Raw genomic sequence first — 56687 nt, 5'->3', positions numbered from 1 at the left:
GGCACTGCTCAACAACCTGGAACCCCGGTTGGAGCGCTACGCCGACTGGATCGGCCGCCGGGTCGCGCTCTGGCACGGCGACGTGACCGCCGGAAAACGCCGAGCGATCCTCGCCGCACGGCCCGACATCCTGCTCACCACCCCCGAGTCCCTCGAGTCGATGCTGGTCAGCGTGAACGTCGACCACCGGGCGTTCTTCTCCGGCCTCCGTGCGGTGATCGTCGACGAGGTCCACGCGTTCGCCGGGGACGACCGAGGCTGGCATCTGCTCGCCGTACTCGAAAGGCTCACCCATCTGGTGGGGAGCCCGCTGCAGCGCGTCGGCTTGTCCGCCACTGTCGGGAACCCCGGCCAGCTCCTTGACTGGTTGCAAGGTGCTGGGGCCGGCCAGCGGCCGGCCACGGTCGTCGCACCGGACCTGCCGGTCACCGCGACCCCCCGGGTGCCACCCGGTGACATCGAACTCGACTACGTCGGCTCGCTGCCGAACGCCGCCAAGATCATTGCCGCGCTGCACGCCGGTGAGAAACGGCTGGTCTTCTGCGAAGCCCGGCAGACCGTCGAGCAGCTCGGCCAACTGCTGCGCGGGCACGGCATCACCACGTTCCTGTCCCACGCGTCGCTGTCGACCGACGAACGGCGGCGCTCGGAGACCGCGTTCGCCGAGGCCCGCGACTGCGTCATCGTCTCCACCAGCACCCTGGAGCTCGGCATCGACGTCGGCGACCTCGACCGGGTCATCCAGATCGACTCACCGGCTACCGTCGCCTCGTTCCTGCAACGGCTGGGCCGTACCGGCCGGCGAGCCGACACCGTGCGCAACTGCCTCTTCCTCACCGTCCGGGGCGAGTCACTGGTCCAAGCAGCGGCCTTGCTTCACCTCTGGGGCTCCGGGTGGGTCGAACCGGTGACGCCCACGCCCGAGCCTCGGCACATCGTCGCCCAGCAGCTGATGGCGTTGTGCCTGCAGGAACACCGCGTCGGCGACCAGCTCTGGCCGGAATGGTGGAACGGCCTGGCCCCGTTCGACCGTGGCGCCGAACCCATCGCGCGGCACCTGGCCGGGCAGGGCTACCTCGACAACGACGGCGGCATGTACTTCATCGGCCCGGAGGCCGAGAAACGCTTCGGGCGCCGGCACTTCATGGACATGACCGCGGTCTTCCTCGGGCCACCCGAATTCACCGTCTTCGTCGGCCGCGACGAGCTCGGCCGGATCGATCCCTGCCTGCTCACCGAGGAGGTGCCCGGCCCACGCCGTCTCCTGCTCGCCGGACGCAGCTGGCAGGTCACCTACATCGACTGGAAGCGCCGCCGCTGCTTCGTCGAGCCGACCGAATCCGGTGGTAAGGCCCGATGGACGGCCGGCGGCTTCGCCGGCACCGGCTTCGAGCTGACCCGAGCCACGCGCGAAGTCCTCCTCGGCGCCGATCCGCCGGTGAAACTGACCCGCCGGGCCATGGATCAGCTCGCCACGCAGCAGGAGAAGCTCTCGTCCGTTGTTCACCCGGGCGGCACCGTCGTCCTGCGCGCGGACAACCACGACTTACGCTGGTGGACCTGGGCCGGCTTCCGCGCCAACGCGACCCTCGCCGCTACCCTGAGTGAGGTCGTCGACCCCGCCCAGCGCTTCGACGACCGCTACATCCGGCTCCGTGAAGACCTCACCCCGGCATCATGGCGGGCTCTTACCGCCGACGCCGCCGATCGACTCTGCCTGCCCGAGGTCAGCACGAAGGCGCTCGACGGACTCAAGTTCAGCGCCGCCCTCCCGGAGCGCCTCGCGGTGGCAACCCTCGCCGCCCGGCTCGCCGACCTCACCGGAGCAGCCCGGATCCTTGCCGAGCCGGCCCGCTTCGTCGCGGTCCGGTAGACCGGCGGGGCTCCGGACGGGCCGGATATGCGTCAGGCTCGGGGGATCAGGCGGGCGCCGGTCCAGGCCAGGCCGGTGCCGGCGGCCAGCAACAGAAGAGCCCCCACCGTCGGCAGGGGCTGCTTGGCGTACGTGCCGGCGCCGATCGCGGCGGCGGCCAGCATCAACAGGATGCCGTCGGCCGGATTGACCAGTTTCGAGCGGAAGACCGCCCAGCCCAGCAGGAGCCAGCCGGTGCCGGCGGTCGCCGCGGCGACCGTCACTGCATAGTGCATTTGGTCCACGCCGAGTGGGCTGCCGTCGGCCGCTATGCCCTCCGGGAGGGCGACCAGCGGGAGCGTCAGCATCGCGCCGGCCAGGCCGATCAGCAGGCCGGCGATGGCCGGGCGACGGGTCCGGGTGCCGGAGAGCAGGCCGGCCAGCGCGATCATGGCGATCACCGAGAGCCAGTCGGCGGCCAATGCCACCGGCAGTTCCCCGGGCGGGGTGTCGATGCCGAGGGTGAGCCAGCCGTCGAGAACCGCGGCGGCGGGCAGCGCCCACAGCGCCAGCCGGGCGAAACGGCGCACCGACCAGATCCAGACCGCCTCGCGTACCGGCAGGAGGTGGTCCTCGTCCGCCGTGCCCGCGGCACCCACCCAGGCGGGTGCGACCCGCAGCGGTCGGCCGCTGGCCGTGCGGTGATGGCTGATGCTCATGGCTCCGCCTCGCGTGGGCTCAAGCCGAGCGGCCCGGGGGCAACCGGTCGGGATCCTGTGCCGAAGCATTCCAAAGGTCTGCGTGCCACGCAGGCAATTCCCAGAAACGGGGCAGCCATCAACCGATGTGGACGTCTAGGATCCGCACACTGTTCGCCGTCGGGGGTTGATCATCGTGTCGCGTGGTGCTGTTGTCCGAACCGCTCTCATCCTGTCCGGGACCCTGGTCGCGGTCTGGGTCGCGGCCGCGCCGGCCGAGGCCGCCAGCTCGGGAAACGCCACGGTGAGCGGCACCACGGTGCTGTTCCGGGCGGGTGCCGGCCAGACCAACCAGGTGGTGGTGACCCGCTCCGGCCGGACGCTCACGATCGACGACCGGGTAACCGTGCGGGCCGGCTCCGGCTGCGTTGCGGTGAAGGGCGACAGCACGAAGGCGAAGTGCACGACCAAGAGCACGCCGACCCGGTTCACCGGCTACCTCTACGACGGCAACGACTCGGTGCGGAACAACGCCGGCATCCCGATGACCGCGTACGCCGGGGCCGGCAACGACAAGGTCATCGGCGGCACGGCCGGCGAAACGCTGTTCGGCGAGGCCGGCAACGACTCGATCTGGGGCAACGGCGGCAACGACACCGTCAACGGCGGCACCGGCAACGACAGCCTCAACACCGGCGACGGCAACGACGTGGCCTACGGCGGCGACGGGAAGGACACCATCGTCACCGGCGCGGGCAACGACTACCCGCGCGGCGACGCCGGCAACGACGCGATCTACACCCAGGACGGCAACGACCACGTCTGGGGCGGCCCCGGCAACGACCGGATCCTCGGCGGAAACGGCAACGACGTGGCGTACGGCGAGGCCGGTGACGACGAGGTGAGCGGTGACGCGGGCAACGACAACCTCGACGGCGGCACCGGCAACGACTACCTCACGGGCGGCCTCGGCAACGACACCATGCTCGGCCAGGACGGCCTGGACTCGATGCAGGGCGGCGCCGGTGACGACCGGGCCTGGGGCGCGGGCGGCGAGGACAACATCTGGGCCGAGACCGGAAACGACTATGTGAGCGGTGGCGACGGCGACGACAACCTCGACGGCGGCGACGGCACCGACACCATCTACGGCGGGCCGGGCCGCGACACGATCGGCAGCGGCCTGGGCAACGACCAGGTCAACGGCGGCCCCGACAGTGACTACTTCCGCGAAAATCACGTGCTCAAGCCGGGCGTGCCGGACGCCGATCTGATCATCGGGGGCGGCGGTGGCGACTTCGTCTCGTACGAGGACCGCACCCTTGCGGTAACCGCCGACGCCGACGGGGTCAGCGGCGACGACGGGCAGGACGGCGAGCACGACACGATCAGCGCGGACGTCCACGGCCTCCGCGGCGGCAACGCCGACGACAAGCTGTCCGCGACGGCTGGCGACTTCACCCTGGAAGGCGGCCCCGGCGACGACACCCTGATCGGCGCCGACGGCCGGGACTATCTCGTCGGCGGGCCGGGCCGTGACCACCTGGACGGCGGCCCCGGCGACGACACCTTCGAGGGCGACAGCGACTACAGCGTGGCCGACCCGATCTCCCTCTCGGCCGACGTGATTCTCGGCGGCGACGGCCGCGACCTGGTCCTCTACCGCACCTACGACCGGGGCGTCACCGTCGACCTGGACGGCGAGGCCGGCGACGACGGTGCGCCCGGCGAGGGCGACACGGTCGGCGCCGACGTGGAGGACATCGACGGCACCGACTACGCCGACCACCTGACCGGCAACGCCGGCGACAACGACCTCGACGGCTACGGCTCGGGCGCCGGCGGGGATGGCGACGTGGTGTACGGCCTGGCCGGAAACGATCACCTGGACGGCCGCTACGTCTACGGGGGCCCCGGCGACGACAACCTGTCGGGCTCGTCCCCGAACCAGCCGCCGGCCTTCCTCGACGGCGGCGACAACGCGACCGCCTGGGGCGACGAGTGCTTCGGCACCCCGCAGGACGAGATGGTGAATTGCGAGCACCGCTACTAGACCGATTTCGAAATTCTTTTCAGGGGTTCTGAGCTGCGGAAACTCTGCCGATAGGAGGGCGTAACCGGACAGCGCGTTGAACCGGTCGTGGGTTGGGGTCCGTACTGCGGGCCGACCGAGCACATCGACACCCACGATCGAGGAGTGATGATGAGACCGCGTGCGTACCGGAGGAACCAAGGTCCCAACCGGCGGAAGGCACTCGGTGCCGTGGTTGTCGCCGGCGTGGTGGCCGTCGCCGGAATTGTCGGCGTCCAGTTCGCCAATGCGAGCACCACCTCGACGAAGGCAGCCGGCGTCATCTCGGTGGACGGGCAGCAGTTCGACGTGTCGAAATGTGCCGCGCTGGAGATCAACGGCGCTGATGTGATCTGTGACGGCGAGAAGCTCGCGCCGCAGGAGGCGCAGAACGCCGGCGAGGCCGCGCAGGCCTCGGCCGTGGCGCTCGAGACCGCTTGTGACACGTTCGCGGCCGACATCGCCGCCGCCGAGGGTGCCGCGGGCGACGCGGGTGCCGCCGAGGAAGCGGGTGCCGCCGAGGAAGCGGGTGCAGCCGGCGAGGAGGGCGCGGCCGCCGAGGAGAGCGCCGCCGAGCAGAAGGCCGCCAACAAGAAGCTGGCCGCCAAGTACCTCAAGGCCCTGAAGTCCGTGAAGAAGCAGAAGGCCGAGCAGGCCGCCGAGGAAGGCGCGGCGGAGGAAGGCGCGGCCGACGAGGGCGCAGCCGCCGACGACCAGGCCGCAGCGGATCAGGCCGCAGCCGCGGCCGCCGCCGTGACCTCGGCGCAGAAGACGCTGCTGCAGGCCTGCCTGACCCTGGCCGACGCCAAGACGGCGGCCGGCATCGGCGCGGCCGACCAGGGTGCCGGCGAACAGGCCGGCGACAACGGCGCCGGCGAGGCGTCCGCTGAGCCGAGCGAGGAGCCCAGCGCGGAGCCGACCACCGCGAAGAAGTAAGCAGTCATGCGAAAAGGGCCGGCCCACGACGGGCCGGCCCTTTCTGTCTACCTGGAATCAGGCGCGTTCGCGGTTCTGCACGCCGTTGTAGTCGGCGCCGCCGAGTGCCGCGGACGGCGGGATCGGATCGGGGGCGGGCAACGCCGCCGTACGGTCCGGGTCGCCGCTGACCTGGGCTTCTGCCGCCCGGACCTGCGCATTCACCTGTTCCGCCTCGGCCGCCGCGGCCTCGGCCGCGGCAGCTGCCTCACGCTCGACCGAGGCCGCGTCGACGTTCGACTTAGGGATGTCGCCGACCATGCCGGCCAGGCCGCCGAGCGCGCCGCCCATCCCCTCGAGGGCACGGGTCAGCTCGGTCGGGATGATCCACACCTTGTTGGCGGTGCCGTTCGCGATCTGCGGCAGGGCCTGCAGGTATTGGTAGGCCAGCACCTTCTGCGACGGGTTGGCGGTGTGGATCGCGTCGAAGACCGTCCGGATCGCCTTGGCCTGGCCCTCGGCCTGCAGGATGCGGGCCTGCCGGTCACCGTCGGCGCGCAGCACCGCGGCCTGCTTCTCACCCTCGGCCGTGAGGATCTGGGCCTGCTTGTGGCCCTCGGCGTTGAGGATGGTCGCGCGGCGTTCCCGCTCGGCGCGCATCTGCTTCTCCATCGAGTCGCGGATGCTCGGCGGCGGCTCGATCGCCTTGATCTCGACCCGGGTGACCTTGATGCCCCAGCGGCCGGTGGTCTCGTCGAGAACCGTGGACAGGTGGCGGTTGATCTCCTCGCGGCTGGTCAGGGCCCGCTCGAGGTCGAGGGAGCCGATCACGTTACGCAGGGTGGTCACCGTCAGCTGCTCGATGGCCTGCAGGAAGTTGCTGATCTCGTAGGTGGCCCGGACCGGGTCGACAACCTTGAAGTAGAGGACCGTGTCGATCGACACGACCAGGTTGTCGGAGGTGATCACCGGCTGCGGCGGGAAGGAGACGACCTGCTCGCGCATGTCGACCTTGCTGCGCACCGCGTCCACGAACGGGACCAGGATGTTCAGGCCGGGGCTCAGGGTCCGCTTGTACTTGCCCAGGCGCTCCACGACGTCCATCCGCTGCTGGGGGACGATGCGGACGGACCGGAGCAGCGTGACGATGGCGAACACCACAATCACGATTACTAGTACGCCGATCACTGCTTCCATGGCGCCTCTCTATCTGTTGCTTATAAATTTGGCAGGTCATCGCGCCACACGATGGCCGTGGCGCCCTTGACTCTGATGACCCGGACACGTTCACCCGGGAGGTATTTCTCGTTGCCGTCGAAGGAGCGGGCCTGCCAGATCTCGCCGTCGATCTTGATGCAGCCGTGGTTGCCGTCGACCTCCTCGAGAACCAGCCCGTGGCTGTTCTCGATCGCTTCGAGGCCGATCGGGGTCTCGCCGGACTCGAGAGCCGGGCGGGCGTGCCGCAGGATGATCGGGCGGAGCGCGCCCACCGAGAGACCGGAGACGATCGCGAAGACGATCACCTGAAGCAGGAGTGGGGCCCCGAGCGCGGCCGCGCCGGCCGCGGCCAGCGCGCCCACCGAGAAGAAGATGATCAGGAACGTGGCCGTGAAAGCCTCGGCGATCGCCAACGCGATGCCGAGCACGATCCAAACAACGGCTTCCACACCTCGATCGTGTCACGCCCGCGCACTAACGGCGATGCCACGGGCAGGCGTAGCCATATCCGCGGTTCGCAGTTAACCAGAACAGTCATTTGTCGAGAGGGTCCAACGTGTCGCTGTTGCCGGAAACGGCCCGCCGGGTCGACGAGATCGCCTGCCGGGCACAGTCCGCCGGGCGTACGCCGTCGCTGGCGCTTGCCGTGGTCCGGGACCGGGCGGTCCTGCATTTCGCCGGGGTCGGGGAACATCCGGTGCCGGACACCAAGACGCAGTACCGGCTCGGGTCGATCACCAAGACGCTGACCGCGACCATGGTCATGCAGATGCGGGACGAAGGGTTCTTCGCCCTGGACGACCTGCTCTACCGGCATCTGCCGGGCACCCCGATCGGCGGGGTGACGCTGCGCCAGCTGCTCGGGCACGTGTCCGGCCTGCAGCGCGAGCCGGACGGCCCGTGGTGGGAACGCAGCACCGGCGGGGACGCCGACAAGCTGCTGGCCGACCTCGGGTACGACAAGCTGTCCGGCCCGCCGTTCCGCCGCTACCGCTACTCGAACCTGGCGTACGGCCTGCTCGGCGCGGTGCTGCAGCGGGTGACCGGCGAGTCCTGGTCGTCGCTGGTGTCCAAGCGGGTGCTCGACCCGCTCGGGATGAAGCGCACCACCTACGCGCCGATGGAGCCGTTCGCCCGCGGTTACGTGGTGCACGAGCTGGACGGCAGCCTGCACGAGGAGCCCCGGCTCGACTCGGGCGCGATGGCCCCGGCCGGCCAGCTCTGGTCGACGGTCACCGACATGGCGAAGTGGGCCGCGTTCCTGACCGACCCGGCGCCGCAGGTGCTGCCCCGGGAGACGGTCGACGAGATGTGCGCCCCGGTGGTGATCAGCGACCTGGAGTCCTGGACCGGCGGCTACGGCCTCGGGTTGCAGCTGTTCCGGGTGGGCGAGCGGGTGTTCGTGGGGCACGGCGGCTCGATGCCCGGTTACGTGGCCCACCTGGCGGTGCACCGGCGGAGCCGGCTGGGCGTGATCGCGTTCGCCAACTCGTACGGCCTGGCCGGAACGCACATCCGCGAGGTGACCCTGGAGGCGCTGACCGCGGCGGTGGACGGCGAGCCGGCGACGCCGGCCGCCTGGCTGCCGCCGGCCCCGCCGGCCGGCGAAACGGTCGCGCTGGTCGGCCGCTGGTGGTGGATGGGCCGGGAGTACGAGGTACACGCCGACGGCGAGGCCCTGGAGATGACCGGCCCGCACCACCGCTCACGGTTCGTCCGGGAGGCGCCGGACCGGTGGCGCGGCGTGGACGGGGACAACGAGGGCGAGGTGCTGACGGTCCTGCGCGACGCCGACGGCACCGTCCCGCGGATCGACATCGCCACGTTCGTCTTCAGCCGCAACCCGGCCCACCTGGCGTAGGCCGAGCCAGAGGCCACCGGCGACCACCCCGATGCCGAGCCAGACCAGCGGCGACGGCATCGGGCCGCCGAGTGCGACGCCGGTGGCCGCCGCCGCGATCGGGGCGATTCCGGTGAGCAGACCGGCCCGGGCCGAGCCGATCCGGGAGACGCAGGTGTACCAGAGCACGAACGCGACGGCCGTGACGCCAACCGCCAGGTAGGCGCCGGCCAGGAGATCGACGGTGGACAAAACCACCTGACGATCGACAAAAAACCCGGCAAGTCCGAAGAGCACAGCGGCCATCCAGGTCGCGTGCACCGAGACACCGAGCGGGCCGTGCCGGCCGAGCACCGGGATGGCCAGCAGCGTGAACCCGGCCTCGCAGGCGAAGGTCACCAGCGCCCACACCAGACCGATCCCGTCGGTGCGGCCGAAGCCCTGCACCAGGGCCGCTCCCCCGGTCACCACCAGCGCCGCCAGCACGACCCGTCCTTCGCGGACCGGGCCGGCCACCGCCAGCAGCACCGGCACACAGGCAACTGCCACCCCGAGCACAGCCGGTTCGGCGTGCCGTGCGCCGAGGACGAGAGCAAGGTTGAAGACGAACATTCCGGTTAGGACAACCCCGGCGAGCCACAGCCACTCGGCGCCGCGCGGGCGCACCACCGGCCGGCCGGACAGCCGGGCGAACCCGAGCAGCAGGAGGCAGGCGACGGCGTACCGGAGGGCTTGCACGGTCAGGACGGGCGCGTCGGCGAGGACGCCGGAGACGGCCACGCTGCCGCCCACGAAGGTCATGCCGGCGGCGCCGGCCAGGGTCGCTGAACGGTTCACGGATTCATCCTGAAACCGGCTATGGTCCAGTAGAAGGGCCAATGCAGGTAGGCAAAAGGAGGACCAATTTCCGGCTCCGACTTCCTCCAGCTCCGTGCCGACCAGGCCCCGGTCAAGGGCCTCACCGCCTGGCTCACCGCCGGCCTGCGGGACGCGATCGACGGCGGCCGGCTCGCCCCGGGCGCGCGCCTGCCGGCCACCCGGGTGCTCGCCACCGAGCTGCGGATCTCCCGCGGCGTCGTGGTCGAGGCCTACCAGCGGCTCATCGACGAGGGACTGGCCACCGGCCGCACCGGGGCCGGCACCACGGTGCTGGGGCACGGCCGGGGCGCCGCGCTTCCGTCGGACCGCCGCCGCGCCCTCGACGACCTGCGCCTGCCGCTGCCGCCGGGCGACCACATCGATCTCGACCTGTCGCCGGGCGTACCCGATCTGTCGGCCTTCCCGCGCGCGCAGTGGCTGCGCGCCGAACGGGCCGTCCTCGACGAGATCACCGCAGCCGACCTGGGCTACGGCGATCCGGGCGGCACCCCGCGGTTGCGCGCCGAGCTGGCCGGCTGGCTGCGCCGCACCCGCGGCGTCCGCGCCGAGGCGGACGACATCATCGTGGTGGGCGGGGTGGCGCAGGCGCTGGCGCTGCTCGCGCAGACGCTGCACGCCGGCGGCGTGACCGCCGCGGCGGTCGAGGATCCGGGATCGCGCGGGGCCCGGGATCAGATGACCCATTGGGGCGTACGGGCGGAAGGCGTGCCCGTGGACGACGAGGGCATCCGGGTCGACCGGATCACCCAGAGCGTGGCCGTGCTGACCCCGGCCCACCAGTTCCCGATCGGCGTGGTGCTCAGCCCGGCCCGGCGGCGTGCCCTGCTGGCCTGGGACGGGCTGATCGTCGAGGACGACTACGACGCCGAGCACCGCTACGACCGGGCCCCGGTCGCCGCCCTGCAGGGCTCGGCCCCCGACCAGGTCGCCTACGCCGGCAGCGTCTCCAAGTCACTCGCCCCCGGCATGCGCCTCGGCTGGCTGATCGCGCCCCGCCGGATGCAGGCCGCCCTGCTCGAGGCCAAGCACGACTCCGACCTCGGCAACCCGGCCATCCCGCAGCTGGTGCTGGCCCGGCTGCTGGCCTCCGGCGATTACGAGAAGCACCTGCGGCTGGTCCGGCAACGGCAACGGCGCCGCCGCGACGCCCTGCTGGCCGGGCTCGAACAGCACCTGCCCGAGGCCCGGGTGACCGGCGTCGCGGCCGGACTGCACCTGCTGATCATGCTCGAATCAGATGTCGCCGACACCGATCTCGCGAAGCGGGCCGCCGCCCACGGCGTACTCGTGCATCCGCTGTCCTGGCACCGCCTGCAACCCGGTCCGCCCGGCCTGATCCTCGGTTACGCCGCGCATTCTCCGGATCGGCTCGCCGAAGCCGCGAAGCGGCTAGGCCGAGCCCTCCGTGACGAAGTCGATGAGCCGTTCCATTGAGTTGATCAGCGGCGTCTCCACGTCCTTGTAACTGCTCACCTCGCGCAGGATGCGGCGCCACATGTCAGCCGGTTCGCGGACGCCGAACGCCTCGCAGACGCCCTCCTTCCACGGCCGGCCGGGCGGGATGATCGGCCACTTCTTGAAACCGATCCGCTCCGGCTTCACCGCCTGCCAGATGTCGATGTACGGGTGGCCGGTGACCAGCACATTCGGGTCGGTGACGGCGGCGACGATGCGGCTCTCCTTGGAACCGGGCACCAGGTGGTCGACAAGTACGCCGAGACGCCGGTCCCTACTGGGCCGGAACGCCTGCACCTCGGCCTGCAGGTCGTCGATGCCGTTCAGCGGTTCCACCACGATGCCCTCGATCCGCAGGTCATCGCCCCAGATCCGTTCGACCAGCGCAGCGTCGTGGATGCCCTCGACCCAGATCCGGCTGGCCTTGGCCACCTGCGCCTTGACCCCGGCGACGGCAACCGACCCGGAGGCGGTGATCCGCCGTTGCGGCTGCTGCGGGGCCACCTGCGGTTTCCGCAGCGTGACCGCCTTGCCGTCCAGCAGGAACGCGGCCGGGGTCAGCGGAAAGTTGCGCCGCTTACCGAACCGGTCCTCCAGCACGACCGCGCCCAGCTCGAAACCGACCACCGCGCCGCAGAAGCCGGAATCGGCGTCCTCGACGACCAGATCGGGTTCGGCGTCCACCTCGGGCACCACCCGTTTGCGGCGCCACTGCGCCTTGAGCACGTCCTCCCCATACATGCAAGGCACGGTAACCCGTGCGTTGGGACACGGCGTTTCTGACGCTCCGGCCGAGACAAGCTTCCCGATGGGCACGTACCCTTGCTCGCATGTCCCCCGCAGCTGATGCGGCCACCCGCACCGCGCGGCGCTCCACCCGGTTCGTTGCCTGGGTGCGCGCCTGGCGCGCCGGTCTGGTGCCGTTCGACGAGCTGGCCGACGAGATCGCCGGCGATGAGGAGCACCTCGTCGCCGATGCCCCCGGCACCTGGACCGATGTCCCGCTGCCGCAAGGGCTGCCGCTGTTCGCCAAGCTTCACCCCGACGAGATCCGGCTGGTGCTCCCCGCCCCGGGTGACCCGCGCGGCCTGCCCGGTCCGGGCGAGCTGACCGGTGCGGCGATGCTGGCCGGCGAGGCCCTGGTGACGCCCACCTTCGGGTTCGTTCCGCAGGTGCGGCAGCACACGTCCGGGTCCGGGGTCGAGTTCGAGACGTTGCTGTGGCGGTTCTTCCCGATCGCCGAGCACCGGCCGGTGTTCCAGCTCGGTGCGGCCGAGGCCGAGGCCGAGCTGACCCACGCGCTCGGCGAGGCGACCGCGCAGCTGACCAAGCTCGACGTGGCGCACTGGAAACCGGAGTTGGCCGGCGCGCTGCAGGCGTTACGCCGGCCGGAGAGCACGGCCACGCTGCCACCCGGCTTCGACCCCCGCGCCCGGCGGTTGTTCGCCCGGGCCAGCGTGCTCGACCAGGTGCTGGCGCTGGCCGAGACCAACGCTCCCGGCGGCGCCATCAACGGCTACGAGGCCCAGCAACGTGACGCGGCCCTGCGGCCGCTGATGTCGGCCTGCCGCCAGGCGCTCGTCGCCGCCTGCAACTCGCCGCTGCATGCCTGACCGCTTCGCGCACTGCACGTTCTGCGGTGCCCGGTTCACCGCCGGCCAGGCGTGGCCCCGGCGCTGCGGTGCGTGCGGCGAGACCAGCTACCGCAACCCGACGCCGGTCGCGGTGGCCGTGCAGCCGGTCGGCTCCGGGCTTCTGGTGGTGCGGCGCGGCATCCCGCCGGCCCGGGACCTGCTCGCCCTGCCGGGCGGGTTCGTCGACTACGGCGAGGCGTGGCAGGCCGCCGCGGTGCGCGAGCTCTTCGAGGAGGTCGGGCTCAGAGCAAATGCCGATGCCGTACGCCTTTTCGACACGCTCAGCGCCCCCGACGGCACCCTGCTCGTCTTCGGCCTGCTGCCACCGCTGCCGGACGCCGCCTCGATCCCACCCTCGGCCCCGAACGACGAGACCCTGGGCTGGGAAATCCTCTACGGCCCGACCGAGCTGGGTTTCAGCCTGCACACCGCGGTAGCCAACCGGTTCTTCGCTAGATAAGAATCTCGACCGCCACCCGCGTGGTGTCGCCGGCCTCGATCTTCTGCGCCTTCCGCACCGCCTTCTTGATCGGCAGCACGTAGGCGCCCTCCTTGGCGTCCGGGAAAACCGACGTGCGCCAGATCGAGGTGCCGATGCGCGCCTCGACGCGCACCGCCCCGAAACCGCGGCGCTGATCGCCGGTCAGATCGCGGATCTCGTCGGAGGCGTCCACCGGCAGGCTCACGAACGTCCAGCCCTCGTCCGGCCGGGCAGCCCAGATCCACAGTTCGGCATCAAATTCGAGGTGCACGGCGGCAGCGTAATCGACTCATCGCGCATTGTGGTCTACCGGCCCGATATGGAATTGTTCTCAGTCGATGTGTCCGGCGGCCACGGCTGCCCCGGCCGGAGGCGCTGATGACCGAGTCCTTGCTGCTCAATCCCCTTGCGCCCGGTCAGCTCCCGACCGGCCCGCGCCGCTTCACCGGACGCGCCACCCTGCTGGCCCGGCTGAGTGCGCTGGACGGCGGTGACATCGCGATGCTCTCCGGGCCGGCCGGCATCGGGAAGACCTCGCTCGCCGTGCACTGGGCGCGCCAGGAAGCCGACCGGTTCCCCGACGGGCAGCTGTTCGTCAACCTGCGCGGCTTCGACCACGCGGTCCAGCCGGTCGAACCGGCCGACGCGCTGCGGCGCTTCCTGGGCGCGCTCGGCGTACCGGCCCGGCGCATCCCGGCCGGCCTGGACGAGCGAGCCGCCCTCTACCGGGCCGAGATGGCCGACCGCCGGGCCCTGGTGGTGCTGGACAACGCCACCGTGGCCACCCAGGTGCGCCCGCTGCTGCCCGCGTCCCGCACCTGCGTGACCGTGCTGACCAGCCGCAACCAGCTGACCGGCCTGATCGTGCGGGAGGCGGCCCGGTCGATGCCGGTGGAGCCGCTGACCACCGCCGAGGCGGCCCGCTACCTGGGCGGCTATCGCCCGGTCATCGAGCAGTGCGGCGGTCTGCCGTTGGCGCTGGCGCTGGTCGCGGCCCGGGCCGGCGAACCGGATCCGCCGAGCCGCGGCGGCGACCCGCACGCCGGCCCGCGGTCCGTGTTCGCCTGGACCTACCGGGCGCTCAGCCCGGCCGCGGCCCGCACCTTCCGCCTCCTCGGCCGCCACCCGGCCCACGACCTCACCGCGACCACGGTCGCCGACCTGGTCGCCCTCACCATCGGCCAGGCCGCGGTGCTGCTCGCCGAACTGGCCCGGGCCGGCCTGCTGACCGAGCTCACCCCCGGCCGCTACCTGTGTCATGACCTGCTGCACACCTACGCCGCCGAGCTGGCCCGCTAGGCGGCAGATCGGGTTGGCCGCGCTCGCTTCCCAGTGCCTCGCGTGCCCCGTTCGCGACGTGTGCGGTGGCGGCAACTATGTGCACCGCTTCGATCCGGTGCGTGGCTTCCGGAACCCGTCGGTCTACTGCGCCGACCTGCTCCGGCTCATCACCCACATCGCCTCGGCGGTCCGGCTCAGTCTATTAACTCGGCCTCGGCCAACTCGCCCAGCAGCACCTTGATCGCCGGCGCACAGCGGTCCAGATCCTTCGAGTCGAACCACGCGAGCTCGCCGATCTCGGCCGCCGCCACCGGAGTCTCGTGATTTTCCCCGCCGGTGAAGCAGATCAGCCGCACCCGGGTGCCCGGCGGCCGGTTGTGGGCCTCGGCCACGATCTCGGTGAACAGCGTCAGGTCAGCCGGGTCGAGCTCGAGCCCGACCTCCTCCCGCACCTCGCGGGCGGCCGCCTCGGCGTACGTCTCGCCGGCCTCGGGTTTGCCGCCCGGCAGATAGAACGCATCGGTGTAGTGCGGCCGAACCACGAGAACCCGCCGATCCCGCACACACACCCACGCTGTCGCCAACACCACGGTCCCCAGCCTATTCGATCACCGTAATGGGAGTGCCTGAGGCCAGGTTGGCCAGCAGCGTCTCCTGGGCGTCCTTCGGCATCCGCACGCACCCGTTGGAGACGCTGCGCCCGAACACCGACTTCCGGTACCAGGCGTGAATCCCGGTGTGCGCGTCCCGCAGCCCCGGCGCCACCGCGTCCTTGTCGTCCGGAACCGCGCCCAGCACCAGAGCGTCGACCCCGGCGTAGATCGCACCGTGGGTGCCGGTCCGGCCGAGCACGAAGGTGCGGCCCAGCGGCGTCGGGGTGCGCTTGGAGCCGATCGCCACGGTCCAGGTCTTCTGCTGCACGCCGTCCCGCCACCAGGTCAGCGTGCGCTCCCCCAGCCGCACGACCACCTGGTCCCGCAGCGTCATCTCCTGCCAGCCGTGATTGGGCAGCCAGCCGATGCGCCGGTTGATCGACGGGAGCAGGACGGCCGACCAGCCCGGCTTCTTCGCCACCACCGGGACCACGACGGTCACCCCGCGGATGGTGGACGGCAGGTAGGCGCGCGGCTTCCCACCGGGAGCGTCGTAGACGGCCAGCTTGTGCTTCGGGTGCAGCCCGTCGGGCAGGTGCGACAGGGAGGCCGGACTGGGATCGGCCGGAAAGCCCTTCGGCACATGCAGGTAGCTGATCACCGGCAGGTCTTCGGACGGCTTGGCAGCCGGGAGAATCCGGTCGACGGTCGGGCTCGGGCTGGGTTTCGGCGCCGGGTTCGTCGTCGCCACCGCCGTCGGCACGGGCTCGGCCACCGGGCCGGCCGGGCCGGGCTTGGTCACCGCGGCGGCGCCGCCCAGGGCACAGAAGGCCAGCACCAGCGCCGACGCGGAAACCTTCCGACGAGTGCGAGCTCGGCTAGGGCCGCGACGCATCCATCCAACCTAGGCACCTGCCGCCCACTATGTCGCGATTCCGGCCGAATTCACCGGATCGGGTAAGCGTCAGATTTCCGCGATCAGGTCTGCGACAGAGTTGACGATTCGGGATGGGCGGAACGGGAAGCGTTCGGCGTCGGCCTTGGAGCTGATGCCGGTCAGGACCAGGATGGTCTCCAGGCCCGCCTCCAGGCCGCACAGCACGTCGGTGTCCATCCGGTCGCCGATCATCGCCGTACTCTCGGAATGCGCGTCGATGGTGTTGAGCGCGGACCGCATCATCATCGGGTTGGGTTTTCCTACGAAGTAGGGGTCTACGCCCGTCGCCTTGGAGATCATCGCGGCCACCGAGCCGGCCGCCGGCAGGGCGCCCTCGTTGGACGGGCCGGTCGCGTCGGGGTTGGTGCAGATGAAGCGGGCGCCGCCGTCGATCAGGCGGATGGCCTTGGTGATCGCCTCGAAGCTGTAGGTGCGGGTCTCGCCCAGCACCACGTAGTCGGGCGAGAACTCGGTCAGGATGTAGCCGGCCGCGTGCATGGCGGTGGTCAGGCCGGCCTCGCCGATCACGTACGCCGTGCCGCCCGGCCGCTGGTCGGCCAGGAACTGCGCGGTGGCCAGGGCCGCCGTCCAGATCGACTCCTCGGGGACGTCGAAGCCCATCCGGTTGAGGCGGGCCTGCAGGTCGCGCGGGGTGTAGATCGAGTTGTTGGTGAGGATGAGGAACGGCTTGCCGGAGGTCTTCATCCGGTTGACGAACTCGGGCGCACCGGGGACCGGCTCGCCCTCGTGGACGAGGACCCCGTCCATGTCGGTGAGCCAGCTCTCGATGGCCTTACGCTCGGTCATTTGCTTCCTCGTCTCAAGGGGGCGGGGCAACAGCCGCCGGGGCAGTTGTCCCAGACCGGGAGCGTACCGAGTCGTTCCTGGGCACGCCCGGCAGTCCGCTCCTCGACCAGGTGCCGGACCATCGTGACGAAGCGTGGGTCGACGTTGGGGGTCGCGGCGCGGGCGTAGCCGAGGCCGAGCTTCTTCGCCGTCTCCAGGGCCTCGTTGTCCAGGTCCCAGAGCACCTCGAGGTGATCGGAGACGAACCCGATCGGGCTGACCACCACGTCGGTGACGCCCTTCTCAGCCAGGGCGGCCAGGTGGTCGTTGATGTCCGGCTCCAGCCACGGCACCTGCGGCGGCCCGGAGCGGCTCTGCCAGACCAGGTCGTAGGACAGGTCGGGGGCCGCCTGGGCGGCGACCAGCCGGGCGGTCTCCTCCAGCTGGGCGGTGTATCGGCCGCCGGTCGGACCGGCGCTCTGCGCCATGCTCACCGGGATGCTGTGGGCGGTGAAAACCAGCCGGGTGCCGGCCCGGCGGTCCAACTTCTCCCAAGCCTGCCGTACGGCGTCCACATGCGGCCCGACGAAGCCCGGGTGGTCCCAGAACTGCCGGAGCTTGCTGATCTGCGGAGCCCCGGGGCCGACCTTCGCCCGCGCCCGATCGATGTCCTCCCAGTACTGGTGGCAGGAGGAGTAGCCGCCGTAGGCGCTGGTGGCGAAGCCGAGAGCGTGGGTGACCCCGTCGTCGCGCATCTGCGCCACGGTGTCCTCGAGCATCGGATGCCAGTTCCTATTGCCCCAATATGTCGGCAGATCAAGGCCGTTGGCGGAAAAATCAGCTTGCACCGCCGCCAGTAGGTCTCGGCACTGCTGGTTGATGGGCGACACGCCGCCGAAGTGCATGTAATGCTCGGCGACGGCGGCGAGCCGCTCCTCGGGGACACCGCGCCCGCGCACCACGTTGCGCAGGAACGGCATCACATCATCAGGCTTCTCGGGACCGCCGAAGGACAGCAGGACGAACGCGTCGTAAACCACGCGCCCATTCTCCTCCTCGGTCAGGCGCCGAGCGCGTGGTAACCCCCGTCGACGTGCACAACCTCACCCGTGGTGGCCGGGAACCAGTCGGACAGCAGCGCGCACACGGCCTTGCCGGCCGCCGACGTGTCCTGCAGGTCCCAGCCGAGCGGGGCCCGGCTGGCCCAGGCGTCCTCGAACTGCTCGAAGCCGGGGATCGACTTGGCCGCCATCGTGCGCAGCGGGCCGGCCGACACCAGGTTGCTGCGGATGCCCTGCTTGCCGAGGTGCAGCGCGAGGTAGCGGGAGGCGGACTCGAGGCCGGCCTTGGCGACGCCCATCCAGTCGTAGACCGGCCACGCCTTGGTGGCGTCGAAGGTCAGGCCGACGATGCCCGAGCCGGGGGTGAGCAGCGGCAGGCAGGCGACCGCGAGGGACTGGTACGAGTACGTCGAGACCTGCAGCGCCTTGGCGACGTCGTCCCACTGGGCGTTGAGGAACTCGCCGCCGAGCACGCTCTGCGGGCCGAACGCGATCGAGTGAACGACACCGTCCAGGCCGTCGACGTGCTCGCGCACCTTGTCGGGCAGCGCGGCCAGGTGCTCCGGGGAGGTCACGTCGAGTTCGATGACCGGCGGCGGCGACGGGAGGCGCTTGGCGATCCGCTCGACCAGGGACATCCGGCCGAAGCCGGTCAGCACCACGGTCGCGCCCTGCTCCTGGGCGATCTTCGCCACCGAGAAGGCGATCGAGGCGTCGGTGATCACGCCGGTGACGAGCAGCCGCTTGCCGGCCAGCAGTCCAGACACGGGAAATTCTCTCCTAGTTAGTAGCTCAGTGACCCATACCGAGGCCGCCGTCGACCGGGATCACGGCGCCGTTGATGTAGGCGGCGTTGTCCGACGCCAGGAAGGTGACCGCGGCCGCCACCTCGTCGGTGCTGGCCAGGCGGCCCGCCGGGACGGCCTTGATGATCTCGGCCTGCCGCGCTTCGGACAGAGCGGCCGTCATGTCGGTCTCGATGAACCCGGGCGCCACCACGTTCGCGGTGATGTTGCGGCTGCCCAGCTCACGGGTAATGCTGCGGGCCATGCCGACCAGACCGGCCTTGCTCGCCGCGTAGTTCACCTGACCGGGGCCGCCGTACAGGCCGACCACCGAGGAAATGAAGATCATCCGGCCCCACTTGGCCCGGAGCATCTTGGAGCTGGCCCGCTTGGCGACCCGGAACGCGCCGGCCAGGTTGGTGTTGACCACCCGCTCGAACTGGTCGTCACTCATCCGCAGCAGCAGCGTGTCGTCGGTGATGCCGGCGTTGGCCACCAGCACCTCGACCGGGCCGAGTTCCTTCTCCACCTCGGCGAACGCGGCGTCCACCGCGGCCGAGTCGGTGATGTCGCACTGCACGCCGAAGAGCCCCTCGGGCGCGCCGCTGCCCCGGTGCGTCACGGCGACCCGGTCGCCCTGCTTCGCGAATGCCTGTGCGATGGCGAGGCCGATGCCCCGGTTGCCGCCAGTCACCAATACCGTGCGAGCCACGACGAACGCTCCTCATACCCAGGTAGGGGGTGCCGGTTGGCACCACAGGGTCACGACGGCGCCGCAACAGCGCCGTAACCTGCCGGGATGGAGACTATCGGCCCGGCGGGCCGACGCAATGCCACGGGGCCGCTAGGCCGCCTGGTCTGGCGCCGGGAGGTGCCGCGACCCGCGCCCCGGCGTCGTTTCTGGGCGTACGCGTACCCGCTCGGACTGCTTGCGCTGGTCGGCCTGGGGTTCGCCGCCGCGGAGTACCTGGAGGACAACCGGGAGCTGCCCGGCGTGGTGATCGGCATCATGGCGGCCGGTTCGGTGCTCCCGGTGGCGGTCACCCCGCGCCTGCCGATCTGGGCCTGGCGGCTCGCGTACCCGATGATGTTCCTCGGCGTGATCAACGCCGACCCGAAGGAATCCTGGCCGTGGAACGTCGTGCAGATCCTCGGTTTCCTGGTCGTGCTGGGCCGGCTCGCGATCACCCAGGACTCCGGGCTGACCGCCGGGGCCACCGCGCTGAGCCTGATCCCGGTGTTCCTGTACGCGAAGGACGCCAACGCCTGGGGTGCCGCCGTCCTGCTGGTGGCGATCGCCGCGCTCGGCGACATCCTCTACCGGCGGCGGCGCACCACCCAGCTGCTCGCCGAGAAGGAGGAGCTCACCGAGCTGGAACGGGCCAAGCGGGCGGTCCTGGAGGAACGCACCCGGATCGCCCGGGAGATGCACGACGTGGTCGCCCACCACATGTCGATGATCGCGGTCCGCGCCGAGACCGCCCCCTACCGCCTGCCCGACCTGCCGGCCGACGCCCAGGAGGAGATGGCCGGGATCGCGGCGGCGGCCCGGGAGGCCCTCACCGACATGCGGCGCCTGCTCGGCGTGCTGCGCTCCGAGCAGGGCGAGGCCGAGAAGGCGCCCCAGCCGGGGATCGCCGACCTGGACCAGCTGGTGCGGACGGCCCGGGAGGCGGGGGTCGAGGTCACCTACACGCCTGATCTCTCGGAGGTTCCCGGGACGGTCGGGCTCACGGCGTACCGCATCGTGCAGGAAGCCCTGGCCAACGCGGCGCGGCACGCGCCCGGCAAGCCGGTGACCGTCGAAGCTCGCGGGTTTCCCGATCGGCTGGAACTCACCGTGCGCAACGCCCTCGACGGCGAACCGGCGGCCGGCGGAGGCCACGGGCTGGTCGGCATGCGCGAGCGGGCCGCCCTCCTCGGTGGATCGCTGAACGCCGGTGCGGTTGAATCCGAGTTCGTGGTGCACGCCGTCCTTCCGCTCAACTCACTCGCCGTGGGGCTCACATGATCAAGGTGCTCATCGCGGACGACCAGGCGATGGTGCGGCAGGGGTTCGGCGCGCTGCTCGGCAGCCAGCCGGACATCGTCGTCGTCGGGGACGCGGCCGACGGCGCGGCGGCGGTCAGCCAGGCCCGCGACCTCGCGCCCGACGTGGTGCTGATGGACATCCGGATGCCGGTGATGGACGGGCTGGAGGCGACCCGGCGGATCGGGGCCGGGCCCAAGGTGCTGATCCTGACCACGTTCGACCTGGACGACTACGTCTACGAGGCGCTACGCGCCGGGGCCAGCGGGTTTCTGCTCAAGGACGCGCCGGCCGCCGATCTGATCAACGCGGTGCGGGTGGTGGCGGCCGGCGAGGCCCTGCTCGCGCCGTCGGTGACCCGGCGGCTGATCGCCGAGTTCGCCACCCGGCCGCAGCAGAACAGGCCCCGGCCAGCCGCGCTCAACGCGCTCACCCCGCGGGAGACCGACGTGCTGCGGCTGATCGCGCGCGGCCGGTCCAACCAGGAGATCGCCGACGACCTGGTGGTGGCCGAGCAGACGGTGAAGTCGCACATCGGGCGGATCCTGGCCAAGCTCAATCTGCGCGACCGGGCGCAGGCGGTGGTTTTCGCCTATGAGACCGGGCTCGTAGTACCTGGGTAGCACGCTCGAATGTGGACCTCGGGGTGACGACCGCGGGGGTTTCCCGGCCGGAATCTGCGGCCTATGCGAATCCTCCCGAGCACCCTCGCCCTGGCCCTTTTTCTTCTCCCACTGGCCGTCACCCCGGTTCCGGCTGTCCGCGCCGACCAGGCTGCCCCGGCGGTGTTTGCCGACGCCTACCGCGAGACGGCCACCCGCATGCTGGCCACCGGCTGTCCCTACGCGGCCTGGGTGGCGGAGGGCCGGCATTTCCTGTTCTTCGATCCGGCCGGCGACGGCAAGACCGCCGAGGTGTTCGGCGACCTGGCCACCGCGTCCCGGATCGCCATCCTGGTGCCCGGGGTCGACACCACCCTCGTCGACTTCGAGCGCGGCCTCGGCGGGGTGGCCCGGCGCGCTCCCGGCGTCCAGGGCCGCACCCTCTACCAGCAGCTCAGCAAGCGCGACCGGGACGTCGCGGTGATCTCCTGGCTCGGTTACGACCCGCCCGAGGGCATCGGCGTGGCCGCCGCCACCTACGGCCGGGCCCGCTCCGGCGCCTCACTGCTTGTCCGGTTTGTGCGAGATATGACCTTGCGACGACCGGACGCCACGATCACGCTGATCGGACACAGCTACGGCTCGCTGGTGGTGGGGCTGGCCGCGCCGGATCTACCCGAGGTGCGCGACCTGATCGCGCTCGGCTCGCCCGGCATGGGCGCCGGTCGCGCAGCCGATCTCGGCGGGGCCCACGTCTGGTCGGCGCTCGCCGCACATGACTGGATTCGCCGGATTCCACAGATCCGACTCTTCGGGCTCGGGCTGGGCAAGCGGCCCTCCTCAGCCGGCTTCGGCGCATCCGCCCTGCCCACGGACGGGGTCGAAGGCCACGACTACTACCTCACCGAGGGCAGCGCCACCCTGCGCGCGGTCACCGACGTCGTCCTCTCGGGTGGTCCTCGCCACGAGAAGCCGGGCCGCGTTTCTTAAGTTGCGCTTAAGGGGTATTGTCTCCGACGGCCCCGATGCCCGACGACTTCACAGGAGGTGATCGCTGTGCGAGATAGCGATCCTCCTAGTCGTGGCCGGGCCGGTCGTCAGCCCGTCTGCTGACATCGATCCCGCCCCGCATTCCCGGTTGACACCGCTCTTCTAGCGGTGCGGCCGTCCCTGTCGTGTGCGCCGCGACGCTGGGATGCGTGGGTGCCGGCCGCGACGTGATCTGAGCGCTTCCATCGCCAGTCACCGAGCGGGAGACGTCTGCCATGAAGAACTTCATCGCACCCCTCAGCTTCACCCTCGCCGCCGCCTGGGTTGTCGTGCTTTTCATGCTCGTGCACAACAACCCGTAGGCGGGCCTTTCTAGGGCAGTCGTGAGGTCCACACCAGACTCATCGCGGCCGCCATCAGCCCGAAGAGCAGTGCCGCACCCGCGTACCACTGGGTCACCTCGCGTGCCTCGACCTTGTGGCCGATCGAGCTGCCCATGTCCTCGTACACCTGCTTGAGCTCGCTGACCGAGGCGGCCTCGTAGAAGTAGCCCTTGGTCTGGTCGGCCAGCTGCTGCAGCGACTGCCGGTCGACCGGCACCCGTTGCAGGTTGCCGCGGATGTCGACGACCCCGGTGTCGGTGCCGAACGCGATCGTCGACACCGGCACGTTGGCCTGCGCGGCGGCCGTCGCGGCGTCCTCGATCGAGCGGCCCGAGGTGCGGTAACCGTCGGACAGCAGCACGATCCGGGCCGGCGGGGCGCCGTCCGCGCCGTCGGCCGGCACCGTGCGGATCGCGTCGAGCGAGGTGAACACGGCCTCGCCGGTCGCGGTCGCCTCGGCCAGCGCCAGCCCGTCGATGCCCGCGATCACCGCGGAGCGGTCCTTGGTCGGCGACACCAGCACGTTCGCCGCCTTCGCGAACGACACCAGACCCAGGTTGTAGGTCGGCGGCAGCTCGTTGACGAACGCCTTGGCCGCTTCCTGGGCCGCCTCGATCCGGTTCGGCGCCACGTCGTCGGCCTCCATCGACAGCGACACGTCGATCGCCAGCATGACGGTGGCCCGTTCGAGCGGTTCCTCCTTGTCGATCGATGGCCGGGCCAGGGCGGAGCCGAGGATGAACAGGCTCAGCAGGAACGCGGCCGCCGACACGTGCCGCCGCCAGCCCAGGCCCTTCGGGGCGAGGGTGCGCAGCAGGTCGACGTTGGTGAAGCGCATGGCGTAGGTGCGGCGCCGGAACTGCCGCCACACGTACGCCCCGGCCAGGGCGAGAACGGGCAGCAGCACCAGCAGCCACCACGGTTCCAGGAAACGGATCATCGGGTGGTCCCCCGGGTGCGTGCGTGTCGCTGGGCGGCCACGAAACGGACCATGTCCAGCAGCCAGTCGGTGTCGGTGCGCAGGCGCAGGTGGGCGGCGCCGGCCGCGCGCAGGGCGCGGGCGATGGCGCCGCGCTGCTCGGCCGCCGCCTCGGCGTAACGGCGGCGCAGCTTGGCGTCGGAGGTCTGCACCTCGTGCAGCTCCCCGGTCTCCGGGTCGGCGAGGGCGATCACCCCCACGTCGGGCAGCTCCAGCTCGCGCGGGTCGACCACCTCGATGGCCAGCACGTCGTGCCGCACGGCGAGCTTGCGCACCGGGCGCGCCCAGCCGTCGACCGGGGCCATGAAGTCGGAGATCACCACGGCGACCCCGCGGCGGCGCGGCGGACGGTTGAGCATGTCGACCAGCTCGCCCAGGTCGGCGCGGCCGGGCCGGATCTGGGTGCGGGCGATCGACCGGAGCAGCCCCTGGGCCTCCTTGCGGCCGGGACGGGCCGGGAGCCGGACCATCGGCGCGGCCGCGGGCGGCTCGGCATTCTTCTTCCGGCCCCTGGCGAGCGAACCCGACCCGGTGCCCACCACCGCGCCGATCCGGTTGCCGCCGCGGACGGTCAGGTGGGCCATCGCGGTGGCGGCCGCGACCACCAGGTCACGCTTGAGCCACTGCGCGGTGCCGAAGTCGAGGCTGGCCGACAGGTCGACCGCCATCCAGGTCTCCAGCTCGCGGTCGGCGACCGTACGGCGCACGTGCGGCTGGGTGGTGCGGGCGGTGACCGGCCAGTCCATCCGGCGTACGTCGTCGCCCGGCAGGTATTCCCGGCTCTCGCCGGCCTCGCTGCCCGGACCGGGCAGCAGACCGGCGTAGTCGCCCTGGAGCAGGCCGTCCAGCTTGCGGGTGACAAGCAACTGCAGGCGGCTCAGCACCGCCTCGGCGCGGGCCGCTCCCTCGAGCGCGGGTGCCTCGATGCCCGGCCCTAATGCTGAGCCGGCCATCCGCCACCTGCCTGGGGACCGGCGCTCACCGGGGCCACCGCGGGCGGGCCCCCGTTGGGCGAGGCGCCCTGCCGGGACGACACCGACGGCATCGGCACGCTCTGCATGATCCGGGCGACGATGTGGTCGGCCGGGATGTCGTCGGCCAGCGCGTCGTAGCTGAGCACGAGGCGGTGGCGCAGGATGTCGGGTGCGATGTCCAGCAGGTCCTGCGGCAGGGCGTAGTCGCGGCCGCGCAGCAGGGCCAGCGCCCGGGTGGCCCGGACGATGCCGAGCGACGCGCGGGGGCTGGCGCCGTATTGAATCAAGGACGCCACGTCGGGCATGCCGTGCTGGGCCGGGGCGCGGGTGGCCAGCACCAGCCGGACCGTGTAGTCGACAAGCGCGTTGTGCACGAACACCTGATCGGCGCGGCGCTGCAGGCCGAGCAGATCGTCGGGGGTGAAGACCGCCTTGGCCTCGGGGGCGCTCACCCCCATCCGGTAGACGATCTCGCGTTCCTCGGCGTCGGTCGGGTAGCCGACCAGGATCTTCATCAGGAAGCGGTCACGCTGCGCCTCGGGCAGCGGGTAGACACCCTCCTGCTCGATCGGATTTTGCGTGGCCATCACCAGGAACGGGTCGGGCACCCGGTGGGACTGCCCGCCGATCGACACCTGGTGCTCGGCCATCACCTCGAGCAGCGCCGACTGCACCTTGGCCGGGGCCCGGTTGATCTCGTCGGCGAGCAGGAAGTTGACGAACACCGGGCCGAGCTCGACGTCGAACTTCTCACTGCTCTGCCGATAGATCCGGGTGCCGACGATGTCGGCCGGGACCAGGTCGGGGGTGAACTGCACCCGCGAGAAGGAGCCGCCGACGACCTTGGCGAGGGTCTCGACGGCCAGGGTCTTCGCCACGCCAGGAACGCCCTCGAGCAGACAGTGCCCGCGCGCCAGCAGCGCCACGAACATCCGCTCGACCATTCTGTCCTGGCCGACGATCACCCGCTTGACCTCGAACATGGCGCGTTCCAGTTGGGTCGCGTCCTGTGCCGGGGGCACGGGCGCGCCGTTGGAACTCGTCTCGGTCTCGGGCATGAGTGGCTGGGCCACCTGTCCTCCACAGCAGTCGCGGCTTGAAGCTGCTATCTAACCCTGCCGGCGCCAAGCCGACGAACAAGACTTACACGACCTAGCTGAAAGTGCGCTCGGTGTAGGCGTATTACGCGCTGTGGCCGGTCACCCGCCATGGCCCGGTCGTGTCGATCTTTCTCGCGATAAGCCGGAACGGGCACCCGAGCCGGGAGGATGCGCTCCGAAAGAAACCGTGTAACATTCGATCCGTCGCCGGGCGACTTCCCCCGTGGTCGCCCGGCGCTCAAGCCTAAGAGCCCTCTATCCGCAAAAAGCGCGGATCGAGGGCTCTCGCCATTTCTGCTCCGGGGCCGAGCCCCGGACGCCCCACGGTGCGGTCGGCCTACGCTTTGCTCGTGGACGCGGAACTTTTACCTCAATGTTCTGCCAAAGGTTGCCGTGCGTCGGCGGTCTGGGCTTTGCACTGGAACAATCCGAAGTTGCACACGCCCGAATACCGCAAGATCTGGCTCGCCTGCGATGACCACCGTGAGTCCCTCGGCACCTTCCTGGAGCTCCGCGGATTCCTGCGCGAAGTGACGGCCTTCGGTGCGATCTCCTAGGCTTCAGTGGTGACCGAGCCGCTTGCGCCCGACGCACTCACCCCGTGGCCCGACACCGTGCAGTGGCGTCCGGTGTCGCCCAAGCTGATCACAGTGGAGTTGATCGCCCGCGCCATCTGGGTCGCCGTGCTGCTCACCGGCCTCGGCGTCGGCTGGTTCTTCGCCCCGCACTGGGCGTGGGGGGCCGGCATGGCGGCCGTCGTCGTCTACGCGATCTGGCGGTCCATCATCACCGTCCGGGCCGTCCGCGCCTGGGGCTACGCCGAACGCGACCAGGACCTCCTCGTCCGGCACGGCCTGTTGATCCGGCGGCTGTCCATCGTCCCGTACGCGCGGATGCAGTTCGTGGACGTCACGGCCGGCCCTCTCGAACGCGCGTTCGGCCTGGCCACCGTCCAGTTGCACACCGCCTCCGCGGCCAGCGACGCCCGGGTGCCGGGCTTGCCCCCGGCCGAGGCGTCCCGGCTGCGGGACCGGCTCACCGCCCTCGGCGAGGACCGGGCCGAAGGACTGTGACCGAGGCACAGCCGCCCGACGAGGCGAGACGGCGTTTGCACCCGCTGAGCCCGATCCTGCACGGCGCGAAGAGCATCGCCGTGGTCGTGGCCGCCCTCTCCTGGCAAACCCTCAACGAGGTCGGTCTGGAGCGGTTCGCGATCGTGGTGCTGGTGCTCGCCCTCGGCGTGGTCATCTTCTCCCTGGTCGGCTGGCTGACCACCGGCTATCACGTGGTGGGCCGGGAGCTGCGCATCTCCGACGGCCTCATCTGGCGGCGCAACCGGGCCATCCCGCTCGAACGCCTGCAGGCCGTCGAGCTGCGCCGGCCGCTGCTGGCCCAGCTCACCGGTCTCGCCGAGCTGCGCCTCGAGGTGGTCGGCGGGGGCAAGACCGAGGCACCCCTGGCCTACCTCACGGTCCGGGACGCGGCCGCGCTGCGGGAACGACTTCTCGCGCTGGCCGGCCGTACCCCCGTGGCTGAAGCGCAGGCCGGCGCCGGGGCGCGGGCCGCGGCAACCAGCGCGCCCACCCTCGAACATCCGCTGCTCCGGGTGCAGAACCGCGACCTGGTGATCAGCCAGCTGCTCACCCCGCAGGCGATCTTCCTGCCGCTCGGCATCGCGTTCGTGATCATGCAGTTCGTGCTCGAGGCGCAGTGGACGTTCATCGGCATCGCCAGCACCGTCACCGCGATGGCCGGCGTGCTGTTGCAACCGGTCCGGCGGGTGCTGCAGGACTGGGATTTCCGGCTGGCCCGCGACCCCGGCGGCCGGCTCGTCGTGCGCTACGGCCTGCTGGAGACGCGCAGCCAGGTCGTGCCGCTCAACCGGGTCCAGTCGATCGGGGCCACCTGGCCGCTGCTCTGGCGCGGGCACAAGTGGCTGCACTTGCGGCTGGACATCGCCGGGTACGCGGGCGAGCCCGGCGGGGACAGCAAACGGTCCGACCGGCTGCTGCCGGTCGGCGAGTTCACCACCGCCCGGGCCCTGGTGTGGGACGTGCTGCCCGGAGTCGACCTGGCCACGCTGGCCACCTCGCCGCCGCCGGCCCGGGCCCGCTGGCTGCACCCGTTCGCGCTGCGCTACCTGGGCGCCGGGCTCACCCCCGAGGTCTTCGTGTCCCGGTGGGGGCTGCTCACCCGCGAGCTGAGCCTGGTCCCCTACGCCCGCCTGCAGAGTGTGCGGGTGGTACAGGGCCCGCTGCAGCGCCGGCTGGGACTGGCCACGGTGTACGCGGACACCGCCGGCGGCCGGGCCGGCCAGGCCCGCGACCGGGATCTGGCCGAGGCGTGGGCGCTCGCCGAACAACTCGCCGTCCGGGCCCGCCTCGCCCGCGCCTAAGCTCAGTGGCATGGAGCTTCCGGAGTTCGCGCCCGGCACCAACGCACGGGTGGAGTTGACCGTCACCGACGCCGACACGGCCCAGTCGCTCGGCTCGGGCGACGTGCCGGTGCTGGGCACGCCGCGGGTCCTCGCGCTGGCCGAGGCCGCCACCGTGGCCGCGACCGCCCGTCAGATCCCCGGCGGCATCACCACGGTCGGCACCCGCGCCGAGGTCGTGCACAGCGCGCCCACCCCGGTCGGCCGCACGGTGACCGCGCTGGCCACGCTCGCCAAAGTGGACGGGCGCAAGCTGATCTTCGAGGTCGTGGTGCGCGACGGCGAGACGCTGGTGGCCGAGGTGCGGGTGGAGCGGGTGCTCCTCGACCGCCAGCGCTTCATCCAGAAAGCCCTAGACCAGGGCTCCCCAGCGGCTGGATAGCTCCTCGTTGGTCGGCATCGCGATCGCGCCGCCGTGGCGCTCGCAGACCAGGCCGGCCACCGCGAGCGCGAACCGCACGTTGCGCTGCCAGCCCTCCAGCCCGGCCGGGAAACCGTCGGCCAGCAGCCGGCGGATCAGGGCGCCCATGACCGAGTCGCCGGCGCCGGTCGCGTCGACGGCGTCCACCTTCGGCGCCGGGAGCATCGCGGTGCCGTCCTCGGCGGCCACATAGGCGCCCTTCGAGCCCCAGGTGACCACGACGGCCTTGGCGCCGAGCTTGCGGATGTGTTCGGCCGCGACGGACGGCTCGGCCCCGTCGTAGAGCACGGCCGCGTCGGCCGAGCTGAGCTTCACCAGGTCGGCGGTCGCGAAGAACTCCTCGACCAGCTCCCTTGTCTTTACGACAGCGTCGGCGTCCGGCAGCAAGGTCGGCCGGATGTTCGGGTCGAACACCCGCAGCGGCCCAGCCACGCTCCAGGCCGCCTGGGCCGCGGAGAGGAACGGTTCCCGCAGCAGGCAGATCGAGCCGGCGTAGAGGACGTCGGCCCCGGCGATCCCGGCGGTGTCGAGGTCGGCCGGCTCGAGCAGGGCGTAGGAGGGCGGCTCGCCGTAGAACGTGAAGGTCGGCTCGGCCCCCTCGAACGTCGTCACGGCCAGCGTGGTCGGCACCTGCACCCGCTTCACACCGCGGATGTCCACCCCGGCCGTGCGCAGGAACGCGGCGAGCCGGTCGCCCAGCACGTCGTTGCTGAGCGAGCCGACGTAGCGCACGTCGCCGCCCAGCCGGGTGGCCCCCACCGACACGTTGAGCGGGGCACCCCCGATGGCCTGCCGGTAGATCAGATCGTGGCCGTGGCCGTCCTCCAGAAGATCAACGAGTGCCTCGCCCAGCACCACCGCGTATCCCATGCTGACTCCCTTCGCCGCTAAGCCCTGCCTGACCCGCCCATTACTCAGGCCCTTTACTCCGGCCCATTACTCCGGCAGGCGCGGGCCCGCCGCACGCTGCGCGGCCATCCACTGCTCGACCTCGGCCGAGGAGCGGGGCAGGCCGGCCGAAAGATTGCGGCAGCCGTCGGCGGTCACCACCACGTCGTCCTCGATGCGCACGCCGACGCCGCGCAGCTCGGCCGGGACCAGCTCGTCCTCGGGCTGGAAATACAGACCCGGCTCGACGGTCAGCACGAAACCCTCGCCGAGGGTGCCGTCGCGGTAGTTGTCGTTGCGAGCGTTCGAGCAGTCGTGCACGTCGATGCCGAGCATGTGGCCGAAGCCGTGCAGGGTCCACCGGCGGTAGACCGTGCTCTTCTCGTCCATCGCCTCGTCGACGCTCACCGGCAGCAGGTCGAGGTCGTGCAGGCCCTCGGCGAGCACCCGCATGCAGGTCTTGTGCACGTCCTTGAACTTCACGCCGGGCCGGATCGCATCCATCCCGGCCTGCTGCGACGCGTGCACGATGTCGTAGACCTGGCGCTGCAGCGGCGTGAAGGTGCCGCTCACCGGCACCGTGCGGGTGACGTCGGCGGTGTAGAGGTTGTGCCCCTCGACGCCCATGTCCATCAACAGCAGCTCACCCGGCGTGGTGACGCCGGTGTTACGCACCCAGTGCAGGATCGTCGCGTGCGCGCCCGCGCCGACGATCGAGCCGTAGCCCACGTCGTTGCCGTCGTGCCGGGCCCGCAGCCCGAAAACGCCCTCGAGCAGCCGCTCGGAGACGCCACGATCGGCCGGCAGGACGCGGGCGACATCTTCGAACCCGTGCACTGTCGCGTCGATGGCGGCCTGCAGCTGGGCGATCTCCCACTCGTCCTTGACCAGCTTCAACTCGGACAGAGTCCAGGCGAGCTCGCGGTCGCGCGGTTTCTCCTTGTCGGGCTCGTAGGCCAGCACGGCCCGGTCGACGTTGGCGTCGAGCCCGCGCAGCACCCGGGTGCGCCCCGGCGCGGTGCCGGCCAGCATCGACCCCAGCTGCCCGAGCGGCGCCGTGCCCAGCCCCAGCTCGGTCGACTTCTCGAGGAGGGTGGGGGTGCGCCCGATCCACAACTCGCCGTTGCGGCTGCGGAAGAACGCGTCGGTCTCCTTGGAGTTGCGCTGATGCGTGAAGAGCACCGCGTCATGCCCCGACCCGGTCGGCAGCAGCACCAGAACGCTGTCCGGATCGCGATCGCCGGTCAGGTAGAAGAAGTCACTACCGGGGCGAAACGGGTAGTCCGTGTCATTCGCGCGAACCTTCTCATTGCCGCTCGGGATGATCAGCGTCTCGCCGGGAAATGCCGACGACAGCGCGGCCCGCCGCTTCTCGTAGTTGGGCGCCTCGGCCCGAGGCGAGACGCTCAGCTCCTCATCCCGCCACCCACTGCGCATGAACTGCAGAAACGCCTCCGGAAAATCCGGGTCATGCGATTCGGTCTTGGGCGCTGCCGCGCTCTTCTCGGCCATCGTGCCTCCCACTCCTCGGTCCGCCCACGACGTTACCGCCTGCCCCCGACAGGACGCAGACCCCCCAAGATCAAGCCCATCCAGCCGTACGCCCGCGGGCCCCCCAACCGCACCACCCCGAACCCGGAAGCTCAACGCGACCCAGGCGACCCACCGGCCCGCAGCGCGCCCCTCGCGCGCCCGGGTGGCTTCCCCGCCCGGATCGCCCTCCCGCCCAGATGACTCCCCCAGCCAGGGCGGTCCTCCTGCCCGGGCGGGTCTCCCAGCCGGCGGCTTTCCCACCCGGATGGCTCTCCCCGCCGGGGCGGTCCTCCCGCGGGGGGCTCCCGCCCAGATGCCCCAGCCGAGGCGGTCCTCCTGCTCGGACGGCTCTCCCAGCTCGGTGACTCCCCCAGCCGAGGCGGTCCCCCTGCCCGGACGGCCCTCCCAGCTCGGTGACTCCCCCAGCCGAGGCGGTCCCCCTGCCCGGGCGGCACTCGCAGCCGGGCGGTCAGGCGACCGGCGCGTAATCCGCCACGGTGAAGCACTCGGCCGCCGACGGGTCGTCCTCGACGTTGATGACGACCTTGACCGGGCGGCCGTCGGCCGCATAGGTGGTGGTCACCTGGGCGCCGTCGTCGGCCGCGGTCTGGGCCATCGCGCGCAGCTCGGCCAGCGTGGGAACGTCGATCTCCTCGCCGTCCTGCCCCGCCGCCGGACCGAGGTCCACGTCGGCGCTCGGCGAGGCCTGGACCGTCGCGCCGATCCGCTCGGCCGACTCCACCGCCCCCGACCGCACGGTCACCTTGTAGCGGCCCAGCGGGGACGTCTCGTCGCAGCCCCGGATCATCGTGAAGGCGTAGGCGGCCGGCTCACTGAACGGCGGCGCCGACTCGGCCGCCACCGGCGGCGGAGCCGACCCGGAAGCGCTGCTCCAGGTCGGACTCACGGTGTGCGAGGTGCACCCACCGAGAACCGCTACCAGGGCGATCCCGCCCAGGGCCACACCGAGCCGCACCACTGCCTCCACCACACGCCAACGCGAAAAAGTTCCGCGTGCGGCGCAATGTAGCGCAGCCCCGCAGCCACCCTCCCCGCCCCCGCCGCTCCGGCATCGCGGTCACGGTGCGCGGAGACCGGGACGTCATCCCGTATCGCGGGTTCCATCCCGCCTTCCGGACGCCCCTTCCCAGCTCGTGGGCCAGAGCCCGCACAACGTCCGACATACCGCCTTTGTCAGCACCCGGCCGACCAGCTCAGCCCGAACCTGTCGAGTTCCCGCGCGCACCAAGCAGCAGATCCACAAGATCCGCGGGAATAGCCCGGACAAAAGCCGCCAGACACCAACCCGCCTGCGCCGCGCGATGCACCGCATCGCACCGCACCGCACCGCACCGCGCCGAAGCGGCGTCCGTCGCGGCGTCCCACGCCGAAGCGGCGTCTCACGGCGAAGCGGCGCCCCACGCCGTTGCGTCGCGCGGCAGAGTCGAGAACCGCGGTTACGGCAACCGGCAGGACCGCGTCCGGGCCTACGGCCCGGCGGGGTCGGCAAGCCAGAGCGGGGGCGGCAGACCGGAGCAGGGCAGGCAGACCGGAGCGGATCCGGCAAGCCCGAGCGGAGCCGGCAAGCCCGAGCGAAGCCGGCAGACCGGAGCGGAGCCGGCAAGACCGAGCAGAGCCGACAAGCCCGAGCGGAGCCGGCAAGCCGGAGCGGGGCGCGCCGGGCGGGCCCGCCCGGCCGGCGCGGGCGCGCGGAGGGTGGGCTTCGCTCACACGCCGTTGCGTCGCGCGGCAGCATCGAGAACCGCCGTTACGGCAAACGGCAGGACCACTCCCGGGCCTACGGCCCGGCGGGGCCGGCAGGCCGGAAAGGGGCGCGCTAGGCGGGCCCGCCCGGTGGGGGCGCGCGGAGGGTGAGCTTCGCCCAGCGGAACTGAGTGCCACGGGACATGTCCTGCGGCGTACTGACAAAAGAGCGCAAGCGGTCTGATCGGCCGCGAGCGGCGCTGGTTTTACAGGTCGGCTACGAAGACCGCTACCGAGCGTGCGGGGACGGTCAGGGTGCCGGCTTCGGCGGTGGCGGTTCGGAGGGCGGGGTCGGCGGAGGAGGCCTGGTCGGGGTGGGGTTTCAGGTCCAGGCGGGACAGGGCCGGGACGGTCTGGGTGGTGGGGTGTTCGGTGGCGTTGAAGACCGTGACCAAGTGGCGCCAGCGTGGGTCCAGGCCGGTGCCGTCCAGGCACATGACGATCACGCCGGGGGTCTCGTCGGGGCCGCTCAGCGGGAAGGTCAGGCGGCGCTGCACCTCCTCGGCGGTGGGCAGGCCGAAGACCGGGGAGGAGCGGCGGATGCGGAGCAGCTCGCGGTAGCGCTCGGCGGTCATCGCGATCAGCTCGGGCGGCGGGACCAGCGACTCGTCGGCCAGCAGCGGGCGGGCGAAGTGCCACTTGTCCTCGTTGTCGCGGGCCGGCGGAAGGCCCAGGCCGAAGCCGTTGCCCTGGGTCGGGTTCCAGCGGATCTGGTTGAACCAGTCGCCCGAGTCGAACGAGTTGCGGTCGAGCGATTTGGACCGCAACCGTTCGCTGCCCAGCGCCATGAAGCCGATGCCCTGGCCCAGGACCACGATCGACAGGGCGAGGATCTGCAGGCGGGCGCGGTCGACGGGAGCGGTGTCGCGGGGCAGCTTGAAGGCCAGCGCGTCGTAGAGGATCTCGTTGTCGTGGGCGTCGACGTAATTGATCGTCTCGGACGGCGTCAGGGCGTAGCCGCTGGGTGAGCCGTTGTAGTCGATCTGGGCGCCGCTCTGCTCGGCGCCGGAGTGGGTGAGGAAACGGTAGGTGGACAGGGCGCCGGCCAGGCCCACCTTGATCTTGTCGTGCAGCCAGAGCGGGGTGTTCGAGCCGAGGCCGCTGGCGAAGCCCTGCTCGGTGGGGTCGCCGAAGGAGCCGCCGCCGCGGACCGCGTCGCGCAGCCGGTCGTTGAACGTGCCGATGCCGGTGCCGGCCATGTTGACCTGGGTGGCCTGGGCGAACCGGGCGTCGTAGGCCACCTCGCCGAAGTTCCAGCCCTCGCCGTACAGATAGATGTCCTTGCCGTCGGGCAGATGGTCGAGGGCGACCCGGACCTCGAGGATGTTGGCCCGCGGGTGGTGGCCCATCAGGTCGAAGCGGAAACCGTCGACCTTGTATTCGCGAGCCCAGGTGACGATCGAGTCGACCACCAGGCGGCCCATCATCATGTGCTCGGTGGCGGTGTTGGGGCAGCAGGTGGACTCGGCCGTGCTGCCGTCGGCCAGCTGCCGGTAGTAGTAGCCGGGCACGACCCGGTCGAGGACGCTGAGCCGGTGCAGGCCGTCCTCCATGGTGTGGTTGTAGACCACGTCCATGATCACGCGCAGGCCGGCGTCGTTGAGCGCGGCGACCATCTTGCGGAACTCGATGATGCGGGCCGGGCCGGACGGATCGGTGCTGAAGCTGCCCTCGGGGGCGGTGTAGTGCCACGGGTCGTAACCCCAGTTCCACCCGTCCTGCTCGGCGACGGCCATGACGGCTTTCTGCTGTTCCTCCGAGTCGGGCGGGAACGACGCCAGATCACAGGCGGGCAGCCGCTGGTCGGCGCGGCGGTCGGGCACGGTCGCGAAGTCGAAGGCCGGCAGCAGGTGCAGGTGGGTGAGGCCGGCGTCGCCGAGCGAGCGCAGGTGCCGCATGCAGGCCGCGTCGGAACGGGTGAACGCGGCGTAGGTGCCGCGCTCGACGGCGGGCAGCGAGTGGTCGAAGATCGAGAACTCGCGGATGGACACCTCGGCGATCTGCATCCGGGCCGGCGCGACCACCGGCGGCTTGGCGAGGGTGTCCCAGCCGGGCGGGGCCAGCTCGGGGTCGGCCAGATCGACGAGCAGGCTGTGGGTGGAGTCGGCGGCCAGGGCGAGCGAGTAGGGGTCGGTGACGCTGGTGGTGACGATGCGCTGGGCCGCCGGATGCCACACCTCGACCCGGTAGCGGTAGTAGCGGCCGAGCCACTTGCGCTTGCCGGCGATGCTCCAGACGCCGGTGACCGCGTCGCGGTCCATCGGCAGCACCTTGGGTTCCTCGCCGGGCACCCGGAACAGCTCCAGCTCGACCGTGCGGGCGGTGGGCGCCCACACCGACAGCTGCGGCCGGTCGTCGGCCATCGCGGTGCCGAGCTCGGTGTCGGCGGCGTCGGCGTAGAGGTCGTCGAGCACGCCCGGCAGCTGCACGCCGGTGACCGCGCTGACCAAGCCCTCGGTATCGCGGCCGACGACCAGCACCTGGCCGCGCAGTAGGTAGCCCAGGGCGGCGTCGCCGAGCTCGCGCACCGAGAACGCCCGGTAGGCACGCAGGTGCGGGAAGCGGCGGCTCTGGGCCTGGAACAGACCGCCGGGGCGCGGGGTGAGCGGCAGCGTGGTGAACTCGCCGGTCAGCTCGTCACCGGCCCGCCGGACGGTGCCGTTGGCCGAGCCGACCAGGGTGAACGTGGTGGCCCGCTCGGCGAAGCCCTCGGGCAGCGCGATCGTCGTGCGGTCGAGGAAGACGGCCAGCTGGCGGGCCGGGTCGAGCTCGGGGCCGAGGGTGCCGAGGTCGGGGCGCACCGGGGCGACGGTGCCGGCCAGCAGCCACACCTCGCGCGCGACGGTGAGGTCGAGCCGCTGGTCGTCGGCGACGTCCTTGGTGTCGCCGCGGTGCAGCACGAAACGCAGGCCGGCCGCGTCGGGCCGGACCGGGACGCGGAACACCGCCCCGAACGAGTCGTAGGTGCCCGGATGGATCGGCTGGTCCCAGACCGGCTTCTTCGGGGTGCCCTCCCAGGCGTGCAGACCCCACCCGGCGTAGTCGCCGGCCGCGCGCCGGTAGTGGATCACCACGTCGTCGTGCTCGGCCGCCGGCACCGGCGTCGGCGGCTCGAAGTAGATGCCCGGGTCGCCGGGGCGCAGCCAGATCTCCGGGGTGATCGAGGGGTCGACGTGCCGGTCCTCGTCGACGTCCTTGACACTGGCGTGGTCGACAAGCACGAAGCCGACGTCGCGGGCGCCCTCGGCCAGTCGCACCCAGGCGAACCGGCCGTAGGCGTCCTCACCGGCGAACGGCGCGCCGCCCGGATAACCGGTGTCCTGGCCGGGCGCGAGATCGCCCCACGCGTGCAGCCACCACGCGCTGTACTCCCCGTCGGGGCGGGCGTAATGCACGACCAGCCACTGCGAGCGGCTGCGGGCGGCAGTGGGCGCGGTGGGTGCGATCTCGATCGTGGTCACCGGGCCATCCTCGCACCGGGGTACGACGATTTCAGTGCGTCGAGATCACAGTGGTAATACGGGGCCCGCTTGCGTCCATTCGCATCAGATAGTGGAATTGTCCGCCGGACAGCCTATTGCCGGAGCTGTCCAAATACTCCCATTCGACGGCGACGAGAGTCAGCGCCGAGGACAACTGCTGCACGTCGAGCAGCTGCGCGTGCGCGGCCACGACCTGCTGCTCGCGGTAGGTGGGGGCAGCGCCGAGGAAGGACAGCGCGACCGCGGCCGGCGAGGTGAAGGTGAAGCTGTAGGAGTCGGCGACGACCATGCCCGGCAGCGCGTAGCAGCCGGCCACCGCCGCGACATCGCCCGTGGTCAGGGCGGCACCGTAGTGGTCGAAGAAGTCCGTCAACTCGTCCAGATCGATCGGGGTCCTCACGGGTCGCCGTGTGCCCTATCCGACAAGGGGGTAAACACGAGGTGCGCGGAGCGGCTAACGTGTCGAACCTGACCGGCCACGGAAAGGCCCGCGAATCGGCCATGAAGGTGCTTTTCCTCATCAACGATGCCTTTGGCATCGGCGGAACCATCAAGACGACGTTCAATCTGGGCGCCGCTCTCGCGGCACGCGGGCACGAGGTCGAGGTCCTCAGCACGGTACGCCATCGCGACGTGCCGAAAATGCCGATCGACCCGGCGATCCGCCTGATGTCGCTGGTCGAGCAGCGCACCGAGCACCCCGACTACGTGGCCGACGCACCCGGCCGGGGCCGCGACCCCAAGGTCTACCCGAAATCGGACTTCCGGGCCCGCGACTACGACCGGTTCGTCGAGGAGCGCTACCGCGCCTACCTTCGGGGCTCGGACGCCGACGTGGTCATCGCGACCCGGCCCGGCCTGATCGCCTACACGGCCGCCTTCGCGCCCCGGCACATGGTGCGGATCGGGCAGGAGCACCTGGTCCGCGGCCAGCACCGCAAGGCGCTCCGTGAGCTGATGCCGCGCTACCTGCGCAAGCTGGACGCGTTCGTCACGGTCTCTCAGCACGACGCCGACGACTACCGCGAGCACCTGCGGCTACGCCGTACCCGTCTGCTGTTCATCCCGAACGGCGTGCCGGCACCCACCGTGCCGCCGTCGCACGGGCGAGCGAAGCTCGTCGTGGCGGCCGGCCGGCTGATCGCGAGCAAGCGCTACGACGTGCTGATTCGCGCGTTCGCCAAGGTCGCGGCCGAGCGGCCGGACTGGCAACTGCGGATCTACGGCGACGGCAAGGAGACGCCGGCGCTGCGCGCCCTGGTGCTGGAGCTCGGCCTGCACAACCACGTGCGGATGATGGGGCAGTATTCGCCGATCGAGGCGGAGTGGGCCAAGGGCTCGATCGCCGCAGTCTCGGCCGACCGGGAACCGTTCGGCATGACGCTTGTCGAGGCGATGCGGTGCGGGGTGCCGGTGGTCAGCACGGACGCGCCGCACGGCCCCGGCGAGATCCTCCGGCACGGCGAGGACGGCCTGCTCACGCCGGTCGGCGACCCGGACGCGATGGGCGACGCCCTGCTCAAGCTGATCAACGACGACGAGTTGCGCCGCTCGATGGCGGCCGCCGCACTGACCAATTCGGCCCGCTACGACCCGGCTCCGATCGCCGAGCAGTACGAGCGGCTATTTACCGAAATTTCGGACAACAAGCGGAAGCCTTGGCGCCGCCGCGAGCCGGTCGAAGCACTCGGTCCCGCCGCCACCGACACCCAGCCCACGCTTGACTGGGACGGCGTCGCCCCCCTGCCGGACGGCGTCACGGTGAATATGGAGGGCCGGCTGGAGAAGGACGGCGTGCCACTGCTGGCCGGACTCCGGGACACCCGGCATCTTCTCGACGGCCCGGTCGGTCAACGGATCCAGCTCCCCTACCGAACCCAGGACGGCTGGCTGGCCGTCCGCATCTGGGATCAGCCGGTCTACGCCGAGGTCGGCGACATCACCACCGACACGGACGGCATTCATCTGACCGGCCGGCTGCACGGCGCGATGTTTGACGACCCCCTCCTCGAGGCACAGGACGGGAAGGACATCCGGAAGCTCACGGTGACGACCGACGGTCTCGACTTCCGGGCCTCGATCCCGTCGCTGCCCATCGGCACCTGGACCCTGCGGCTGCGCCATGCCGCCACCGCGGACCCCGTGACCCTGGGAAGATTCCGGGACGACATCGTCGACAAACGGACGGCGTTCGTCCTGCCGGCCACCACGGTGGGTGGCGCAAAGCTCCAACCGGGCTACACGGAAAGTAACGATTTCACGATCCGGGTGACCGCCTGACCCCGCCTTGCGCGGGCTTACAAGACGGACGTACGGTTTACGGGAAACGTGAACTGAGAGTTAGGTTTGCCTAACTCCCAGAGCGCCGGTACCGGTGCGAAAGACTTGACCGCACAGTCGCTGGGTGAAGGAGATGACGTGGCCAGCCTCGACACCTTTGGTGCGAAGAGCGAGCTACGCGTCGGAGACGCGAGCTACGAGATTTTCACGATCGACAAGGTCGAGGGGCATGAGCGTCTGCCCTACTCCTTGAAGATCCTCTTGGAGAACCTGCTGCGGACCGAGGACGGCGCCAACATCACGGCCGACCACATCCGCGCCCTCGGCGGCTGGGACCAGACCGCCGACCCCAGCGTCGAGATCCAGTTCACTCCGGCGCGGGTGCTGATGCAGGACTTCACCGGCGTTCCCTGCGTGGTCGACCTGGCCACCATGCGGGAAGCCGTGAAGGAGCTGGGCGGTGACCCCACCAAGGTCAACCCGCTCGCCCCGGCCGAGCTGGTCATCGACCACTCGGTGATCGCCGACCTGTTCGGCCGCGCGGACGCCTTCGCCCGCAACGTGGAGCTGGAGTACCAGCGCAACCGCGAGCGCTACCAGTTCCTCCGCTGGGGCCAGACCGCGTTCAACGAGTTCAAGGTCGTCCCGCCCGGCACCGGCATCGTGCACCAGGTCAACATCGAATACCTGGCTCGTACGATCATGGAACGTAACGGCCAGGCCTACCCCGACACGGTCGTCGGCACCGACTCGCACACCACGATGGTCAACGGCCTGGGCGTGCTGGGCTGGGGCGTCGGCGGCATCGAGGCCGAGGCCGCCATGCTGGGCCAGCCGGTCAGCATGCTGATCCCGCGGGTCGTCGGCTTCAAGCTGTACGGCGAGCAGCCGGCCGGCACCACCGCCACCGACCTGGTGCTGACCATCACCGAGATGCTCCGCCAGCACGGCGTGGTCAGCAAGTTCGTCGAGTTCTACGGCCCCGGCGTCACCGCCGTGCCGCTCGCCAACCGGGCCACCATCGGCAACATGTCGCCGGAGTACGGCTCGACCGCCGCGATCTTCCCGATCGACGACGAGACGATCAAGTACCTCCGGTTGACCGGCCGCAGCGACGCCCAGGTCGACCTGGTCGAGGCGTACGCGAAGCGGCAGGGCCTGTGGCTCGACCCGAACGCCGAGCCGGACTTCTCGGAGAAGCTCGAGCTCGACCTGTCGACGATCGTCCCGTCGCTGGCCGGCCCGAAGCGCCCGCAGGACCGGGTGCTGCTCAGCGAGGCCAAGGAGGCGTTCCGCGAGGTTCTGCCGAACTACGCCGCCCCGCACGGGCACGCCGACGAGGCCAGCGAGGAATCCTTCCCGGCCAGTGACTCCCCGGCCAACGGGGTGTCCGACGACGCCGACAAGCCGCGGCTCTTCAGCGCGGCCGACGGCGCCCACGGCCGCACCTCCAAGCCGACCCGGGTCAAGGGCGACGACGGCGTGGAATACGAACTGGACCACGGCGCGGTCGTCATCGCCGCCATCACGTCCTGCACCAACACGTCGAACCCGCAGGTCATGATCGGTGCCGCGCTGCTCGCGAAGAAGGCCGTCGAGCGTGGCCTGACCCGCAAGCCGTGGGTCAAGACCACCCTGGCCCCGGGCTCGAAGGTCGTCTCGGACTACTACAACCGGGCCGGCCTGACGCCCTACCTCGACAAGCTCGGGTTCAACCTGGTCGGCTACGGCTGCACCACCTGCATCGGCAACTCGGGCCCGCTGCCCGAGGAGGTCTCGGCCGCCGTCAACGAGGCCGACCTGACCGCGGTCAGCGTCCTCTCCGGCAACCGCAACTTCGAGGGCCGGATCAACCCGGACGTCAAGATGAACTACCTGGCGTCCCCGCCGCTGGTGGTGGCGTACGCCCTGGCCGGCTCGATGGACATCGACATCACCACCGAGCCCCTCGGTGTCGGCTCGGACGGCAAGCCGGTCTTCCTGACCGACATCTGGCCGACCAACGCCGAGATCGACGAGACCATCGCGCAGGCCATCGGTGCCGACGGCTTCAGCGCCGCCTACCAGGACGTCTTCGCCGGCGACGAGCAGTGGCAGTCGCTGCCCACCCCGACCGGTGACACCTTCGCCTGGGCCGGTGACTCCACCTACGTCCGGAAGCCTCCGTACTTCGAGGGCATGGCCGCCGAGCCGAGCCCGGTCGTGGACATCAGCGGCGCCCGGGTGCTGGCCAAGCTGGGTGACTCGGTGACCACCGACCACATCTCCCCGGCCAGCTCGATCAAGGCGGACTCCCCGGCCGGTAAATACCTGGCCGAGCACGGCGTCCCGCGCCACGAGTTCAACAGCTACGGCTCCCGCCGCGGTAACCACGAGGTCATGATCCGCGGCACGTTCGCCAACATCCGGCTGCGCAACCAGCTGGTGCCGGGCGTCGAGGGCGGCTTCACGGTCAACCACCTGACCGGCGACCAGAGCACGATCTACGACGCGTCGGTGGCCTACCAGGAGGCGAGCATCCCGCTGGTCATCCTGGCCGGCAAGGAGTACGGCTCGGGCTCGTCGCGCGACTGGGCGGCCAAGGGCACGATGCTGCTGGGTGTGCGCGCGGTCATCGCCGAGAGCTACGAGCGCATCCACCGCTCCAACCTGATCGGCATGGGCGTGCTGCCGCTGCAGTTCCCGCCCAAGACCAACGCCGAGTCGCTGGGCCTGACCGGCACCGAGACCTTCACCATCACCGGCGTCACGGCGCTGAACGACGGCGAGATCCCGGGCACCGTCAAGGTCCGCACGGACACCGGCATCGAGTTCGACGCCGACGTCCGGATCGACACCCCCGGCGAGGCGGACTACTACCGCAACGGCGGCATCCTGCAGTACGTCCTCCGCAAGATGATCAACAGCTGATCGGTAACCGGGCGCCCGCCTGCGAGCGGGCGCCCGGACCGAAGCGAATAGGCTTCGGGGATGGACGACAACACAGTGCTGGGCAAGATCCACGGCTTGGTCGACGAGGAACACAAGTTGCGCGGGCAACTCGGCCGTGGCGAAATCAGCTCGGACGAGGAGCACGCCCGCCTCAAGGAGCTCGAGGAAGCACTCGACCAGTGCTGGGACCTGCTGCGCCGGCGCCGGGCCGCCCGTGAGGTGGGCAACGACCCGAACGCCGAGCAGGCCCACAGCGTCAACGAGGTCGAGGGCTACTTCCAGTGACCCGCGGTCGCGGCCGCCTCGTTCTGGGCGGCCGCGGACCGGGGCGTCTCACTTGATACCCGCCTCGTAGAGCAGGCGTTCGAGCAGCTCGTCGGCGTCCACCCGGAGACCGCGCTGGGTGAACCAGCCGGCGACGTTACGCACGTCCCGGGCGATGAAGTCGGCGCCCTGCGGGTTGCCGATGACGTCGACGATCTGCGGCAAGTCGATAAGCACCAGCCGGTCCTCGTGCACGAGCGTGTTGTACGGCGAGAGGTCGCCGTGCGCCACCTGCGCGCGGGCCAGCACCGACAGCGCGTCGGTCATCTGCTGCCACAGATCGGCCAGCTGGTCGGGCTCGGCCCGCACCTGGGCGAGCCGTGGTGCCGCCTCGCCGGTCTCCCAGTTGCCGATGAACTCCAGCATCAGCTCGGTGCCGATGAGCTGCACCGGGTACGGCACCCGGACCAGGCCGCTCTCCTGCCCGAGCGCCCACAGGTGGCTGAGCGCGCCGAACTCGGCGACCGCCCACTGCCCGGCGATCATCTCCTTGCCGAACGAGCTGCGGTTGGCCATCGCCCGGTTCTCCCGGGATCGGCGCACCCGGCGGCCCTCGAGATAGCCGGCGTCGCGGTGGAACAGCCGGTGGTCGCCGTCGCGGTAACGTTTGGCGGCCAGCATGCTGACCTTGCCGGTGCCCGGCACGTGCCGCCGGACCAGGAAGACGTCGGCCTCTTTGCCGGTCTTGAGCATGCCCAGCTCGTCGTCGACCGCGGCGTGCTCGGTGCGGACCCACTCCGGGCGGGGTTCGGGACCGTGCAGGGCACCATCCCAGGTGGACCAGTTGTCGCCGGTCTCGGGTAGATCGGGGTCTTCGGCGAGCCGCGGCTCGAGCCGGCCCCGCTTCAGGAAGTCAGAATCGTCGTCGTCGAACTTGCGCCGGCCACGGCGCACGGTGGTCTCGTGCTCTCGCACTGGAGGGTCTCCTCGGAGAAGAAGCAAGAAAGGGTCTGACGCTGGGCAGCAGGCATCACAAAGACAGCCACAGTCCGCACCCCCTTCTTCTCCAGTGCTTGCACGTACGCCAAGAAAGCTATCAAGCGGCGCAACCGATTTAATTTACTGCGCCGCCATGATCGCGGAGAGGCCCTGGATCACGTTGCCGACCGCGCGGGTCGGCGCGAACCGGTTGTCCGTCCAGTCCCGCCCCCGATGCAGCCACACGCTGGGCAGACCCATCGCGGCCGCGCCGCCGATGTCGGCCTCCGGGCTGTCGCCCACCACCCAGGCACCGCCGAGCCGCATCCGCACCTTCTGCGCGGCCAGCGCGAAGATCCGCGGGTTGGGCTTACTCACCCCGGCCTGCTCGGAAATCACCCAGTCGGCGACGTACCGATCGAGGCCGGTGCGCCGGATCCGGCTGTCCTGCCGGTCGGTCTGCCCGTTGGTGACCACCACCGGGACGAGGCCGGCGTCGGCGGCGATCTGCAGCGCGCAGCCCACCATCGGGTCGAGACGCTCGAAAGTGAGGGGTCCCTCGTGCAGCTCTTCGAGGAGATCGATCGAGGGAATGTTGAGCCGGTAGCGGTCCCGGATCAGGTCGGCGAGGTCCCAGCGGGCCGTCAGACCGTCGGCATCAACGGAGAGTAACCAATCGAGGTCGTCCTGTGGTGCCCCGATCTCGTCCAGGAAACCCTTCGCCCACAGCCTGAACGCACCGCTGCGGTCGAGCAGGGTGTCGTCGAGAGCCATCAGGACGAGAGGCACCCGCGCACTTTACGTGAGCGGGGACTAAAGCGAACAGTCCAGGACTGTTAACAACTTCCGGCCCGGATGGTTGATTTCGCATCATCCGGTCGGGGTCGTCCGCCAGGTTGGCAAGACGTACGTACGGATTGCATTGGAAAGCGCCTGCGTGACACGATCCAGAGCGTGCCCAGAGTAAGCCAGGACCAGCTGGAGGCGAGACGCCACGAGATCCTCGCGGCGGCCCGCGACTGCTTCGCGCGGTTCGGTTACGAGGGCGCCACCGTCCGCCGTCTGGAGGACGCCACCGGCCTCTCCCGCGGCGCGATTTTCCACCATTTTCGCGACAAGGAGTCGCTGTTCCTCGCCGTGGCCGAGGACGACGCCGCCGCCATGGTCGAGACGGTGACCCGCAACGGCCTGGTCCAGGTGATGCGAGACCTTCTCGCCCGGGCCGGCAGCAGCGACGGCGACACCGCCGGCTGGCTCGGCACCCAGCTCGAGGTGTCCCGCCGGCTGCGCACCGACCCGCAGTTCGCCAAGCGCTGGGCCGAGCGGGCCGCCGCCATCGCCGACGCCACCCGCGGCCGCCTGGAGCGCCAGCGCGACGCCGGGGTGCTCCGCGACGACGTGCCGGTCGAGGTGCTCACCCAGTTCCTCGAACTCGCCTACGACGGCCTTGTCCTCCACCTGGCCACCGGCCGCCCACCCGGAGAGCTGAGCCGCGTCCTCGACGTGGTGGAAGAGGCTGTCCGCCGGGCCTAGAAGCAATCGTTGCGCGCACCTGCACAATGAGGCCATGCAGGACACCTGGGGGATTCCCGGCCCGGTCTTCATCCGTCTCTACGTCGTGGCCCTGGTCGTTCTCGCGGTGGGCTATTTCATCCACCGCCGGAGCCGCTTCCGGGGCAAGGCCGACCCGCTGATCGGCAACCTCGGCCCGCAGCAGGTCGCCTTCCTCAACGGCGGCGACCGGCTGGCCATCTACGCCGCGCTCGGCGGCCTGCGCGCGGCCGGCCTGATCGGCACCGGCCCGCAGCACACCCTGGTGCAGACCGGCCCGCTCGCGGCCGGGGTCACCCCGCTCGACGCCGCCATCCACAATGCCGCCGGGCGCCAGATCCGCACTCGCGACCTCGGCCACGACCAGTGGGTGCGCTCGGCGCTCGACCAGCTCCGCGAGGGCCTCGAGCGGCGCGGCCTGGCGATCAGCCGGTCCGACCTGCGGGCGCTGAAACTCTGGTCGGTCGGCGTCGGCACGCTGCTGGTCATCGGCGTCCTGCGGGCCATCGCCGGTTCGCAGAACAACAAGCCGATCGGCTTGCTCGCGCTGGCGATGTTCTTCACCCTGATCGTGCTGGTGGTGATCTCGAAGAGCTCGCGGACCTCCACCATCGCCGCCCAGAAGGGCATGAGCGAGCTGCGCACCCGGCACAGCCACCTGTCGCCGCAGCAGTCGCCGGCCTACGCCACCTACGGCGCCACCGGGGCGGCCATGGGCGTGGCCCTGTTCGGTGCCGCGTCGCTGTACTCGATGGACCCGGCGTTCGCGGCCGAGGCCGAGATCCAGCGGGCCGCCGCGGCCGGCGGCAGCGGCGGTGACTCGACCAGCTACTCGTGCAGCAGCAGCAGTTCGGACAGCGGCAGCAGCTCCTGCGGCGGCGGCAGCTCATGCGGCGGTGGCGGCGGTTGCGGTGGCTGATCAGTACGGCGTAGGCATCGGCTGGCGGCCGGAAATTGACGGATTCGTCGCCGAGCTGCCCGGCCTGCGCTTCGCCGAGGTGGTGGCCGAGTCGGTGCACGCGCACGGCGACCTGCCGGCCGGGCTGTCCCGGCTGCTCGACCGCGGCGTCACGGTGATCCCGCACGGCGTGCGACTCTCGCTCGGCGGTGCCGAGCCGGTCGATCCGGAGCGGGTGCGCCACCTCGCCGCGGTCGCGGGCCGGCTCAACGCTCCCCTGGTCAGCGAGCACATCGCGTTCGTCCGGGCGGGCGGCATCGAGGCCGGCCACCTGCTGCCGCTCCCCCGCTCCCGGGAGGCGGTCGACGCGGTGGTCGCCAACGTCAAGCGCGCCCAGGCCGAGCTGCCGGTGCCGATCGCGCTGGAGCCGATCGCTGCCCTGTTCGACTGGCCCGACGACGAGCTCACCGAGGCCGACTTCCTCACCGAGATCCTCGACCGCACCGGCGCCGGGCTGCTGCTCGACATCGCCAACGTCTACGCGAACGCCCGCAACCGCGGCGACGACCCGCTCGAGCTGCTCGACAAGCTGCCGCTCGACCGGGTCGCCTACGTGCATGTGGCCGGCGGCGACGAGCACGACGGGCTCTACCACGACACGCACACCCACGCGACGCCGCAACCGGTGCTCGACCTGGTCGCCGAGCTGTGCCGGCGACATCGCCCGCCGGCCCTGATGCTGGAACGCGACGGCGACTACCCGCCCGCTGCCGAGCTGCGCACCGAACTCGATGCCATCGCCGCGGCGTCCGGCTATCCCGCGATCACATGAGCGACCTCGCGGCCCGGCAGGCCGAACTCGTCGAAGCGCTGACGGCTGGGAAACCCGTACCCGCCGGATTTGATGGTTTTCGGGTGGAGGCGGCGCGAGTGGCGCTGCTGCGCAAGCGGGCCGGCGAGGTCTCCCGGCAGTGGCCGATGCTCGCCGCGTCGTTCGGCGAGCGCTGGAAGCGCGAGTTCGGCGGTTGGGCGGCGGCGCGCCCGACCCAGGGTTCGCTGCGCGACGGCTGGGACATGGCCCGTGACCTGCACAGCCGTGGCCTTCTCCACGGTCCGGCGGCCGAGGAGCTGGCCGAGCGGGAGGCGCGGCTGCGCTACAACGGCAACGCAACCCCGCGACCTCGCCGCACTCCGGCTTTGCGGTCGGCCGCCGGCGCCGTCGTGGTGCAATTCGCAGGCCGGGTACGGGTTATCCGGCGCCCTACCTAACCGGGCACCCGGTCCAGGAAGCCGAGCACCCGGCCGATCCGGCCGTCGGTGTCGAGTTCGGCCACGTCGAAGCCGATGACCAGCGGCTCGGCGCCGGGCGCACCCAGGTTCCAGGTGAACCGCGCCTGCTCGTGGTGCGCATCGACCGGCCCGCCCGAGCTGAAGACCAGGCCCGGGAACTGCTGCTGAACCGCGCCGATCAGCCCGTCGAGGGCCACCCGGCCGTCGACCGCCGCCATCGGGTCGACATAGCGGACGTCGGCGGCGAACAGGTCGTCGATCGCGGCCCGGCGCGCGGCCGGGTCGGTCTCGTTCCAAGTGGCCAGGTAGCGGTCCACCACGGTGTCGAAGTCGCTCATGGTCAGGTCCTTCCGTCGTAGCTGACGGGAACCACTCTCGCCCGGCTGAGGTAATGGCGTCGATTACCTCGGAGGTAATGACTACGCTTCCCGGTGTGAGTGACGTGGGTGAGCTTCTGCGGGAGTGGCGGACGACTCGGCGGATGAGCCAGCTCGAACTGTCCACCGAGGCCGGCGTGTCGGCCCGGCACCTGTCGTTCGTGGAGACCGGACGGGCACACCCCACTCGGGACATGATCTTGCGGTTGGCCGAGCGGCTCGGCGTACCATTGCGGCAGCAGAATGAGTTGCTCCGGGCCGGCGGTTTCGCGCCGGCCCATCCCGAATCGAGCCTTTCCGGTCCGCCGCTGGCGGCGGTCCTGGCGTCGCTGCGCGACGTTCTTTCCGGGCATCAGCCCTATCCGGCGCTGCTTGTCGACCGGCACTGGACAATGATCGACGCCAATGCGGCGGTGGCCCCGCTGATTGCCGGATGCGCCGGCTGGCTGCTGGAACCGCCGGTGAACGTGCTGCGCCTGTCGCTGCACCCGGAGGGCATGGCGCCGCGCATCCGCAATCTGCCCGAATGGCGCACGCACGTGCTGCACCGCCTCGATCAGCAGGCCGCCCATCTGGCCGACCCGAAACTGCGGGAACTGCATGCGGAACTCGCCGCCTATCCGGGCGGCGCAAGCGCCACCCGGCCGACCGGGCTGGTCGTTCCCCTGCGCTTCGACGATCTGTCGTTCTTCAGCGTGACCTCAGTTCTGGGTACGCCGTTGGATGTGACCCTGGCCGAACTGGCGATCGAGTCGTTCCTGCCGGCCGACGAGTCCACCGCGGCCCGGCTGCACGGTCGCTGAGGTGGCAGGATCAACCGCATGGATCTCGGACTCGACGGCAAGGTCTTCATCCTCACCGGAGCCTCCCGCGGGCTAGGTTTCGCGACCGCGGAAGCCCTGGTCGCCGACGGCGCCAAGGTGGTGATCTCGTCCCGCTCGGTGGAGGGCATCGGCCAGGCGGTGGCGAAACTCGGTGGCGTGGAGTCCGCGGAGGGCGTCGTCGCCGATCTCACCGAGCCCGGCACCCCGCAGGCGCTGGTCGAGCTGGCCCAGGCCCGGTGGGGCCGGGTCGACGGCGCGCTGGTGTCGGTCGGCGGCCCGGCCCAGGCCACGGCCGCCGCGGTGACCGACGACCAGTGGCGGTCCGCCTTCGAGACGGTGTTCCTCGGCTCGGTGCGGGCGGTGCGCACGTTCGCGGCGGCGATGCCGGCCGGTGGCGCCATCGGTCTGGTGCTGTCCACCTCGGCGAAGGCGCCGCTTGAGAAGCTCGGCCTGTCCAACGGCCTGCGGCCCGGGCTGGCGATGGTCGCCAAGGAGATGGCCGACGAGTTCGGGCCGCGCGGCATCCGGGTGCTCAGCCTGCTGCCCGGCCGCATCCTCACCGACCGCAACCGGGAGTTGTTCGCGGCCACCGGCGACGCCGCGGCGGCCGAGGCGCGGGCGACCGAGACGGTCCCGCTGCGCCGGCTGGGCGAGCCGGCCGAGTTCGGCCGGGTGGCGGCGTTCGTGCTCTCCCCCGCCGCCGGCTACCTGACCGGCATCGCCATCCCGGTGGACGGCGGCTCGCTGCGTGCCCTCTGAGCCCTCCCGGCGGCCGTCCGCGGCCGAGGTTGCGGCCGCCGGCGGCCGGACCATTCCCGACCTGGTCGGGCCGGGCCTGCGGGTGCTGTTCTCCGGTATCAACCCGAGCCTCTACTCGGCCGCCACCGGCCACCACTTCGCCCGCCCCGGCAACCGCTTCTGGCCGGCCCTGCACCGCTCCGGCTTCACCCCGCGCCAGCTTCACCCGTCGGAGCAGGCCGAGCTGCCCGCGCTGGGCCTGGGCATCACCAACGTGGTGGCCCGGGCGACGGCCCGCGCCGACGAGCTGTCGCCGGCCGAGTTGATCGCGGGTGGCCGCGTGCTGGCCGCGCTCGCGGCCGAGTGGAAGCCCCGCTACCTGGCCGTTCTCGGTGTGACCGCCTATCGCACGGCCTTCGCCCGCCGCCGCGCCACGATCGGCCCGCAGGACGACACGGTCGGCGGCGTGCCGGTGTGGGTGCTGCCCAACCCGAGCGGCCTGAACGCCCACTTCCAGATCGACGACCTGGCCCGCGAGTTCGCCGCCCTCCGCGCCGCCTAGGCCGTGTTTCAAAAAGGGGTCGAGCTGCGGTGAGGTCCAGGTGTCGGCTGGGTGTGCGCCGGAATTGCCCGCATACCGGTGTTGTATGTGGGTGATTCCGGCGTGCGGCCAGACGGCGGCTGGGCCACGCCGCAGCACGGCATCCTTTTTGAAACACGGCCTAAGGGCCCACCGTCGCGAACTGGGTGCGGTAGAGCTCGGCATAGAGCCCACCCGCCGCGACCAGCTCCTCGTGCCGGCCGCGCTCGACGACCCGGCCGTCGTCGAGGACCAGGATCAGGTCGGCCTCGCGGACCGTGGAGAGCCGGTGCGCGATGACCAGCGCGGTACGCCCGGCCAGCGCCGCGGTCAGCGCCCGCTGCACGGCCGCCTCCGATTCGCTGTCGAGGTGCGCGGTCGCCTCGTCGAGAATCACGATCGACGGGTGCTTGAGCAGCAGCCGGGCAATCGCGATCCGCTGTTTCTCACCACCGGAGAAGCGATAGCCGCGCTCCCCCACCACCGTGTCGAGGCCCTCGGGCAGCGCCGCCACCAGCTCGGCGACCTGTGCCCCGCGCAGCGCCTCCCACATCTCCTCCTCGGTAGCGTCAGGTTGCGCGTAGCGCAGGTTCTCCCCGATGGTCTCGTGGAACAGGTGCGAGTCCTGGGTGACCACCCCGATGGTGTCGCGCAGCGAGCCGAGCGTGGCGTCGCGCACGTCGACCCCGCCGACCAGCACCGCACCCTCGGTCACGTCATAGACCCGGGACACCAGCATCGAGGTGGTCGACTTACCGGCCCCGGACGGCCCGACCAGGGCCACCATCTGCCCCGGCTCGACGGTGAAGTCGACCCCCTTGAGCACCGGGGCGCTCTCGGTGCGGTCGAGCGTCGCGACGTCTTCCAGGGTCGCCAGGGACACCTCACTGGCGCTCGGGTAGCGGAAGTGCACGTCGCGGAACTCGACCCGGCCGGACCCCGGCGGCACGTCGACCGCGCCCGGTTTCTCCTCGATGCCGGGCGCGAGGTCGAGCACCTCGAAGACCCGGTCGAACGAGACCAGCGCGCTCATCACGTCGACCCGCACGTTGCTGAGCGCGGTGAGCGGGCCGTAGAGGCGGGTGAGCAGCAGGGCCAGGGTGACGACCGTACCGGCGGTGACCCCACCGGTGACCGCGAGCCAGCCGCCCAGCCCGTAGGTGAGCGCCTGGGCCAGCGACGCGACAAGCAACATCGCCACGAAGAACGTGCGGGAGTACATAGCTTGCTGCACGCCGATCTCGCGGACCCGCTCGGCCCGTGCGCCGAACCGGGCGGCCTCGTCGTCGGGCCGGCCGAACAGCTTGACCAGCAGCGCGCCGGAGACGTTGAACCGCTCGGTCATCGTCGCGTTCATCTTGGCGTCGAGGTTGTAGGACTCGCGGGTGATCTCGGCGAGCTTCCGGCCGACCCGGCGGGCCGGGAGGATGAACACCGGCAGCAGCGCCAGCGACAGCGCGGTGATCTGCCAGGACAGGCTGAACATGACGGCCGCGGTGAGCACCAGCTGGATGACGTTGCTGACCACGCCGGAGAGCGTCGAGGTGAAGGCCCGCTGGGCGCCCATCACGTCGTTGTTGAGCCGGCTGACCAGGGCACCGGTCTGGGTGCGGGTGAAGAACTGCAGCGGCATGCGCTGCACGTGGTCGTAGACCCGGGTGCGCAGGTCGAGGATGATGCCCTCGCCGATCCGCGCGGAGTACCACCTCTGGGCCAGCGACAGGAACGCGTCGACGACGGCCAGGCCGGCGATGGCCAGGGCGATCTTGACGATCAGCGCGGCCGCGCCGTCGCCGCCGCCGGTGATCGCGTTGACCACGTGGCCGGCAAGCAGTGGGGTGGCGACCCCGATGCCGGCGTCGAACACCACGGTGATCAGGAAGATCGTGATGTCCCGGCGGTAGGGCCGGGCGAAGCGCAGGATGCGCCGCGTGGTGCCACGGGTGAGCTGGTGCTGCGCGACCCGGTCCGAATTCTGGATCGAACGCAGCATGTTCCAGCTGGACATACTCATGCGTCACCTCCCGGGGTGAGTCTGCGCCACAGGTACGACAACAAACTCCGGGGGTAAGGCAGTTATTCCATATCGGTCCTTACTCGCCGGCGCCGAGCAGATCACGCAGACGGCGAGTCTGCGCTTCCCGCTCGGCCCGGTCCTGTTCCTGGTAAGACCGCAGGGATGCGCCCGCGAGCAAGGCCTTGATCTCGGCGACTGCACCCTGATCAGCGGAGACGACCGCTGCGGCCAGGTCGGCGACCGCGCCGGGCAGGTCGGCGACCACCGCGGTGGCCAGCCCGATGCGGTCGGCCTCGTCGGCCGCGATGCGCCGGCCGGTCAGGCAGATCTCGAGGGCACGGGACGGACCGACCAACTCGGCGAGGCGTTTGGTTCCGCCAAGATCGGGCACTAACCCCAAGGTCACCTCGGCCATCGAGAACTTCGCGTCCTCGGCCAGGATTCGCATGTCGCAGTTCAGTGCGAGCTGAAATCCGGCGCCGATGGCATGTCCGTGTACTGCCGCGATCGTCACGATCGACGGGTTACGCAACCACGTGAACGCGCTCTGGAAGCCGGCAATGCGATCCGCGCACTCCGACGGTGACAAGTGCGCGAGTCGGCCCAAGGAAGAATCGCCGTCGCCGCGCGCGACCGACAGATCCAGGCCTGCGGAAAACGCGCGTCCCTCGCCCCGGACAATGACGACTCGCACGTCGCCCGGTAATTTCCGCGAAATGTTCGCCAGTTCGGCCCACATCGCTGGAGTCTGCGCATTGAGAACCTCGGGCCGGCACAACGTCACCGTTGCGACCGGCCCGTCCAGGTCGTAGCGAACACCCACCTCGGAGGTGGGAACTGCGGTGCCGGACTCGACGTTGTCGGACGTCACGCCTTCTTGCGACGACGCGCGCCGCCACGCTGGCGGAGCTGCACGCCCGACTCGGTGAGCACGCGATGCACGAATCCGTAGGAACGTCCGGTCGAAGCGGCGAGCGCACGAATGCTCTCGCCGGAGGTGTAACGCTTGACCAGATCCTTCGCTAGTGACTGGCGCTCGCTGCCGACGATTCGGCGACCCTTCTCAGTGCTGGTGGCTGTGCCCGTGGCTGCCATGTTGAATCCTCACGTCCCAGACAGTGCGGTTCGATACGGTCCCACCTATTAGACCGCCTCCAACGATCATGCGCTAGGCATCCTGGCTTAGCCAACGTGCCCATTTAGCACTGTCAGGAACTTGACCCTGACCATCGGCATCAATGTCAGACAGTTAACTGACGTTAGGCAGAGTGCAATTCCGACCGCTCGGTAGGTAGCCGCCCGGCCAGCACCAAGACCATCGATCACCTGCGAAAACTCTGGATCGAGGGCGCTCGGCCAACAGACATGACGCACCGTCGATGCGGCGAACACGCACCGCCGTCGGCTCGGATGTGCCAACTTTGCCCTGCCCGGCGCGATGCCCGGCCTGACCGCAAACGCCCGAACGTCGCACTGTCTGTGTGGGCACCAGTTGACAACTGACGATTCGTTACGCCAGCTCCACGAGCTCCAGGAGATCGTCGCTCCACGCGTCCTCGTCGCCGTCCGGCAGCAGGATCGCGCGGTCCGGCTTCAGCGCCTGCACCGCGCCCGCATCGTGCGTGACCAGCACGATCGCACCCGGATAGTTGGCGATCGCGTCCAGCACCTGCTCGCGGCTGATCGGGTCGAGGTTGTTGGTGGGCTCGTCGAGGAGCAGCACGTTGGCGCCCGAACACACCAGGGTGGCCAGGGCCAGCCGGGTCTTCTCGCCGCCGGACAACACGCCGGCCGGCTTGTCGACATCGTCGCCGGAGAACAGGAAGGCGCCCAGGATCTTCCGCAGCTCGGTGTCGGTCTGCTCGGAACCGGCGCTGCGCATGTGCTCCAGGATCGTCCGGTCCACGTCCAGCGTCTCGTGCTCCTGGGCGTAATAGCCCAGCCGTAGGCCGTGCCCCGACCGCACCTCACCGGTGTCCGGCTTGAGCAGGCCGCCCAGCATCCGCAGCAGGGTGGTCTTGCCGGCGCCGTTCAGGCCGAGGATCGCGACCCGGGAGCCGCGGTCGACCGCCACGCTGACGTCGGTGAAGATCTCCAGCGAGCCGTACGACTTCGACAGCCCGCTCGCGGTGAGCGGCGTCTTGCCGCACGGGGCCGGGGTGGGGAAGCGAACCTTCGCCACCTTGTCCGAGGTGCGGACCTCTTCCAGCCCACCGAGCAGCTTCTCGGCCCGGCGGGCCATGTTCTGCGCGGCGACCGTCTTGGTGGCCTTGGCCCGCATCTTGTCGGCCTGCGCCATCAGGGCGCCGGCCTTCTTCTCGGCGTTGGCCCGCTCACGCCGGCGGCGGCGCTCGTCGGTCTCCCGGGCTTCGAGGTAGGTCTTCCAGCCCATGTTGTACATGTCGACGACCGAGCGGTTGGCATCCAAGTACCACACCTTGTTGACCGCGGCGTCGAGCAGCTCGACGTCGTGGCTGATCACGATGAGGCCGCCCTTGTGCTGCGCCATGTAGCCGCGCAGCCAGGCGATGGAGTCCTGGTCGAGGTGGTTGGTCGGCTCGTCGAGCAGCAGGATGCCCTTGCCGTTCTGCCCGGAGTTGGCGAACAGGATGCGGGCGAGCTCGATGCGGCGGCGCTGGCCACCGGACAGGGTGCCGATCGTCTGGGCCAGGGCCCGGTCGGGCAGGCCCAGGTTGGCACAGATCCGCGCGGCCTCGGCCTCGGCGCCGTAACCACCGAGCGCGGAGAACCGGTCCTCCAGCTGCCCGTACCGCCGGATCAGCTTCTCGTCTGCGCTCTCCTCCAGCTCGACCTCGAGTTTCTGCATCTCGGCGAGGATCGAGTCGAGGCCGCGGGCCGACAGCACCCGGTCGCGACCGGTGACGTTGAGGTCGCCGGTGCGGGGGTCCTGCGGGAGGTAACCGACCTCACTGGTGCGCTCGACGGTGCCCGCGTGCGGGACACCCTCGCCGGCCAGCACCTTGAGGGTGGTCGTCTTTCCGGCGCCGTTGCGGCCGACCAGGCCGATCCGGTCGCCGGGCTGCACCCGCAGGGTGACCGGGGACAGCAGGATCCGGGCGCCGGCACGCAGTTCGAGTCCGGTGGCGGTGATCATCAGGGGCTCGCTCTCGGGGAGATAGAAGGGCTGACTCCGGACACACGAAAGCGCCGGCCATCTAGGTGGTCGGCGCGGGGCAGGTCAGCCTTCGCAGAGCAGCACTCCGCCATACTACCGGGCGTCCGGTGCGAGCCCCCACCCGATTAGTTATCAAGATCATCGGGTACTCGCCGGACACGAGTGCCGTATCGGTCAGTGAGGATGGAATGGAACTCAACGAGAACGCCGACATCGACACCAGTCAGGTCGAGGACCAACGCGGTTCGGGCGGAGGCGGCGGCGGCTTCGGCGGCCTGCCCATTCCGGGCGGCGGCGGCCTCGTGGGCATCATCATCACCGTCGTACTCGCGCTGGTCGGCGGCTACTTCGGCGTCAACCAGCTCGGCGGCGACAGCGGCAGCAGCACCGGTGACAACACCAACATCACGCAGGAGTGCGCCGACAAGACCACGGCGCGCACCAAGCTCGACTGCCGCAACGTTCTCTACGTCAACTCGATCCAGGCGTTCTGGACCGAGGCGGAACCCGAGTACTTCGGCAAGCAGTACCAGCCGGCCAAAACCGTACTGTTCTCCAACCGGGTCAGCACCGGCTGCGGCGCCGCCGACTCCGGCGTCGGCCCGTTCTACTGCCCCGCCGACGACCGGGTGTACATCGACCTCACCTTCTATCAGGTGCTCGCCAAGCAGCTCGGCGCGCCGGGCGAGTTCGCCCAGCCCTACGTGCTTGCCCACGAGTACGGCCACCACATCCAGGACCTGCTCGGCACCGAGGCCAAGATGCGCGCGGCCCAGAAGGGTGGTTCGGAGGCCGAGCAGAACCTCCAGTCGGTGAAGCTCGAGCTGCAGGCCGACTGCTACGCCGGCGTCTGGGCCCACCACGCCACCGAGACCAAGTCGAAGAGCGGCCAGCCGATCTTCAAGAGCCTGACGGACTCGGACATCCAGGAGGGCCTCGACACCGCCAAGCAGATCGGCGACGACACCCTCCAGAAGCAGAGCGGCGGCACCGTCAACCCGGCCGAATTCACCCACGGCACGTCCGCCGACCGGCAGAAATGGTTCAAGGCCGGCTTCGACTCCGGCGACCCGGCGAAGTCCTGCGACACCTTCGCCGACGGCTCGGTCGTCCAGGGCGACTGATCCGCTTTTCCGAAACAGCCTCGTCGGTAACGGCGAGGCTGTTTTCTTGCGCTTTTTATAAGTACGCCGTCCGGCCGGTCCCGTGGCACTCAGTTCCAGCCAGGCGAAACTCGCCCTCCGCGCGCCCGCGCCGGGCGGGCCCGCCCGGTCAGGGTTCGCGCACCAAAACCGACACGGCCCGGGCGGCGGCGATCGCGGACACCAGCACCGCGTGCCGGGGCTCGGGCACGTCGAGGAACCGCTCGGCCCGCAGGTCCAGCAGGGCCTTCAGCGGGGGCGGCGCGAGGACGGCGTCGACCGCGGCCCGGTCCCCGCCGGTGACGAGCGCGGCCATCCCGCGTACCTCCGGAAGAAGAACGCGTCCCGCGATGCCGGCGCCGTCGGCCGCCGCCGCCTTTGCCTGATTGTCGCGGCGGCGCGCGAAGCGCTGCTGCGACCAGCCACCCGCCGCCGTGCGCCCCTGCACATAGTGGGTGTCCACCTTGGAGGCGATCAGCTCGGTGCCGACCACGACGCCGACCGCCACCGCACCCTTGCGGGCCAGCAGCAGACCGAGCCGGCGCGGTGCCTGGGCCAGGCGGATCAGATCGGCCATCGTGCCGGCCGGCCCGGCGCCCGGCGGCGTCTGCCAGGCAGCCGACGCGCCGTCGGCCGCGATCAAGGTCAAACCCTCTTCGCGGTACGGCCCGTGCCGGGTCGCGAAATTCTCGAGCCAGCGCGGCAGCCGCTCCGGGGCGACGTCCACCCACTTCCCGCCGCCCGCAGCCGCCCGCTCACCCATTCTTGTCAGACTACGGTGGCACGATGTCGGACGTGACCGACCTGGCCTCCACCCTGCTCGCGCGGCTCGACAACGACTTCGCCGCGGAGCGTGATCCGGTGCGCGCGGTGGCGATGGCGGCCTACATGCGCGACCAGTTCGACTTCGCCGGCCTGCCCGCACCGACGCTGCGCGCCATCGAGCGGTCGGCCTTCCGGGGCCTCCCCCGCCCGTCGCCGGAAGACCTCCGCGAGTTCGGGCGTGCGTGCTGGGCCCGCCCGGAGCGCGAGTTCCAATACGCCGCCTGCGACTACCTGCGAAAACACGTGTCGGCCGCCGGCCCCGAATTCCTGCCGGTGGCCCGCGAGCTGCTGGTCACCAAGTCCTGGTGGGACACGGTCGACCCGCTGGCCACCCGCTTCGTGGGCGACCTGGTGCGGCTGCACCCGCTGCTCGCCGACGTGATGGACGCTTGGTCGACCGACGACAACATGTGGCTGATCCGCACCGCGATCCTGCACCAGCTGCACTACGGCCCCGAAACCGACACCGACCGCTTGTTCAGCTACTGCACCCGCCAAGCCACCCATCCCGACTTCTTCGTCCGCAAGGCCATCGGCTGGTCCCTACGCCACTACGCCCGAACCAACCCAGCCGCAGTCCGCACCTTCGTCGACGCAAACCGAGACCGCCTGTCCCCACTCTCAGTCCGAGAGGCCACAAAGCACCTGTAACCGACCCCGACAGCCGGTCCACACCCCACAACCGCGCAGACAGCAACCCGCCGCCCGGCGCGAAGCCGCCGCCCGGCGCGAAGCCGCCGCCCGGCGCGAAGCCGCCGCCCGGCGCGAAGCCGCCGCCCGGCGCGAAGCCG

Annotated in this window: 54 protein-coding genes and 1 pseudogene (1 of these 55 running past the window's edge); 27 read left to right on the top strand and 28 right to left on the bottom strand. The window is 70.8% G+C overall.

Annotation, left to right across the window (positions count from 1 at the left end; genetic code table 11):
• Positions 1–1873, top strand: partial view of a DEAD/DEAH box helicase gene (locus tag Ate02nite_RS20610; RefSeq protein ID WP_203807935.1) — the 3' portion only. The gene continues 233 nt to the left of window position 1, outside the view; 1873 of the gene's 2106 nt are visible here — the last part of the coding sequence; the start codon falls outside the window, past its left edge; its stop codon occupies positions 1871–1873.
• Positions 1874–1905: 32 nt separating this feature from the next.
• Here Ate02nite_RS20610 and Ate02nite_RS20605 read toward each other — a convergent pair whose 3' ends face one another.
• Positions 1906–2571 (bottom strand): hypothetical protein, encoded by a 666-nt coding sequence (locus Ate02nite_RS20605; protein ID WP_203807933.1) that lies wholly within the window; start codon positions 2569–2571, stop codon positions 1906–1908.
• Between the two features lie 175 nt (positions 2572–2746).
• On the opposite strand from Ate02nite_RS20605, the gene Ate02nite_RS20600 reads away from it, so the two are divergent.
• Positions 2747–4603 carry a calcium-binding protein gene (locus Ate02nite_RS20600; protein ID WP_203807931.1) on the top strand — a complete coding sequence of 619 codons (1857 nt, stop codon included), beginning with the start codon at positions 2747–2749 and terminating at the stop codon, positions 4601–4603.
• A gap of 210 nt (positions 4604–4813) precedes the next feature.
• Positions 4814–5557, top strand: a complete 744-nt coding sequence (locus Ate02nite_RS20595) for a hypothetical protein (RefSeq protein WP_239147549.1) — start codon at positions 4814–4816, stop codon at positions 5555–5557.
• Between the two features lie 57 nt (positions 5558–5614).
• Here the strand turns inward: Ate02nite_RS20595 and Ate02nite_RS20590 are convergent, their stop codons facing one another.
• A complete protein-coding gene (locus Ate02nite_RS20590; protein ID WP_203807927.1) occupies positions 5615–6733 on the bottom strand; it encodes an SPFH domain-containing protein in 1119 nt (372 codons plus the stop codon).
• 20 nt (positions 6734–6753) lie between these two features.
• The gene (locus Ate02nite_RS20585) at positions 6754–7203 is read right to left on the bottom strand and encodes an NfeD family protein (protein WP_203807925.1); all 450 of its coding nucleotides are present in this window, start codon (positions 7201–7203) and stop codon (positions 6754–6756) included.
• Positions 7204–7310: 107 nt separating this feature from the next.
• Between Ate02nite_RS20585 and Ate02nite_RS20580 the strand changes: the two genes are divergently transcribed.
• Complete coding sequence (locus Ate02nite_RS20580) at positions 7311–8615, top strand: serine hydrolase domain-containing protein (protein WP_203807923.1); 1305 nt, start codon at positions 7311–7313, stop codon at positions 8613–8615.
• 15 nt (positions 8616–8630) lie between these two features.
• On the opposite strand, the pseudogene Ate02nite_RS20575 reads toward Ate02nite_RS20580, so the two are convergent.
• Positions 8631–9206: pseudogene (locus tag Ate02nite_RS20575) on the bottom strand (EamA family transporter); the annotation flags it as partial.
• A gap of 291 nt (positions 9207–9497) precedes the next feature.
• Between Ate02nite_RS20575 and pdxR the strand changes: the two are divergent.
• Positions 9498–10907 (top strand): MocR-like pyridoxine biosynthesis transcription factor PdxR, encoded by a 1410-nt coding sequence (gene pdxR / locus Ate02nite_RS20570; RefSeq protein ID WP_203808057.1) that lies wholly within the window; start codon positions 9498–9500, stop codon positions 10905–10907.
• On the opposite strand, the gene Ate02nite_RS20565 is transcribed toward pdxR, so the two are convergent.
• On the bottom strand, positions 10863–11669 hold the full coding sequence (locus tag Ate02nite_RS20565; protein ID WP_203807921.1) for a DUF3097 domain-containing protein: 807 nt from the start codon (positions 11667–11669) through the stop codon (positions 10863–10865). The genes pdxR and Ate02nite_RS20565 overlap by 45 nt on opposite strands.
• Positions 11670–11758: 89 nt before the next feature.
• Between Ate02nite_RS20565 and Ate02nite_RS20560 the strand changes: the two genes are divergently transcribed.
• Both Ate02nite_RS20560 and Ate02nite_RS20555 read left to right on the top strand, forming a co-directional pair.
• Complete coding sequence (locus Ate02nite_RS20560; protein WP_203807919.1) at positions 11759–12541, top strand: Rv1486c family protein; 783 nt, start codon at positions 11759–11761, stop codon at positions 12539–12541.
• Positions 12534–13022: an NUDIX domain-containing protein gene (locus Ate02nite_RS20555; RefSeq protein ID WP_203807917.1), complete on the top strand. Its 489-nt coding sequence runs from the start codon at positions 12534–12536 to the stop codon at positions 13020–13022. Before Ate02nite_RS20560 ends, Ate02nite_RS20555 begins: the two co-directional genes overlap by 8 nt.
• Here Ate02nite_RS20555 and Ate02nite_RS20550 read toward each other — a convergent pair.
• Positions 13015–13314, bottom strand: coding sequence for a DUF1905 domain-containing protein (locus Ate02nite_RS20550; protein ID WP_203807915.1), 300 nt, complete (start codon positions 13312–13314; stop codon positions 13015–13017). The genes Ate02nite_RS20555 and Ate02nite_RS20550 overlap by 8 nt on opposite strands.
• A gap of 107 nt (positions 13315–13421) precedes the next feature.
• Between Ate02nite_RS20550 and Ate02nite_RS20545 the strand changes: the two genes are divergently transcribed.
• A complete protein-coding gene (locus Ate02nite_RS20545; protein WP_203807913.1) occupies positions 13422–14342 on the top strand; it encodes an ATP-binding protein in 921 nt (306 codons plus the stop codon).
• A 176-nt stretch (positions 14343–14518) separates the two neighbouring features.
• Here Ate02nite_RS20545 and Ate02nite_RS20540 read toward each other — a convergent pair whose 3' ends face one another.
• The 6 genes from Ate02nite_RS20540 to fabG all read right to left on the bottom strand — a co-directional run bounded on the left by Ate02nite_RS20540 (position 14519) and on the right by fabG (position 19198).
• A complete protein-coding gene (locus tag Ate02nite_RS20540) occupies positions 14519–14914 on the bottom strand; it encodes an NUDIX hydrolase (protein WP_239147548.1) in 396 nt (131 codons plus the stop codon).
• 10 nt (positions 14915–14924) lie between these two features.
• Positions 14925–15812, bottom strand: coding sequence for a L,D-transpeptidase (locus tag Ate02nite_RS20535; protein WP_203807911.1), 888 nt, complete (start codon positions 15810–15812; stop codon positions 14925–14927).
• A gap of 69 nt (positions 15813–15881) precedes the next feature.
• Positions 15882–16661 (bottom strand): HAD-IIA family hydrolase, encoded by a 780-nt coding sequence (locus Ate02nite_RS20530; protein WP_203807909.1) that lies wholly within the window; start codon positions 16659–16661, stop codon positions 15882–15884.
• Positions 16658–17680 (bottom strand): ferrochelatase, encoded by a 1023-nt coding sequence (locus tag Ate02nite_RS20525; protein WP_203807907.1) that lies wholly within the window; start codon positions 17678–17680, stop codon positions 16658–16660. Before Ate02nite_RS20525 ends, Ate02nite_RS20530 begins: the two co-directional genes overlap by 4 nt.
• Positions 17681–17700: 20 nt before the next feature.
• Complete coding sequence (gene fabI / locus Ate02nite_RS20520) at positions 17701–18468, bottom strand: enoyl-ACP reductase FabI (protein ID WP_203807905.1); 768 nt, start codon at positions 18466–18468, stop codon at positions 17701–17703.
• Between the two features lie 25 nt (positions 18469–18493).
• Positions 18494–19198 carry a 3-oxoacyl-ACP reductase FabG gene (fabG, locus tag Ate02nite_RS20515; RefSeq protein ID WP_203807903.1) on the bottom strand — a complete coding sequence of 235 codons (705 nt, stop codon included), beginning with the start codon at positions 19196–19198 and terminating at the stop codon, positions 18494–18496.
• Positions 19199–19285: 87 nt separating this feature from the next.
• Here fabG and Ate02nite_RS20510 point away from each other — a divergent pair, with 87 nt between their 5' ends.
• The 3 genes from Ate02nite_RS20510 (at position 19286) to Ate02nite_RS20500 (ending at position 22107) form a co-directional block, all read left to right on the top strand.
• Positions 19286–20497, top strand: a complete 1212-nt coding sequence (locus Ate02nite_RS20510; RefSeq protein WP_203807901.1) for a sensor histidine kinase — start codon at positions 19286–19288, stop codon at positions 20495–20497.
• On the top strand, positions 20494–21138 hold the full coding sequence (locus Ate02nite_RS20505; RefSeq protein WP_203807899.1) for a response regulator: 645 nt from the start codon (positions 20494–20496) through the stop codon (positions 21136–21138). The genes Ate02nite_RS20510 and Ate02nite_RS20505 overlap by 4 nt, the downstream gene beginning before the upstream one ends.
• A 63-nt stretch (positions 21139–21201) precedes the next feature.
• The gene (locus Ate02nite_RS20500; RefSeq protein ID WP_203807897.1) at positions 21202–22107 is read left to right on the top strand and encodes an alpha/beta hydrolase; all 906 of its coding nucleotides are present in this window, start codon (positions 21202–21204) and stop codon (positions 22105–22107) included.
• Positions 22108–22479: 372 nt separating this feature from the next.
• Here Ate02nite_RS20500 and Ate02nite_RS20495 read toward each other — a convergent pair whose 3' ends face one another.
• The 3 genes from Ate02nite_RS20495 to Ate02nite_RS20485 are packed head-to-tail and all read right to left on the bottom strand — an operon-like array spanning position 22480 to position 25516.
• Complete coding sequence (locus Ate02nite_RS20495) at positions 22480–23430, bottom strand: VWA domain-containing protein (RefSeq protein WP_203807895.1); 951 nt, start codon at positions 23428–23430, stop codon at positions 22480–22482.
• On the bottom strand, positions 23427–24422 hold the full coding sequence (locus Ate02nite_RS20490; RefSeq protein WP_203807893.1) for a DUF58 domain-containing protein: 996 nt from the start codon (positions 24420–24422) through the stop codon (positions 23427–23429). Before Ate02nite_RS20490 ends, Ate02nite_RS20495 begins: the two co-directional genes overlap by 4 nt.
• Complete coding sequence (locus Ate02nite_RS20485; RefSeq protein ID WP_203807891.1) at positions 24404–25516, bottom strand: AAA family ATPase; 1113 nt, start codon at positions 25514–25516, stop codon at positions 24404–24406. Before Ate02nite_RS20485 ends, Ate02nite_RS20490 begins: the two co-directional genes overlap by 19 nt.
• A gap of 377 nt (positions 25517–25893) precedes the next feature.
• On the opposite strand from Ate02nite_RS20485, the gene Ate02nite_RS20480 reads away from it, so the two are divergent.
• Genes Ate02nite_RS20480 through Ate02nite_RS20465 form a run of 4 tightly spaced genes read left to right on the top strand, consistent with a single transcriptional unit; the run spans position 25894 to position 28359 of the window.
• The gene (locus Ate02nite_RS20480; protein ID WP_438871232.1) at positions 25894–26100 is read left to right on the top strand and encodes a hypothetical protein; all 207 of its coding nucleotides are present in this window, start codon (positions 25894–25896) and stop codon (positions 26098–26100) included.
• A 6-nt stretch (positions 26101–26106) separates the two neighbouring features.
• On the top strand, positions 26107–26616 hold the full coding sequence (locus Ate02nite_RS20475) for a PH domain-containing protein (RefSeq protein ID WP_203807889.1): 510 nt from the start codon (positions 26107–26109) through the stop codon (positions 26614–26616).
• The gene (locus tag Ate02nite_RS20470; RefSeq protein WP_203807887.1) at positions 26613–27938 is read left to right on the top strand and encodes a PH domain-containing protein; all 1326 of its coding nucleotides are present in this window, start codon (positions 26613–26615) and stop codon (positions 27936–27938) included. The genes Ate02nite_RS20475 and Ate02nite_RS20470 overlap by 4 nt, the downstream gene beginning before the upstream one ends.
• Positions 27939–27948: 10 nt before the next feature.
• Complete coding sequence (locus Ate02nite_RS20465; protein ID WP_203807885.1) at positions 27949–28359, top strand: thioesterase family protein; 411 nt, start codon at positions 27949–27951, stop codon at positions 28357–28359.
• Here the strand turns inward: Ate02nite_RS20465 and Ate02nite_RS20460 are convergent.
• The 5 genes from Ate02nite_RS20460 to Ate02nite_RS20440 form a co-directional block, all read right to left on the bottom strand.
• The gene (locus Ate02nite_RS20460; RefSeq protein WP_203807883.1) at positions 28330–29268 is read right to left on the bottom strand and encodes a carbohydrate kinase family protein; all 939 of its coding nucleotides are present in this window, start codon (positions 29266–29268) and stop codon (positions 28330–28332) included. The genes Ate02nite_RS20465 and Ate02nite_RS20460 overlap by 30 nt on opposite strands.
• 66 nt (positions 29269–29334) lie before the next feature.
• Positions 29335–30798, bottom strand: coding sequence for an aminopeptidase P family protein (locus Ate02nite_RS20455; protein WP_203807881.1), 1464 nt, complete (start codon positions 30796–30798; stop codon positions 29335–29337).
• Positions 30799–31288: 490 nt separating this feature from the next.
• Positions 31289–31810 carry a hypothetical protein gene (locus tag Ate02nite_RS20450; protein ID WP_239147547.1) on the bottom strand — a complete coding sequence of 174 codons (522 nt, stop codon included), beginning with the start codon at positions 31808–31810 and terminating at the stop codon, positions 31289–31291.
• Positions 31811–32789: 979 nt separating this feature from the next.
• Positions 32790–36044, bottom strand: coding sequence for a pullulanase-type alpha-1,6-glucosidase (gene pulA, locus Ate02nite_RS20445; RefSeq protein ID WP_203807879.1), 3255 nt, complete (start codon positions 36042–36044; stop codon positions 32790–32792).
• Between the two features lie 31 nt (positions 36045–36075).
• Positions 36076–36465, bottom strand: a complete 390-nt coding sequence (locus Ate02nite_RS20440) for a DUF6841 family protein (RefSeq protein ID WP_203807877.1) — start codon at positions 36463–36465, stop codon at positions 36076–36078.
• Positions 36466–36524: 59 nt separating this feature from the next.
• Here Ate02nite_RS20440 and Ate02nite_RS20435 point away from each other — a divergent pair, with 59 nt between their 5' ends.
• From Ate02nite_RS20435 to Ate02nite_RS20425, 3 genes are all read left to right on the top strand, one after another.
• On the top strand, positions 36525–38345 hold the full coding sequence (locus Ate02nite_RS20435) for a glycosyltransferase family 4 protein (RefSeq protein WP_203807875.1): 1821 nt from the start codon (positions 36525–36527) through the stop codon (positions 38343–38345).
• 138 nt (positions 38346–38483) lie between these two features.
• Positions 38484–41255 (top strand): aconitate hydratase AcnA, encoded by a 2772-nt coding sequence (gene acnA / locus Ate02nite_RS20430; protein WP_203807873.1) that lies wholly within the window; start codon positions 38484–38486, stop codon positions 41253–41255.
• Positions 41256–41315: 60 nt separating this feature from the next.
• Complete coding sequence (locus Ate02nite_RS20425) at positions 41316–41561, top strand: DUF2630 family protein (RefSeq protein WP_203807871.1); 246 nt, start codon at positions 41316–41318, stop codon at positions 41559–41561.
• Between the two features lie 48 nt (positions 41562–41609).
• On the opposite strand, the gene Ate02nite_RS20420 is transcribed toward Ate02nite_RS20425, so the two are convergent.
• Together Ate02nite_RS20420 and Ate02nite_RS20415 are read right to left on the bottom strand one after the other, a co-directional pair.
• Positions 41610–42515 (bottom strand): serine protein kinase RIO, encoded by a 906-nt coding sequence (locus Ate02nite_RS20420; RefSeq protein WP_203807869.1) that lies wholly within the window; start codon positions 42513–42515, stop codon positions 41610–41612.
• Between the two features lie 144 nt (positions 42516–42659).
• Positions 42660–43307 carry an HAD family hydrolase gene (locus Ate02nite_RS20415; RefSeq protein ID WP_203807867.1) on the bottom strand — a complete coding sequence of 216 codons (648 nt, stop codon included), beginning with the start codon at positions 43305–43307 and terminating at the stop codon, positions 42660–42662.
• 165 nt (positions 43308–43472) lie between these two features.
• Here Ate02nite_RS20415 and Ate02nite_RS20410 point away from each other — a divergent pair, with 165 nt between their 5' ends.
• The 4 genes from Ate02nite_RS20410 to Ate02nite_RS20395 are packed head-to-tail and all read left to right on the top strand — an operon-like array spanning position 43473 to position 46236.
• Positions 43473–44051, top strand: a complete 579-nt coding sequence (locus Ate02nite_RS20410; protein WP_203807865.1) for a TetR/AcrR family transcriptional regulator — start codon at positions 43473–43475, stop codon at positions 44049–44051.
• A 34-nt stretch (positions 44052–44085) separates the two neighbouring features.
• Positions 44086–44988 (top strand): TIGR04222 domain-containing membrane protein, encoded by a 903-nt coding sequence (locus Ate02nite_RS20405; RefSeq protein ID WP_203807863.1) that lies wholly within the window; start codon positions 44086–44088, stop codon positions 44986–44988.
• Complete coding sequence (locus Ate02nite_RS20400; protein ID WP_203807862.1) at positions 44981–45799, top strand: MbnB/TglH/ChrH family RiPP precursor modification enzyme; 819 nt, start codon at positions 44981–44983, stop codon at positions 45797–45799. Before Ate02nite_RS20405 ends, Ate02nite_RS20400 begins: the two co-directional genes overlap by 8 nt.
• Positions 45796–46236 (top strand): SCO6045 C-terminal-like domain-containing protein, encoded by a 441-nt coding sequence (locus tag Ate02nite_RS20395; protein ID WP_203807860.1) that lies wholly within the window; start codon positions 45796–45798, stop codon positions 46234–46236. Before Ate02nite_RS20400 ends, Ate02nite_RS20395 begins: the two co-directional genes overlap by 4 nt.
• On the opposite strand, the gene Ate02nite_RS20390 is transcribed toward Ate02nite_RS20395, so the two are convergent.
• Positions 46233–46595, bottom strand: a complete 363-nt coding sequence (locus Ate02nite_RS20390; RefSeq protein WP_203807858.1) for a nuclear transport factor 2 family protein — start codon at positions 46593–46595, stop codon at positions 46233–46235. The two genes, Ate02nite_RS20395 and Ate02nite_RS20390, sit on opposite strands and share 4 nt — an antisense overlap.
• A 77-nt stretch (positions 46596–46672) precedes the next feature.
• Here Ate02nite_RS20390 and Ate02nite_RS20385 point away from each other — a divergent pair, with 77 nt between their 5' ends.
• Genes Ate02nite_RS20385 through mug form a run of 3 tightly spaced genes read left to right on the top strand, consistent with a single transcriptional unit; the run spans position 46673 to position 48758 of the window.
• Complete coding sequence (locus tag Ate02nite_RS20385; RefSeq protein ID WP_203807856.1) at positions 46673–47437, top strand: helix-turn-helix domain-containing protein; 765 nt, start codon at positions 46673–46675, stop codon at positions 47435–47437.
• 18 nt (positions 47438–47455) lie between these two features.
• Positions 47456–48217, top strand: a complete 762-nt coding sequence (locus tag Ate02nite_RS20380) for an SDR family oxidoreductase (RefSeq protein WP_203807855.1) — start codon at positions 47456–47458, stop codon at positions 48215–48217.
• Positions 48207–48758, top strand: a complete 552-nt coding sequence (mug, locus tag Ate02nite_RS20375; RefSeq protein ID WP_239147546.1) for a G/U mismatch-specific DNA glycosylase — start codon at positions 48207–48209, stop codon at positions 48756–48758. The genes Ate02nite_RS20380 and mug overlap by 11 nt, the downstream gene beginning before the upstream one ends.
• A 160-nt stretch (positions 48759–48918) precedes the next feature.
• Here mug and Ate02nite_RS20370 read toward each other — a convergent pair whose 3' ends face one another.
• From Ate02nite_RS20370 to Ate02nite_RS20355, 4 genes are all read right to left on the bottom strand, one after another.
• Positions 48919–50784 carry an ABC transporter ATP-binding protein gene (locus Ate02nite_RS20370; RefSeq protein ID WP_438871234.1) on the bottom strand — a complete coding sequence of 622 codons (1866 nt, stop codon included), beginning with the start codon at positions 50782–50784 and terminating at the stop codon, positions 48919–48921.
• Positions 50785–50869: 85 nt separating this feature from the next.
• Positions 50870–51664 (bottom strand): enoyl-CoA hydratase/isomerase family protein, encoded by a 795-nt coding sequence (locus Ate02nite_RS20365; RefSeq protein ID WP_438871231.1) that lies wholly within the window; start codon positions 51662–51664, stop codon positions 50870–50872.
• On the bottom strand, positions 51661–51888 hold the full coding sequence (locus Ate02nite_RS20360; RefSeq protein ID WP_014441759.1) for a helix-turn-helix domain-containing protein: 228 nt from the start codon (positions 51886–51888) through the stop codon (positions 51661–51663). Before Ate02nite_RS20360 ends, Ate02nite_RS20365 begins: the two co-directional genes overlap by 4 nt.
• A 415-nt stretch (positions 51889–52303) precedes the next feature.
• Positions 52304–53908, bottom strand: coding sequence for an ABC-F family ATP-binding cassette domain-containing protein (locus Ate02nite_RS20355; protein WP_203807851.1), 1605 nt, complete (start codon positions 53906–53908; stop codon positions 52304–52306).
• 209 nt (positions 53909–54117) lie between these two features.
• Between Ate02nite_RS20355 and ypfJ the strand changes: the two genes are divergently transcribed.
• Positions 54118–55053 (top strand): KPN_02809 family neutral zinc metallopeptidase, encoded by a 936-nt coding sequence (ypfJ, locus tag Ate02nite_RS20350; protein WP_203807849.1) that lies wholly within the window; start codon positions 54118–54120, stop codon positions 55051–55053.
• Between the two features lie 148 nt (positions 55054–55201).
• Here the strand turns inward: ypfJ and Ate02nite_RS20345 are convergent, their stop codons facing one another.
• Complete coding sequence (locus tag Ate02nite_RS20345; protein WP_203807847.1) at positions 55202–55834, bottom strand: acVLRF1 family peptidyl-tRNA hydrolase; 633 nt, start codon at positions 55832–55834, stop codon at positions 55202–55204.
• 23 nt (positions 55835–55857) lie between these two features.
• On the opposite strand from Ate02nite_RS20345, the gene Ate02nite_RS20340 reads away from it, so the two are divergent.
• Positions 55858–56547: a DNA alkylation repair protein gene (locus Ate02nite_RS20340; RefSeq protein ID WP_203807844.1), complete on the top strand. Its 690-nt coding sequence runs from the start codon at positions 55858–55860 to the stop codon at positions 56545–56547.
• Positions 56548–56687 lie beyond the last annotated feature (140 nt).

The sequence above is a fragment of the Paractinoplanes tereljensis genome (genome assembly GCF_016862435.1).
Classification (GTDB): Bacteria; Actinomycetota; Actinomycetes; order Mycobacteriales; family Micromonosporaceae; genus Actinoplanes; species Actinoplanes tereljensis.
The sequence above is the reverse complement of the archived record's forward strand: the minus strand, read 5'-3'. Positions and strand labels throughout refer to the sequence as shown.

Coding starts and splice junctions, on each gene's coding strand:
- Ate02nite_RS20605 (WP_203807933.1), bottom strand. CDS start 2,571: ATGAGCATCAGCCATCACCGCACGGCCAGCGGCCGACCGCTGCGGGTC.
- Ate02nite_RS20590 (WP_203807927.1), bottom strand. CDS start 6,733: ATGGAAGCAGTGATCGGCGTACTAGTAATCGTGATTGTGGTGTTCGCC.
- Ate02nite_RS20565 (WP_203807921.1), bottom strand. CDS start 11,669: ATGTATGGGGAGGACGTGCTCAAGGCGCAGTGGCGCCGCAAACGGGTG.
- Ate02nite_RS20560 (WP_203807919.1), top strand. CDS start 11,759: ATGTCCCCCGCAGCTGATGCGGCCACCCGCACCGCGCGGCGCTCCACC.
- Ate02nite_RS20555 (WP_203807917.1), top strand. CDS start 12,534: ATGCCTGACCGCTTCGCGCACTGCACGTTCTGCGGTGCCCGGTTCACC.
- Ate02nite_RS20545 (WP_203807913.1), top strand. CDS start 13,422: ATGACCGAGTCCTTGCTGCTCAATCCCCTTGCGCCCGGTCAGCTCCCG.
- Ate02nite_RS20535 (WP_203807911.1), bottom strand. CDS start 15,812: ATGCGTCGCGGCCCTAGCCGAGCTCGCACTCGTCGGAAGGTTTCCGCG.
- Ate02nite_RS20530 (WP_203807909.1), bottom strand. CDS start 16,661: ATGACCGAGCGTAAGGCCATCGAGAGCTGGCTCACCGACATGGACGGG.
- Ate02nite_RS20510 (WP_203807901.1), top strand. CDS start 19,286: ATGGAGACTATCGGCCCGGCGGGCCGACGCAATGCCACGGGGCCGCTA.
- Ate02nite_RS20505 (WP_203807899.1), top strand. CDS start 20,494: ATGATCAAGGTGCTCATCGCGGACGACCAGGCGATGGTGCGGCAGGGG.
- Ate02nite_RS20500 (WP_203807897.1), top strand. CDS start 21,202: ATGCGAATCCTCCCGAGCACCCTCGCCCTGGCCCTTTTTCTTCTCCCA.
- Ate02nite_RS20495 (WP_203807895.1), bottom strand. CDS start 23,430: ATGATCCGTTTCCTGGAACCGTGGTGGCTGCTGGTGCTGCTGCCCGTT.
- Ate02nite_RS20490 (WP_203807893.1), bottom strand. CDS start 24,422: ATGGCCGGCTCAGCATTAGGGCCGGGCATCGAGGCACCCGCGCTCGAG.
- Ate02nite_RS20465 (WP_203807885.1), top strand. CDS start 27,949: ATGGAGCTTCCGGAGTTCGCGCCCGGCACCAACGCACGGGTGGAGTTG.
- Ate02nite_RS20460 (WP_203807883.1), bottom strand. CDS start 29,268: ATGGGATACGCGGTGGTGCTGGGCGAGGCACTCGTTGATCTTCTGGAG.
- Ate02nite_RS20455 (WP_203807881.1), bottom strand. CDS start 30,798: ATGGCCGAGAAGAGCGCGGCAGCGCCCAAGACCGAATCGCATGACCCG.
- Ate02nite_RS20425 (WP_203807871.1), top strand. CDS start 41,316: ATGGACGACAACACAGTGCTGGGCAAGATCCACGGCTTGGTCGACGAG.
- Ate02nite_RS20405 (WP_203807863.1), top strand. CDS start 44,086: ATGCAGGACACCTGGGGGATTCCCGGCCCGGTCTTCATCCGTCTCTAC.
- Ate02nite_RS20395 (WP_203807860.1), top strand. CDS start 45,796: ATGAGCGACCTCGCGGCCCGGCAGGCCGAACTCGTCGAAGCGCTGACG.
- Ate02nite_RS20390 (WP_203807858.1), bottom strand. CDS start 46,595: ATGAGCGACTTCGACACCGTGGTGGACCGCTACCTGGCCACTTGGAAC.
- Ate02nite_RS20385 (WP_203807856.1), top strand. CDS start 46,673: ATGACTACGCTTCCCGGTGTGAGTGACGTGGGTGAGCTTCTGCGGGAG.
- Ate02nite_RS20380 (WP_203807855.1), top strand. CDS start 47,456: ATGGATCTCGGACTCGACGGCAAGGTCTTCATCCTCACCGGAGCCTCC.
- Ate02nite_RS20370 (WP_438871234.1), bottom strand. CDS start 50,784: ATGTCCAGCTGGAACATGCTGCGTTCGATCCAGAATTCGGACCGGGTC.
- Ate02nite_RS20360 (WP_014441759.1), bottom strand. CDS start 51,888: ATGGCAGCCACGGGCACAGCCACCAGCACTGAGAAGGGTCGCCGAATC.
- Ate02nite_RS20355 (WP_203807851.1), bottom strand. CDS start 53,908: ATGATCACCGCCACCGGACTCGAACTGCGTGCCGGCGCCCGGATCCTG.
- ypfJ (WP_203807849.1), top strand. CDS start 54,118: ATGGAACTCAACGAGAACGCCGACATCGACACCAGTCAGGTCGAGGAC.
- Ate02nite_RS20345 (WP_203807847.1), bottom strand. CDS start 55,834: ATGGGTGAGCGGGCGGCTGCGGGCGGCGGGAAGTGGGTGGACGTCGCC.
- Ate02nite_RS20340 (WP_203807844.1), top strand. CDS start 55,858: ATGTCGGACGTGACCGACCTGGCCTCCACCCTGCTCGCGCGGCTCGAC.